Origin of the sequence: Brucella daejeonensis (genome assembly GCF_014199265.1) — a bacterium.
Lineage (GTDB): Bacteria > Pseudomonadota > Alphaproteobacteria > Rhizobiales > Rhizobiaceae > Brucella > Brucella daejeonensis.
Window position 1 is genome coordinate 57,672 of the sequence record NZ_JACIJG010000012.1, and the last position, 56,366, is coordinate 114,037.

Consider the following 56,366-nt stretch of genomic DNA (forward strand, 5'->3'; position numbering starts at 1 on the left):
CCAGAACATCTGGGCGCGGGTGGTGAGAGAAAAGCCAAGCCCCGGAATGACCGGGCTTGACTGGAACCAGCCGCCGGATGGCGTGGCCGAAACCATGTTGCCCCAGCGGTCAACGGCACTGACCTGCACCGTATCGCCGCGCTGCGCGCCTTCCGGCGTCAGCGTCGGTTCGCCCTGCCTGTCATTCGGCAGTTTCGGCTCGCGTGCCACCGTCGGTTCGCCACCGCCAAGACCCGGCTGCGGGATCGTGCCAACCGCACGCAACGGCGGCAGATTGGGATTGCGCCCTTCCGGCGAACCGGGACGCACCTCCATCGAGGCCGTGCCGCCGATCAGGGCGCGTCGCGTGTCGGCATAACCCGGCGAAAGCAGCGCCTTGAGCGGCACGTCGGAACTGTCGCCATACCAGGAATCGCGGTCGGCCATGGCAAGCTTGGCGGTCTCGATGACCAGATGTACGAAATCGGCGCTCATCGGGTCGAGATCGGCAATGTCGGTGCGCTCAAGGATCTGCAACATCTGCAAAAGCACCGGCCCTTGCGACCATGCCCCGCATTTGAACACTTCGTGATTGCCGTAAGTGACGGAAACCGGTGCTTCTATCAGTGGCTTGTAATCCGCCATGTCCTGCGCGGTGATCAGGCCCCGGTGGTGACGGCCGGAGACATCCCAGACATCTTCGGTCGCGCAATACTCCTCTATGCGCTCGGCTACCGGGCCGCGATACCAGAAATCAAGTGCGGCATCGATGCGCGCCTCACGGTTCTTGCCGGATTTGGCGTGATCGAGAATCTGCTGGTAAAGGGCCGCGATCTGCGGATTGCGGAACAGCTTTCCCGCCTCCGGCGTCACACCGCCCGGCAGGTAAAGCTCCGCCGAACTGTGCCAATGGGTGGTGAAAAGCGCACGCATCGCCTCGATGGTATTGGCGATGCGGGGCACCAGCGGATGACCGTTCTTCGCGTAATAGATCGCAGGCGCAAGCACATCTTCCAGCTCGGCGGTGCCGTAATCGCGCAGCAGCGTCAGCCATGCGCCGAAAGCACCGGGGATGCAGGCGGCAAGAAGCCCTGTTCCCGGAATAATGTCGAGGCCCTGATCCTTGAAATATTGCACCGTCGCCTTTGCCGGGGAAGGCCCCTGACCGGAGATCACCACCGGCTTGTCGGCGCCCGCCGGCGTGACGATGATCGGCACTTCACCGCCCGGACCGTTCAGATGCGGCTCCACGATTTGCAGGGTGAAACCTGTCGCCACCGCCGCATCGAAAGCGGTATGGCCCTTTTCAAGAATGGACATGCCGACGGCGGATGCCAGCCAATGCGTGGAAGAGACGGCACCAAAGGTGCCCCTGAGTTCCGGACGCGTCGTAAAGGTCATTTCAAGTCTCGCTCCCTATCGTCGGCTGCGGCCCCTGCCGCAATTCGATGCATGTCGACAATTTAAACAAATTGCGATTGTATTGTATACATCATTGGGCGCTAAATCGGCGCGTAACGCCGGTTTAGCGCGATACTTGTACACATATTGTATATTTGTTTCGCGTTTGGCAAGGGAATTGAGTAAATTGTGCACTCTTGCATATTCAAAAAAAGCGAGGCAGGAGAGCAGGGGAGGATAAAGGACCTGAACATGCTGGATGCAGATCACATAAAAAGAAGTCGCGGCGATCTTATTGCCGAGCAACTCGAGGAGGCCGTGATCAATGGCGAGATTCCGGCAGGGTCACGGCTCGACGAAACATCGATAGCCGCGCAGTTCGGTGTCTCGCGAACGCCGGTGCGCGAAGCGTTGCATATTTTATGCGGACGCGGCTTTGCCGAGCGCGAGCCGTATAAGGGGGTCATCGTCACGCAGATTTCGGCGCAGCGCATCGATGAAATGTTCGAGGCCATGGCCGAACTTGAGGCGACCTGCGGTCGCCTTGCATCGCACCGCATGACCATGAGCGAGCGTGCCGAACTGGAAAACATGCATCACGAGATGAACGGTTTTGCAGATCAGGGCGATCATGCCGCCTATAATGAACACAATACGCGCTTTCACAGCCTCATTTTCCAGGGGTGCCATAATAGCGATCTGATCGCCGCCGCGCAGACGTTGCGGCTGAAACTCGCTCCGTTTCGGAAATACCAGCTCAAGGATACGGGACGCCTCAAACGCTCCTGTAGCGAGCATCAGCAGATCGTCGATGCCATCCTCGATCAGGACCCCAAGGCGACGGAGACTGCATTGCGCAGGCATCTTCTTTCTGCGGCGCAGGAGGTGTTGATGAGGCGTCAGCGGGAGGAGGAAGAATCCGCCAAACCAGCTTTTATAACGGAGAAATAATTCGCGATGTCCACGCATGATGACCTGAAGGCGATCCGCACTGTCATCTCGGATATGGAAGCAGCCTGGAATTTTGGGGATTTCCACGGCTATATGGCGGGCTTCGCCAATCCCGATGTCGTGTTCGTCTCGCGCGGTCGCATCCAGAAGGACTGGCAGGCGACGCTCGATCATTATATCGCCGACTATGGCGGCGCGCCCGGCTCGCAGGGGCATCTTGCCTTCTCGATCATCAGCATCGAAATGCTGGCGCCCGACGCCGCCCAGTTGATCAGCCATTACAAGCTCATCCGTCCGGCTGGCGACCAGACGGGCGTCAATACCCGCCTGATGCGCAAGCGCGACGGCAAATGGGTCATCGCGCTCAATCACGTTTCCCAGATCGAACGGTAATTCTGCTTTATCAAGCCGATTGGGATGCGGTTTCGCTCGCCGATTGCGGCTTCAGCCGACGCGCATAGCGCTGGGCGATCCACGCACAGGCCATCAACTGAATCTGGTGAAACAGCATCAGGGGCAGCACAATCGCGCCAATGGAGGCAGACTGACCGGCGAAAATGGCGTTGGCCATCGGCACGCCGCTGGCCAGCGATTTCTTCGAGCCGGAGAAGGTGATCGTGATTTCGTCTTCCTTCGAGAAGCCCAGCGCCCGGCTGCCGAACATGGTGATGCAGAGCACGACGGCCAGCAGGAGCATGTCGATGATGATGACGGCGGCAATATCCATGAGCGAAAATGTATGCCACAGGCCTTCCACCACCGCTTCCGAAAAAGCGAGATAGACAACCATCAGGATCGAGCCTCGATCGACGGGCGAGAGCAGCGACTTATGCGAGCGAACCCAGTTGCCGATCCACGGCTGGAGCACCTGCCCGACGATGAAGGGCAGGAGAAGCTGCACGAGAATGCTTTGCAGCACACTCCAGGAAAAGCCGCCGCCGCTGCCGGAGGCTGAAAACAGAAGGCCCGCGAGGAGCGGTGTCAGGAACATGCCCAGAATATTGGAGCCGGAAGCCGCGCAGATTGCGGCTGGAACATTGCCGCCAGCCATCGAGGTAAAGGCGATGGACGACTGGATAGTCGAGGGCAGAACGCAAAGGAAGAGGATGCCGGTATAGAGTGACGGTGCAAGGATGCTCTCGGGGATGAAGCCGATTGCAAGGCCGAGCAGCGGGAACAGCGCGAAGGTCGTCAATAGGATGACCAGATGCAGACGCCAGTGCAGAATGCCCGCGATCACCACGTCTCGCGACAGGCGCGCGCCATGCAGGAAAAACAGAAGGCAGATCGCGATACTGGTGGCAACGCCGAACCATTCCGCCGCCTGTCCATAGATCGGCAGGATGGAGGCAAGAACGACGGTAAGTACAAGAAGGATCGTAAAGCGATCCGGCATAAAGCGGCTCATGAACAGAATTCCTCATTGAAGCGATTCCCATTTCGACGGGAATGCGCTGTCATCTTCCTGTTTCCGTTATCGTTAAGTAGAATACAAGAACTAACAGTTATCACGAAAGAAGATAGCCATGCTGAGCCTCACCCAGTTGAACAGTTTTGTCATGCTGCACCAGACCGGCAGTTTCACTGAAACGGCCGCCCGACTCGGCATCGGTCAATCCACGGTGACACAGCATATCCAGCGGTTGGAAAAATCGCTCGGGCGCCAGCTTGTCGCGCGCGACACGCATCAGGTGCGACTGACTGCGGAAGGCGAAGCACTGCTCGGTTATGCGCGCGGAATGCTCGATCTCAACGGCAAGGTTTCTTCGCTGTTCGGGCTGAACAGGTTGCGCGGACGTATCCGGCTTGGCGTTTCCGAAGACGTGGTCGCCAACCGCCTGACTTCCATTCTGGAAGATTTCATCCGGCTTTATCCACTTGTCGATCTGGAACTGACGGTCGCGCTCTCGGCGGTGCTTTACCAGATGCAGGATGCAGGCGATCTCGATCTGGTGCTGGCCAAGCGATATGTTGGCGAGACCCATGGGCAGTTGCTTTATCGGGAACCGCTGGTCTGGCTGGCGCGCGATCCCGACCATGTGTTGCGGCGCGGCGATGCCCTGCCGCTGATCGCATTTCCACCGCCATCGATCACGCGTCGCGTGGCGCAGGAGGCGCTCGAGCGGGAAAAGGTGGCGTGGCGCATCGTCTGCACATGCCGCAGTCTCAGCGGCCTGACGGCTGCGGCGCGGGCGGGCATGGGCGTGCTTGTGCAGCCGCGCAGCATGGCCCCTTCGGGTCTCAAGGAAATTCCTGCCGGGCGGTTGCCCGCGCTTGAAGATGCCGAATTCGTGCTGGTTTCACGGCGCGGCGCGGACACAGCCCTGATGGAGGCGCTTTCAAACCTGATCGCCACGAAGATGTTTCACAAATAACCCTTGGCGAAATTCTTCCAGACTGCGTTTCGCTCTTCCGTTCTCATCGAAATTCTCATCGGCAAGCCACGCTTCCAGCGCCGCCCTGGCCTGCGGCCATTCGGTATCGAGCATCGAGAAAATCAACGTGTCCCGGTTGTGGCCCTTTACAAGCATATGCTGCCTCAGCCGCCCTTCCGGCTGGAATCCCAGACGCAGCGCGGCATGTTCCGATTTTGCATTGCGGCTGTCGCACCGCCATTCGCACCGGCGGAGCTTCAACACTTCGAACACATGACGCAGCAGCAGAAAAAGCGCTTCCGTTCCGCCGCGCGTTCGTTGCAAGGCTGGCAGAAAAAGAACGTATCCTATTTCGATGGAGCGGTGCCCGGCGCTGAATTTCATCAAGGCCATCTGTCCCAGCACCGTCGAAGACGCCCGGTCGGTGATGACATAACCGACAAACGAACCGGAAGTGCTGAGATGCGCGAGATGCTCCGTATGGGCTTGCACGTCGGGAAACGGTCCGTCGCGCAGATAACGCCACAACTCCTCGCTTTCCGGGCCATGCGACCCGGCGTGAAGTGATGCGCCGTGAGAAGCCGGGTCGAGAGAGGTCAACTCGACCCACCGTCCGACAAGGCGCTGTCTGGACATATCTGTCATATCATTGCCCGAATGAGAAATGAGGGAATTGGTCCCGGTTACAGGCCTGACCCTAAAACCTGTCCCGAAGAATGTGAATTGTTTTCAGAGCATAAAGCGGGGGCGTCGCCGCCTCCCGCCTGAAATATGCAATATCTTGCCGAACGATCAGCCGCCAGCGCAAATACGCTGGCGCGCTTCAACATATTCGCGTTCCAGCCGGTCTATCAGTTGTCCGGCAGGCGCTACTTCATGGATTGCGCCGATGCCCTGACCGCAGCCCCAGATGTCCTTCCAGGCCTTGGCGCCTTCCTGCTGGGCCTTGTCGAAATCCATCTTGGAAGGGTCGGCTTCGGGCAGATTGTCGGGATCGAGGCCCGACTTTTCGATGGAGGGTTTCAGGTAATTGCCTGCAATGCCCGTGAAATAGTTGGAATAGACGATATCGGAGGAATTCGAATCGACGATCATCTGCTTGTAGGCGTCGGCTGCGCGGGCTTCCGTCGTGGCGATGAAGGGCGAGCCGATATAGGCAAGGTCGGCGCCCATGGCCTGCGCCGCAAGGATCGAGCCGCCATTTGCAATGGCGCCCGAAAGGAGCAGGGGGCCGTCGAACCAGGAGCGTATTTCCTGAACGAGCGCGAAGGGCGACAATGCGCCGGCATGACCGCCAGCACCGGCGGCAACCGCAATAAGCCCGTCCGCGCCCTTGCGGATTGCCGAATTGGCGTGGCGATTGTTGATGACGTCGTGAAGGACGATGCCGCCATAGGAATGGATCGCGGCGTTCACTTCCGGCACGGCGCCGAGCGAGGAAATGACGATCGGCACCTTGTATTTCACGCAGAGGCCGAGATCGTGTTCGAGCCGCCTGTTGGAGCGATGGACGATCTGGTTGACGGCAAAGGGCGCTGACGGGCGGTCAGGATTGGCCTTGTCATAGGCCGCGAGACCTTCCGTGATTTCCGCCAGCCATTCATCGAACTGCGCTTCAGGGCGGGCATTGAGTGCGGGAAAGGAGCCGACGACGCCTGCCTTGCATTGCGCCATCACCAGAGCCGGATGCGAAATGATGAACAGTGGAGCGCCAACCACCGGGATGCGCAATCTGTTTTTCAGAATATCCGGCAAGGCCATCTTCAATCGTCCTCCTTGATTGACGTTTCCGTAAACGTAATATTTCTAGCATTTCTTTGCGCAAGGGCAATATCAAAAGCGCGCGAGCGGGGGAGTATACCGCCCCGGCAGCGAAAAGCCGTTCCGGCGCAGGAGGTTCCGGCGGATATTTCGAAGAGAATCGGACACCTGCCGGGAGGGCCGAAGCGCATCCTGCAAAGGTCGTTTCGGAGCTGTAAAGACGTACAGGTCGGGGAAAAAGGACTACCCAAAGTTAATAATTGGTGTTTCTCATACCCTTATCGGGTAGCCAAAGCGGGTGATGAACAGGTAAATGCCTTGATTCAGACGTTAATTTCGCTGAGGCTCATTTAATGTCGGGATGGATAAGCGGTTTCGCTTTTCACAAATGACATGGAAGCGGGAAACGCGAACAAGGGAAGACCTGGCCTTTGGAAAGTATCGAACGCGCCATAAGAAACGCATTTACCAAGGCGGATGCGCATAATCCGGCAACGCGTCAGCGAATCTATGAATCCGCCTGGGGCGCGCATGAACGCGCGCTGGCGACGAATACCGCACTGAGCGATGCGCAGAAGGAACAGCGCCGCCAGAAGCTGAAGGCCGCCATTTCCGGCATCGAACAGGAATTCAGGGTTGGCGGCAGCACGACGGATCGGCGCGAACCCTCGCTCGACACGCCGCTCCATAATGACCCGATCCTTGGCGGCACGGCTGCGGAAGCGGCGCCGGCGCTGGACACCGGCGATATTCGCGGAACATCGCGGCAGAAGAAGCGGAGCGCGGCGGAACTCGGCTATGAGGGCGGCGTTTCGCGTAAGGACCGCAAGAAAAAGAAGCGTCACTCGCCTTTCTACAGCTACGGCATTCCGGCCCTTGTTCTGGTGGTGGCCGGTTTCATCGGCTATTCGCTCTATAACAGTTTCATCGATATGGGCCGGGGGCCATCGGGCAATCCGCTGCGCAACGACGGAAGCCTGGCGCCCCTGAAGGAAGGCGAGGAAGCGGGTGGACTCAAATGGATCACCGTCTTCCAGCCGTCCGAAGCAACGCGCCTGTCGGTACAGGGACGCGCGACGGCTGAAATCAGACAGGAAGGCACGCGCAGCTTTGCCCGCATACAGTCTTCCGGCGCGACCGATACGGTTACTTTCGATGTCGGTGAAGGCATCTTGAACCAGCTCGAAGGAAAGAAGGCGACATTCGACATCGTGGCGCGGGCCGATGGCGGCAAGATGACCCAGATGTCCGTCAATTGCGATTTCGGCGGTATGGGCGATTGTGGACGCCGTCGCTACGATGTGCGCGATTCCGTGAGCGATTTTCTTTTCGAGATGGATAATCCGGCAGGAAAGAAGGCAGGCCGTGCGGGCACGATCACGGTCAATTCCGATCTGGCCGGAACCGGCAAGCCGGTCAATATCTACGAAATCCGCGTCTCGACGGTGGCTGAATAATCAGTCCAGCAGTTTTTCGAGCGTTTCGAGCCGGTCCGCTTCGCGGGGCGGCTTGTCCCAGCGCAGCCGCGAAAGGCGCGGAAAGCGCATCGCGACACCGGACTTGTGCCGCGTGGAACGGTTGAGACCTTCGAAGGCCACTTCCACCACCAGCCCGTGATCAGCTTCGGCCCGGACGGACCGAACCGGGCCGAACCGCTCGATTGTGTTCTCGCGGACGAACCTGTCCAGAAGCTTCAGTTCCTCATCCGTAAAACCGAAATAGGCCTTGCCGACGGGGACCAGAACAGGCGCGTCCTCCGGTCCCGTCCAGACGGCGAAAGTGAAGTCGGAATAATAGCCGGATCGCTTGCCGTGGCCGCGCTGGGCATAGACCACCACGGCATCGACGGTGAACGGATCGCGTTTCCATTTGAACCACGGTCCCTTCGGGCGTCCCGGAACATAGGTGCTGTCATGGCGTTTCAGCATGACGCCTTCGATGACCGGGTGGGGCGGATCGCTGCGCAGGCGGGCAAGTTCCACGAAATCGTTGAAGGGCAGCAGGGGCGAAAGGTCGAAGCGGCGTGGATCGAGCTTCGTTATGAAAGCTTCCAGACGACCGCGCCGCTCCGAAAAGGGCAGGGCGCGCAGATCGTGCCCGGTCTGCCGGTTTCCTTCGTGCAGGAGATCGTAGGCGCGCACGAAGGCCGGATAATCCCGTAACTGTTTCGCGCTGACCGTCTTGCGGTTCAGCCTTTGCTGGAGATCGGAAAAACTTGCGGTGTCGAGGCCGGTCTCGCCGTGACCGCCGACCAGAAGTTCTCCATCGATGGCCCCCTCGAAATCCATCGCCTCGATAATATCTGGAAAAGCGCCGGAAATATCGTCGCCGGTGCGTGAATAAAGCCGTCTGACACCGTCTTCCGAAACGGCCTGCACTCGAATGCCGTCCCACTTCCATTCCGCGCTGAAGGCCGAAGGGGCAAGGGTGGGGATTTCCGCCTCATCGAGCGCGGTTGCCAGCATGACAGGGCGAAAGGGCGCCGCCGCGGTCGCGGCGGGCTTTTCGCTACGGCCTTCCAGCCAGGCGAAAAGCGCCTCATAGGGCGGGGCCTGGCCATGCCAGAGTTCTTCGATCTCCACCACATCCACCGTGCCGAAATCGGCCAGCGCCTGCTTGACAAGCCGCGCCGAGACACCGACGCGCAGACCACCCGTCACAAGCTTCAAAAGTGCGTGGCGTTCCGAAATGCCGAGCAGGTCGAGCCATCCGGCAACGAGCATCGGGCCTTCACGGCGGGAAGCGTTCAGCAGTTCGTGCACGACCGCGCCTAGCGGCAGATTGGCGCCCGGCGCGGCTTCGCTCGGGCCGGGCCAGATAAGGGATATCGTTTCCGCGAGATCGCCCACGTAATCGTACGAATAGGCGAACAATACCGGATCGCTACGCTCGGCGATCAATGTGCGGAGCATTACGGGCTTCACGCTTTGCAGTTCCAGATCGCGCGTGATCGCGGCCAGCGCCAGACCGCGGTCCGGGTCGGGCGTCGTGCGAAAATAATCGACCAGCAGGCGCAGCTTGCCGTTGCGCTGTGGCGTCAGGACCAGGCGGTCGAGAAGTTCGGCAAAGGCGCGCATCAGTCGGTCTCGTCTTCATAACCGATGAGATTGAGAGGGCGGGCCGAAAGGCCCCGCAGTTCGCACCAGCGTATCAGCGCCTCTTCCCGCCCATGCGTGACCCAGACCTCAGCCGGGGCGATTTCAGTGATGGTTGCGGTCAGTTCGTCCCAGTCGCAATGATCGGAGATGATGAGCGGAAGTTCCACGCCCTGCTGTCTGGCGCGCTGGCGGATGCGCATCCAGCCGGAAGCGAAGGCGGACACGGGATCGGGGAAACGCCGCGCCGAGCGGTCGGAAAAGGCCGATGGCGGACCGACGACGATCTTGCCGGCGAAATCGACCTCACCCGCGTCGCACTCCGGCGCGGCGGGTTCCAGCCTGCCGAGATCGATCCCTTGCGCCTGATAATAGTCGCAGATCTTTTCCAGCGTGCCGTGAATATAGATCGGTTCCGCATAGCCCGCATCGCGTATCAGCCTGATGACGCGCTGCGCCTTGCCGAGCGAATAGGCTCCCACCATATACGTGCGTTCGGGAAAGAGCCGGACCGATTTCAGGAGCGTTGCGATCTCATGCGATGCGTCGGGATGGCGGAACACCGGCAGCGCGAAAGTCGCCTCGGTGATGAAGACGTCGCAGGCGACGGGCTCGAAAGGCGCGCAGGTCGGATCGGCGGCGCGCTTGTAGTCGCCGGACGCGACGATACGCGTGCCGTCCATTTCCACCGCGATCTGGGCTGAACCCAGCACATGGCCCGCACCGTGAAAACTGACGCGGACACCGTTGATCGTGAGGCTCTCCTGAAGCCGTATCGGCTGCGTGGTTCCGGCAAAACCGTCGCCGTAGCGCAGCGCCATGATGCCCAGTGTCTCCGGTGTCGCCAGCACATGGGCATGGCCCGCGCGCGCGTGGTCGGAATGGCCGTGGGTGATGAGCGCGCGCTCCACCGGGCGCACCGGGTCGATATAGAAATCGCCGGGCGGGCAATAAAGACCTTTGGGAGAAGAGCAGAGCAACTGGTTGAAACGCATGGGCTGGAAGATAGGTCGCCTGCTTCGCGAGGAAAAGGGAGGGGGACCTTTCCTGCTGACAAAATGAGAACAAAAGTGAACAAACATCTTGGCGGCCCGCCCCGCTACGACTAGATTGGCGGCGTGACACTGACCCAGAAGCCCGCCGCCATATCTGCCGCCTTTCCTCTCCCGGACCGTTTCGTCAAATGGTTTTCCGCGAAGGGATGGTCGCCGCGCGCCCATCAGCTTGAGTTGCTTTCGCGGGCGGAAGGGGCGCAATCCACGCTTCTGATCGCCCCGACTGGCGCGGGGAAGACCCTGGCCGGTTTCCTGCCGGCGCTGGTCGATCTGGAGCGGCGAGAGCGCCAGAAGCCCGGCCTTAAACCCGATATGGCGCGGCGCGGCGTTCATACTCTTTACATTTCACCCCTGAAGGCGCTTGCCGTCGATATTCACCGCAATCTCACCGTGCCGGTGGAGGAAATGGGTCTCGATATTTCGATCGAGACGCGGACAGGCGACACACCCGCCCACAAGCGCCAGCGCCAGAAGCTCAGCCCTCCCGATATTCTGCTGACGACGCCCGAACAGCTTGCGCTCCTGATCGCATCCAAGGGTGCGGAGCAGTTCTTCAGGGGATTGCGCTACGTGGTACTGGACGAATTGCACTCGCTGGTCATTTCCAAGCGCGGGCATTTGCTGGCGCTGGGGCTGGCGCGGCTGCGCCGCCTGCAACCGCAATTGCAGACGATCGGCCTTTCCGCCACCGTTGCGGAGCCGGACGAACTGCGCCGCTGGCTGGTGGAGCAGGACGGCACGGAGCCGAAGGCGGGACTCGTCACTGTGGACGGTGGCGCAAAGCCGGAAATCACCATTCTCGATTCCGAGGAGCGTGTGCCATGGGCGGGCCACTCCTCACGCTATGCCGTTCCCGATATCTACGAGGCAATCCGCCAGCACCGCACGACGCTTCTGTTCGTCAATACGCGCAGTCAGGCGGAGATGCTGTTTCAGGGTCTCTGGCGCGTCAACGAGGACACGCTGCCCATCGCCCTGCACCACGGTTCGCTCGATGCGGGCCAGCGCCGCAAGGTCGAGCAGGCCATGGCCGCCAATACGTTGCGGGCGGTGGTCGCCACCTCGACGCTCGATCTGGGGATCGACTGGGGCGATGTCGATCTGGTCATCCATGTCGGCGCGCCGAAGGGCGCAAGCCGTCTGGCGCAGCGCATCGGTCGCGCCAATCACCGCATGGACGAACCGAGCCGTGCGATCCTCGTGCCCGCCAACCGTTTTGAGGTGATGGAGTGCCGCGCGGCACTCGACGCCAATTATCTCGGCGCGCAGGATACGCCGCCCCTGATAGACGGTGCGCTGGATGTGCTGGCGCAGCATGTGCTGGGCATGGCCTGCGCCGAACCTTTCAATGCCGATCAACTCTTCCGGGAAGTGCGGAGCGCGGCGCCTTATTCGAGGCTCCCGCGAGAGAGTTTCGACCGGATTCTCGATTTTGTGGCGACAGGCGGCTATGCTCTCAAGACCTATGAGCGGTTTGCCAAAATCCGCAAGACCGTCGATGGCACGTGGCGGGTATCCAATCCGCGTATCGCGCAGCAATATCGTCTGAATATCGGCACGATTGTCGAAGCGCCGGAGCTGAATGTGCGGCTCACCCGCGGCGGCAAGGGGGGAAATGCGAGGGGCGGACGCGTGCTTGGCCGCATCGAGGAATATTTCCTTGAAACCCTGACGCCGGGCGACACGTTCCTGTTCGCGGGCAAGGTGCTGCGTTTCGAGGGGATTCGCGAGAACGAATGCATTGCCTCCAATGCCGCCGGGCAGGATGCGAAAATTCCCGTCTATGCGGGCGGCAAGTTTCCGCTTTCAACCTATCTCGCCTCGCAGGTGCGCGCCATGCTGGCTGACCGTACACGCTGGCAGTTCCTGCCCCGGCAGGTGCGCGAGTGGCTCGAGGTGCAGCAATGGAAATCGGTGCTGCCCGGTACGGACGAACTTCTGATCGAGACCTTTCCGCGCGGCAACCGCTATTACATGGTCGCCTATCCCTTCGAGGGCAGGCTGGCGCACCAGACGCTCGGCATGTTGCTGACCCGGCGCCTGGAGCGCATGGGCGCGCATCCGCTGGGCTTTGTCGCCACCGATTACTCGCTGGGGCTGTGGGGGCTTAACGACATGGCTTCCATGATCCGTACGGGCAGGCTCGACCTGTCGCGCCTGTTCGACGAGGATATGCTGGGCGACGATCTGGAAGCCTGGCTGGATGAGAGCTATCTTCTCAAACGCACCTTCCGCAATTGCGCGGTTATTTCCGGCCTCATCGAGCGCCGCCATCCGGGGCAGGAGAAGACGGGGCGGCAGGTCACGGTTTCGACGGACCTCATCTATGACGTGCTGCGCGGACACGAGCCGGATCATATCCTGTTGCAGGCGACGCGCGCCGATGCCGCGACCGGGCTTCTGGACATCAAGCGCCTCGGCGACATGCTGGCGCGGGTGAAAGGCCATATCCTGCACAAGCCGCTCGACCGGATTTCGCCGCTGGCGCTGCCGGTGATGCTTGAAATCGGGCGCGAACGCGTGGCGGGCGAGGGCGACGAGATGCTGCTTGAAGAGGCGGCGGACGACCTGATCAGGGAAGCAATGCAATGAGGGCTGCGGTATGGGGAAACGGAGAGGCGTATAGTCTGGCACATGCGCAGGTGCGCGGGGTTGCCGCCATATGCGATCCGTCCGGCGCACTGTTCCTGCCCGATCTTCACATGCTGGTCGTCTCCGACCTGCATCTGGAAAAAGGCTCGTCCTTTGCCCGGCGCGGCCAACTCATCCCGCCTTACGATACGGGCGCGACGCTCGATATGCTCGCGGCAGCGATCGCGCGTTATCAACCGCGCACGATTATCAGCCTCGGCGACAGTTTTCACGACGCCAGGGCCAGCGAACGCCTGCCGTCGCTCTATGCCATCCGGCTGAAATCGCTGATGGAACATCGCGACTGGTTCTGGATCACCGGCAATCACGATCCCGAACGTCCGGTCGATCTGCCCGGCGATTGCGTGGAGGAACTGGCGGTCGGGCCGCTCACTTTCCGGCATGAACCGTCGCGCAAGGCGGGGCAGGGCGAGATTGCCGGTCATCTGCATCCGGCAGCGCGCATCGTCAGGCGCGGACGCTCGGTGCGCCGCCCCTGTTTCGTCAGCGACGGCGAAAGGCTCATCATGCCCGCCTTCGGCGCCTATACCGGCGCGCTCAACATTCTGGACCGTGCGTTCCGGGGCCTGTTCGTGGATGAAACGCTGCGCGCCTACCTGCTCGGGCAGGGCAAGGTCTATCCGATAGCGCGCGGCGCGCTTTATGGAGGCTAGAGCGGTTCCTGTTTTGACTGAAACGTTGGAACCGCTCCAACTATTTGTTTTTACGCATTATCCTACGCAAAACCGCTTCGCACTTTTGCTGGAAATGCTCTAGTGGATTGAATTTGATGTTTGAATCCCGACTGAATGGGATGCTGTTTCAAACGTCAAATTCGAAAAATCCGCTAGTCCTTACGGAATAGTATCCGTCCGAACCAGCCGGTGAACACGGCGAGAAAGACCGCGAAAAGGCCGTAGAGAAAACTGTTCTGGTGGGCGGCGTCATAGACGCTCTGTTCCAGACCGGCCTTGACGATTTCAAGGCCGGCATTGGCTTCCCGCAGGAAAACGCCGTTGCGGAACAGAAGCGCGCGGGCCCTGTGGCGGCCCACCGGCACATTGGCGGGCAGGCTCAGCGTGGCGCGAAACAGGGTGCGCGAGATGAATTCCACCCCGCCGATGCGCTGGCTATAGAGCCCCTGCCGGATTTTTATCTCGCGCAGTTCATTGCCGAATGTCGCAATATTGCCGGACAGGCTGCCGGGGTATTCGGGCGCGAGGTAGAAATTTCGCACGCCGACCGAAAGCTGGCGATAAATCTGCTCGTCGGCAATATCCTGAAGGTTGCGGGTGGATGCGAGCGAATAGGAGAGCGGAACGCCCATGAAGGTTTCCGAATCCGCATTGATCCAGACACCGAGATAGCGGTCCTTCTTGCGCACGACGAGATCGCGCGACGGCCCCTGCAGCACGACGATGATGTCGTAGCGTCCCTGCCGCTGGATCGCCGGGTCGGCATTGTCGAGCGCGCCGAATATGGTGAGGTCGGTGCCGCCGAAATTCGACGTGATCGCCACGGTTTCGGTCGAAAGTCCGATTTCGATGGTTTCGTCGGACGGATTTTGCAGTTGCGGAATGGTGTTGCCGTTGCTGTCGGTATCGACTTGCGCCAGCGCGCTTCCTGCCATGAGGCAGAGCAGAAATGCGGAGAAGAACATCAGGCCGCGCATGTCACATATCCGCAATCGAGATCGAAAACAGATTGTCGGGCCGCACAAACAGGCCGAAGGCGAGACGCAGGCCCACCGCAAGCACCATCAGCGCAAGCAGAAGGCGCAACTGTTCGCCGCGCAGCTTCTGCCCGGCCCGCGCGCCATATTGCGCGCCGATCACACCGCCGACCATCAGCAGGAAGGCAAGCACGATGTCGATGGACTGGTTGGTCGTCGCCTGCATGACGGTGGTGAAGGCGGTCACGAATGTGATCTGGAACAGCGATGTGCCCACGACGACATTCGTCGGCACATGCAGGAGATAGATGAGTGCAGGCACCATGATGAACCCGCCGCCGACACCCATGATCGACGACAGAAGGCCGATGAAGAAACCGATGCCCAGAACCGGAATGATGCTGACATAGATGGTGGAAGCGCGAAAGCGCATCTTGAAGGGCAGGCGGTGTATCCATGTATGCTGGCCCGATCGGCGTACGGCGCCGCCCTGTCCCTTCTTCGCGCGGCGTAGCGCGCGCAGGCTTTCCACCAGCATCAGCCCGCCGATGGTGCCGAGAAAGAAGACATAGAGGATCGAGACGATCAGATCGAGCTGGCCGAGGTCGCGCAGCCATGAGAAAACGAAAATACCGAGCAGCGACCCGACCAGGCCGCCAGCGACCAGAAAGAGGCCGAGCTTGATATCGAGCGTTCGCCGCTTGAAATGCGCAAGCGCACCCGAAACCGATGAAGCGATGACCTGATTTGCCCCGGTGGCCACGGCAATCGCAGGCGGGATGTTATAAAATATCAGGAGCGGTGTGATGAGAAATCCGCCGCCGACGCCGAACAGGCCCGACAGAAAGCCCACGGCGGCACCCATGCCGAGCAGAACCAGCATGTTGACCGATAATTCCGCAATGGGAAGGTAAATACCCAATTCCGAACCCGGCTTTCACGGACGCATGACACACAGCTACTTGCGGCCGCGTTTCTCCGCAAGTTGTTGCAACTTACTAAAGCATTTCCGACGAAAATATGAAACGGTCGGCGTTCGGAAATGCATGAAAACAAGCAGTTAGAGGCTATGTCACCAATTTTGCAGAAACCGGGCCGCCCACCTTTATGTCTTGCTCCGTCATGGAAGCGAAGTCAAACGCGGAATGGCGATAAACTTGACTTTGGGAACTATATTTGAGGAAAAAATCGAGGTGTTGTTTATGAACAACATCTGCGTGTCCGTCAGACGCTTCCGGGAGCAGATACCTGCACTATTCCGCCATATTCTGGCGATTGCTGATGACGATATTGACATCTTCTTTCGGCGTGATGACGGAATAGCCCGCGGAAGGATAGAACTGTGCGCGGATAGAAATATTGTCGGACATCTTATTGTCGGTCAACATGCCGTTCTTGATGACGTAAAGATAGGGATTGGTCAGGTTGACGCCGAAATTCCCGGAAAACCGGCTGCTGGATTTGAAGCCGAAGCAGTTCATGCTTTCGGTGTAATAGGTACCGTTCAGCACGTTCCATTCCTCGGTCGGCCCGGATCGTGTCAGACAGGTCTTCTTGCCGTCGGGCGTGGTGAAATTGGCGTTGAACGACACGGCCAGGAAGATGTTTTTCAGTTCGGCGCTGCCGGACAGTATCTTGAAGATGGATTTGTAGGGGTGAATATCTTCGGCAGGTATAAGCTGGTTATCGCCCGAAGAAATCTCGAAATCTATCGCATCCCCCTGAAAGCTTTTTACGTCTTTGTCGAGCGCGAGAGGGATCTTCGCGATTACGCCGTTTTCCATATCGTTGTTTACATGCAGGAGCATTGTATATTCCCTCGCTGTTGCAACTTAAATAATAAGGCTCAACGAGTCGTTTCAACCTGTTACTTGATTCAGGCCCCTGACCGGAAAAACAAAGGGGCGGCAATCGCCGCCCCCCGTGAAACATGATAATGCTCCAGCCGTCTATTTGTTCTTTTCCAGCAGAAGCTGGACCAGTTTCTGGTCTACGTCGCCGGTCGGCTGCTGGCCGTTGGCCTTCTGGAATGCGGCGATTGCAGTGCGTGTCTTGCCGCCCATAAGACCATCTGCGGAGCCGACATCGTAGCCGTTCTTCTGGAGAATGAGCTGGATATTGCGAACGGCCTTCTTCATGTCCACCGAGCCTGTCGGCATCGGCTTGTCTTCGGTCCACGCATCCGGCACGTCAATCGAGTTGACGGCCTGGTCGAGCGGTTTGGCCTTCCATAGGGTCACCATGTCCCTGGCCCGGGCAAGCTGTTCGGGTTTCAGTGCCTTGGCGATCTCGTCGCGTTTGTCGGCGGCATCCTTGTCGCCCGCATTGGCGGCGAGCGCGAACCATTTGTAGCTTTCCTCCAGATTGACCGGCATACCAAGGCCCTTGGCGGCGAGGATGCCCAGATTGAACTGGCTGTCCTTCACGCCGAGTTCGGCGGCATCGGTGAACCAGCGCACGGCCGAAGCATTGTCTGGCGCGCCATTGGCGCCCGTCGCGAAAAGAACGGCGAGATTGTGCATGGCGCTTGCATTGCCCTGCTGGGCGGAAAGCTGATACCAGGTCTTGGCCTTGTCGAGATCGCGGGCCATGCCGAGGCCCTTCTCGTTGAAATTGCCGAGACGATACTGCGCCGGTGCGAAGCCCTGATCGGCCGCGATCCGGTACCAGTCGGCAGCCTTGGCAAATTCGGCGGCGACGCCGCGGCCTTCCGTGTAACGGTTGCCGATTTCGAAAAGCGCACGGGCATCGCCCTTGGCGGCAGCTTCACGCAGCGCGGCAGGCCCGGCTTCTTCCGGTATGGTCGGAATGGCAGGCTGTGCGGCAGTTTCCGCGCCTGCATTCGTTTCAGGCGCAGGCTCCTGCGGTTCCGCCTTTGCCGGAATCCCGGCCGTCGTCAGCGGTTCTGCTTCCGGTTCCGCCGGAGAAGGGGCTGGGGTTGCGGGTTCCTGCGGAGCGGGCGTGGTGGTCGAGGCGATTTTGGCGGCGATATCGTCGATCGGTGCGGCAGGGGCTTCCACAACCGGCGTCTCGCTTTTCTCGGGAACGGCATCGATTACGCTCCCGGTCTGTTCGTCGCGGTCGAGAAATGCGGAACCGATCTGAAGGCCCGCCATGGCGATCATCACCGCGCCGATGGCCATGAGGATCGGCTTGCGCTGGCGCTTGATGATCGCGCTGAAAGAGGATTTCTTTCGATCGGTTTGAGCCGTCGCGCCTTTCTGGAGCTGTTCGGATTCGGTGGCTGCAAGCTGTGCCGCGCGACGCGCGGCGGTGATGAAATCCACCTTGCCTGCTGCCGCAAGGGCGGCTTCGGCGGTATTTTCGCGATGGCGGCGCTCTTCGCGCACGCGCTTCATGATGGAATTGAGGTCCGGCATGTCCTCGCCCTGCGGGCGAGGGACCGGATTCCTTTCCAGTTCCGGTTCCCTTCGGGTGATCGGTTCGATGGCGAGGTCGCCTTCGAGGGCCAGCGCGTCGGACGGCGCATCCGTGCCGTTGGCTGCAAGCCTTTGCCCGTTTTCGTCCTCCAGCTTGTCGGCACGGCGTCCACGGATTGTCTTGGCAAAGCTGCGGAATGGAGACGGCCTGCCTGTCTCGCCTGCCCCTGCATCGGCGCGGGCGGCTTCACTTTGAACTGTCGCGAAAGCCGCTTCGGCTGCGGCGGCTGCTGGTGAGCGCGGGGTCAGGGGCCGTGGCGAGACGGTATCGGGGTTGGCGAACGGTCGCGACTTGCCGGCGGCGTTCGGGGCGTCCATGGCGTCCGGGGCCTTCGGCCTGCCCGCTACGTCCTGTTCGATCCGCGCCAGACGGTCGACGATCTTCGTAAGTGTGTCGTGAACGGTCTCGAATGTCTTGCCATTGCGTTCCTCGGAACTGCGAGCCAGCGCTTCAAGCGATTTCATGTCTTCGGCAAGCTGGCGGGCGATCACGCTGTCGCCGTGCGAACCATGCTGGAGAACATGGGCGACGGCGCTTTCGGCGGCTTCACGTGCTGCGTCCAGCACCGTTTCCCGGTTGGAGGCGATGGAGCGCTCGATGGAATCGAGGCGTGGCTTCAGTTCGGCGAGTTCGGCGGCAGGCTGGGCCAGATGACGGGCGATATTGGCGATCTGGTCTTCGAGGCTGCGGATGGCCTTGCTGTCGATGCTCGGGCCGTCCTGTATAGGGGCCTGAAGAAAGCCCAGCGATATCTGCTGCGAAAGGTCGTCGAGACGACCTTCCAGCGAATGGATCGTGCCACTATCGACGTGACGGGCGGCATAATGCGCATCGAGGCGTTCGGCCAATTCGGCGAAGCGACGGTCGATCGTGTCGAGAACCAAGGGATGGGGTTCCTGTGTGCGGCGTTCGGCGGCTTCCAGCTTTTCGCCGATGGCTTCCAGCCGCTCTTCCATGGCGCGATAGTCGGACTGGCTCAGGTTTTCGAGCACCTTGCCGACCTGTCTTGCCAGCAGATTGACCTGCTGGGCGAGCTGGTCGACGACCCCGCTCGGCAGGGCGGAACCGCTTGCAAGTTCATCAATGCGCGAAGAAAGTTCGCCGAGCTTGCGATAGAGGGCATCGGAACTGCGCTGCATGACCGTGGTGGAGACCTGCTCTACCAGTTCCTCGATACGGCTTTCGAAGCCCTCGCCCTGGATGTGATGCTGGCGCGGCTGTTCCTGACTGTCGCGCATACGGCGCAGGTTCTCCGCGATTTCAGCCAGATTGGTGACCATCTCGTCGGATGGACGGGCGGATGCGCGAACGGGTTCCTGTTCGGGCCTCAGAATATCGCGCATATCCGGTGCATCGTCCTGTTCCAGATCCATCAGGCGCTTTTCGAGACTTGCCAACGTCCGGTTCAGTTCTTCCATGGCGGATGAGGGCGCGCGCCGCTCACGGCGGGCGTTCAATCCGTCGATGATGGACCGTGAACCTGAGGCCAGATCTGGATTTGCCATGAGAAATTCACTTTTTCCAATGATAGAGATCGCCGGGAGCAAATTTCGCCAGGGCAATAGGCAACAATTTGCTCTGCTTACATTTGTACGGACGTGGTAAACAAGTCGTTAATCTGCGCGTTGGGATTGTGTTATAGCGGATCGGGGAGGAGACCTGCGAAGGAGTGAAGACAGGGGCAGAAAGTGCATCTGTCGGATATGAAAGACGACAATCCATAACGATGGATGTCAATCGAGGCCGCACATTGACGGGGATATCGGTGCGAGCGGTCATCAATTGTGGTTCACCGCGCAAATTGCGCGATGAGCGGGCGTTTCCGGGGGCGGAAACTGGATAGAGCATGATTAAACAAAAAAACGTCCCAGCGGCTGCGATGGATATGGTCGTCGTGGATTTACTGGCAGGCAGGGGAAGCCACGGGGGAAGAAACAGGCAATCGGGACAATTATACAGGATTGGCGATCTGGCCGAGGAGTTCGACCTGACGTTGCGGACCCTGCGTTTTTATGAAGACAAGGGGCTGCTCAGTCCGCGCCGCGCGGGCGTGACCCGGCTTTATGATCAAAATGACCATGCGCGGCTGCGCCTGATCGTGTTCGGGCGGCGTATCGGCTTCACGCTCCGGGAAGTCGGGCAACTGATCGGCGTCTGGGAGGACGGCGCTGCCGATACCGCGCAGGCTGACGCCTTGCGCGATCGTTTCAGGGAAAAGCTGGTCGATCTCGAAAAGAAGAAGGACGCCATCGACCGGTCGGTGGAAGAGCTTCGGACCATTCTGGCGCGCATGGAAATGAAGCCCGTCTGATTTCAGGCTCATGATAAAAATCGGCCAGCGTCGCGGCTGCCGGCAACGAATCCGCAGGGGAGAATGTTTCAGCCTGTCGCATGAAGTGTGCTCCGTGGACGGAACCAGGCGGCATCGGAACGGTTAGTCCAGCCATTGCAACCGAACGCGTTGCCGGTCCCCGTTTTCGGGGCTGAACGCGAAAGCGAGGCTGGAAATGAAAAAAGCTCTTGTTCTGACCGCAGCGGTGTTCTTCGCCGGTTCCGGTATTGCCTTGGCGCAGGACCGGGCGATTATCGAAGTGCCTCAGGCGGCGCGCGACTATGTTATCGCTAACCCTTCCGATCCCGTGGTGATCGAAGGCGAAATCAGCGACGGTTATGTCATTCCCGATGTCGTTGCCATTCACCCGATCCCCGATAATCCGGATTTCGGCTATATCTACGTCGATGGCGAACCGGTGATCGTTTCGATGCGAAACCGTGAGGTCGTCTATTATGTCGACGAGCCCAATGCCGGCCCACCCGTGCCGGACGAAGTGGTGACCTATATCGAAGCGAACCCGGTCGATCCGGTCGTGATCGATGGCCCTCTCGCGGAAGGCATGGTGATTCCTGAAGACGTGCCGCTGGTCGTCGTTCCTGATCAGCCGACCTATTCCTATGTCTATGTGGAAGATCGTCCGGCGCTGATCGAGACCGGAACCCGCCGTGTGGTGTGGCTCAAATAGGCGAAACGAGGTGAATCGAAGAAAGGCGGCAGAAATGCCGCCTTTCCTTTGTCTCATCCTGTCGATATCGGACGATCATCGAGTGTAACCCATTGAATATGAGTCGTAAAAACGCGGGTCCGCCCGCGTTGTCGAGACATTTTTCCACCCCGCACGAACTTGTGTAATTTTTGACGTTTACGGAAACGTCAAATTGCGTTAGCTTCTGCTCGAAATCGGCTGGTCGGGCATGGAATCCGTGAAGCGACCGGTCGAAAAGCGGCAAAAAGGGCTGTTTTTCGCAGAAAAGCGTCCCCTTTTGTTGCAACATGCGCACTGTCACAAGATTTCGCTATAATGTGGCGTGCAGGCATGAAAACGCGGTCGGGAGCATGTTCCGCACATCGCGGAACGGCTCAGGTGGTGAATTGGAGGATTTCGATGCCGAGCTATCGCGCGCCAGTTGAAGATACGAATTTCGTTCTCAACGACGTTCTGAATTATCAGCGTTACAATAATCTGCCGGGCTTTGCCGATGCGTCGCCCGATGTCGTCGAGGCGATCCTGTCGGAAGGCGCGAAGCTCGCCGAAGGCACGCTGTTTCCGGTCAACCAGACGGCGGATCGCGAGGGCTGCAAGCGTGCGTCCGACGGCTCGGTGACAACGCCAAAGGGTTTCAGGCAAGCCTTTGATCTCTATCGCGAGGGCGGCTGGCTCGGTCTCGCCGTGCCGGAGCAATATGGCGGACAGGGGCTTCCCTATCTGCTCCATACCGCTGTCGGCGAATATATGTCTTCGGCCAATATGGCGCTCACCATGTATCCGGGCCTGACGCAGGGCGCGATTGCCGCAATCCTGACGCACGGCACAGACGAGCAGAAAGACACCTATCTGCCGAAGATGGTGGAAGGCACCTGGACAGGCACGATGAACCTGACCGAACCGCATTGCGGCACGGATCTGGGGCTTCTGCGGACCAGCGCGACGCCGCAGGCAGATGGTTCCTACAAGATTTCCGGCCAGAAGATTTTCATTTCCGCCGGTGAACATGACATGGCGGAAAACATCATTCATCTGGTGCTGGCCCGTATCGACGGCGCACCGGAAGGGGTGAAGGGCATTTCGCTGTTCATCGTGCCGAAATTCATTCTTGATGAAAGCGGCAATCCGGGTGAGCGCAATGGCGTCTCCTGCGGTTCCATCGAGGAAAAGATGGGCATCCACGGCAATGCCACCTGCGTCATGAATTATGACGATGCGACCGGCTATCTGATCGGCGAGGCGCATAAGGGCCTGCGCGCCATGTTCACCATGATGAACGAGGCGCGTCTCGGTGTGGCGCTTCAGGGCCTTTCCATCGCCGAGACCGCTTATCAGAACGCTGCGATCTATGCGCGCGAGCGCATTCAGGGCCGCGCGCTTACCGGTGCCAAGGAACCGGAAAAGAAGGCCGATCCGATCATTGTGCACCCGGATATCCGTCGTAATCTGATGAATATCCGCGCTTTCAACGAGGCGGGCCGTGCGCTCATCCTCTGGACGGCGCTCAACTCCGACATCGCGCATCGCTCCGATGATGAAGCAACACGTCAGGCCGCCGACGATCTGATCGGGCTTCTGACGCCGGTGCTGAAAGGCGTTTTGACCGACAAGGGCTTTGAGCACGCCGTCATGGCGCAGCAGGTCTTTGGCGGTCACGGTTATATCGAAGAACACGGCATGAGCCAGTATGTGCGCGATGCGCGCATCGCCATGATCTATGAGGGCGCGAACGGCATTCAGGCGCTCGATCTGGTCGGTCGCAAGCTGGCGCTGAACGGCGGGCGAGCGGTGACCGCCTTTTTCAAGGAAGTTGGCGAATTCTGCGAAGCCAATCGCGAGAACGAAAAGCTCTCCTTCTTCACCAAATATCTGAAGAAAGGCCTCAATGACCTTCAGGCCGCCACCATGTGGCTGATGCAGAACGCGATGGCCAAGCCCGATAATGCCGGTGCAGCCTCCAACGACTATATGCATCTTTTCGGTCTGGTGGCTTTGGGTTTCATGTGGGCGCGCATGGCCAAGGTCGCGGAAGAAAAGCTGACTGCTGGCGAGGGCAACAAGGAATTCCTCGAAGCAAAGCTCGTCACCGCGCGCTATTATTTCGAACGGATCATGCCGGAAAGCGCCGCGCATCTCGCCCGCATCCAGTCGGGCGCGGATTCGATGATGGCGCTTAACGCGGACGCGTTCTGATATTCGGTTTGATGGGAAGGATAAAAAATGGCTGAGGCTTATATTTACGATCACGTCCGTACGCCGCGCGGCCGTGGCAAGAAGGACGGTTCCTTGCACGAAGTGCCTGCCGTCCGTCTGGGCGCAAAGGTTCTGGAGGCGCTTCGCGACCGCAACGGCATCGATACCGGAAAGGTCGATGACATTATCTTCGGCTGCGTCGATCCGGTCGGCGAGGCAGGCGCGGTCATTCCGCGCTCGGCGGCTTTCGAAGCCGGTTACGACTTCAAGGCGCCCGGTATTCAGATTTCGCGCTTCTGCGCGTCTGCTCTCGATGCGGTCAATCTGGCAGCCGCCAAGGTTGCCTTCGGCGCCGACGACATGGTGATCGCAGGCGGCGTTGAAAGCATGTCGCGCGTTGGCATGGGCATGTCGGGCGGTGCGTGGTACATGGACCCGTCGGTCGGTTTTCCGGGCTGGTTCATGCCGCAGGGCGTTTCCGCCGATCTGATCGCCACGAAATACGGTTTCAGCCGCGACGACGTGGACGCCTATGCCGTCGAAAGCCAGAAGCGTGCTGCAAAGTCGTGGGAAAAGGGCTATTTCAAGAATTCGGTCATCCCGATCAAGGATCAGAATGGTCTCACCATCCTCAATCATGACGAGCATATGCGCCCATCGACCGACATGCAGGCGCTGGGCCAGCTCAATCCGTCTTTCGTGATGCCGGGCGAAATGGGCGGCTTCAATGCCGTCGGCATTCAGGCCCACCCGGAAATCGAGACCGTCAACCACGTCCACCATGCGGGTAATTCGTCGGGCATCGTCGATGGCGCGGCAGGCGTTCTGATCGGCTCGAAAAAGGCGGGCAAGGCGTTCGACATGAAGCCGCGCGCGCGCATCCGTGCCTTCGCCAATATCGGCTCGGAACCGGCGCTGATGCTGACCGGCCCGGTCGATGTGACGGAAAAGCTTTTGAAACAGGCCAAGATGAAGATTTCGGACATCGACCTGTTCGAGCTGAATGAAGCCTTTGCCGCCGTGGTTCTGCGCTACTGCCAGGCCTTCGACATCTCGCGAGACAGGATCAACGTCAATGGCGGGGCAATTGCCATGGGGCACCCGCTCGGCGCGACCGGCGCGATGATCCTCGGCACGGTGCTGGATGAACTGGAACGCCGCGATCTCAATGTCGCGCTGGTGACTTTGTGCATCGGCGCCGGCATGGGCACGGCAACCGTCATCGAGCGCGTTTAGAGCGTTTTGATCTGATAAATCAGATCACGCTCTAATTTTTTAGCTTAGCGCGCATCTTATCCGAAAACCGCTTTGCACTTTTCGGGATGCGCTTTGCGGAGGTTCAGACAATGGCTTATGTAAATTTCAAAGTTGAAACCGATACTGATGGCATCACTCTCGTAACCTGGGACATGCCGGAAAAGTCGATGAACGTCTTCACCGTCGAGGTGATGCAGGAACTGAACGCCATCATCGATGCGACGAGTGCCGACGACAAGGTCAAGGGTGTTGTTATAACATCCGGCAAGGATAGCTTCTCCGGCGGTGCCGACCTGACCATGCTGGAAGGCATGTTCAAGGCGTTCCAGAAACAAAAGGCAAAGGACAGCCAAGGCGCGGTCCAGACTCTGTTCGATAATGTCGGCAAGATGAGTGGCCTGTTCCGCAAGCTTGAAACATGCGGCAAGCCATGGGTTTCGGCCATCAATGGCACCTGCATGGGCGGCGCGTTCGAAATGTCGCTCGCCTGCCATGCGCGTGTGGTGTCGGACGCTTCGGGCGTGAAAATGGCGCTGCCGGAAGTAAAAGTCGGCCTGTTTCCCGGCGCTGGCGGCACGCAACGCGTTCCGCGCCTTGCCAACCAGCAGGACGCGCTCCAGATGATGACGACCGGCTCCAGCCTGACGGCACAGCGCGCCAAGGCAATGGGTCTTGTTACCGAAGTCGCTCCGGCCAAGAAACTCGTGGAAACGGCAAAGAAGCTCATCAAGGGCGGTCTGAAGCCAGTGCAGCCATGGGACGAAAAGGGCTTCAAACTGCCGGGTGGCGCGATTTATTCGGCTGCCGGCGCCAATCTCTGGCCCGCCGCGACCGCCATTCTGCGCCGCGAAACTTCCGGCAATTATCCCGCAGCACTCGCCATCCTGAAATCGGTCTATGAGGGCCTTCTGGTGCCGTTCGATACTGGCTTGAAGATCGAGCAGCGCTATTTCACCGAAATCCTCCAGACGACAGAGGCGGGCATGATGATCCGCTCGCTCTTCGTGTCCTTGCAGGAATTGAACAAGGGCGCGCGCCGCCCGGCGGACGAAAAGCCGACCAGGCTCAAGAAGATCGGTGTCATCGGCGCGGGCTTCATGGGCGCGGGCATCGCCTATGTGACGGCGAAGGCAGGCATTCCGGTCGTCCTGATCGACCGCGATCAAGAAGCCGCCGACAAGGGCAAGGCGCACACCGCCGATCTCGTCACCAGGGAAATCCAGAAGGGCCGCGCCACCGAGGCCGACAAGGAAAAGCTCCTGTCGCTCATCACCGCGACGCCGGATTATGCACAGCTTGAAGGTGCCGATCTGGTGATCGAAGCCGTGTTCGAGGACCGCGAAGTCAAGCGGGTTGCGACCGAGAAGGCCGAGGAAGTGCTGAAATCTTCCGCGATCTTCGCCTCCAATACCTCGACCCTGCCGATCACCGGCCTTGCCAAAGTGTCAAAGCGTCCGAAGAATTTCATCGGCATCCACTTCTTCTCGCCTGTCGACAAGATGATGCTGGTGGAAGTGATCCTCGGCAAGAAGACCTCGGACAAGGCGCTGGCCGTCGCGCTCGATTATGTTCGCGCGATCAAGAAGACGCCGATCGTCGTCAACGACACGCGCGGTTTCTACGTCAATCGCTGCGTGCTGCGCTATATGTCGGAAGCCTATAACATGCTCGTCGAGGGCGTTCCGGCTGCCATGATCGAAAATGCCGCCCGCATGGCCGGTATGCCGGTCGGTCCGCTCGCGCTCAACGACGAAACGGCCATCGACCTGTCGCAGAAGATCCTCAAGGCAATGCTTGCCGATCTTGGGCCGAAAGCCGTCGATCCGCGTCATGTGGAACTGGTGGACCGTCTGGTCAACGAGTTCGACCGCAAGGGCCGCAAGAATGGCAAGGGCTTCTACGATTATCCGGCAAAGCCTGCCAAGAAGCATCTGTGGCCGGGTCTGAAGGACCTCTATCCGCAGCAGGACCCGGACAAGGTCGATGTGGCGGAACTGAAGGAGCGCTTCCTCGTCACCATGGCTCTGGAAGCCGCCCGCGTGATGGAGGAAGGTATTGTCACCGATCCGCGTGAAGCCGATGTCGGCTCCATCCTCGCCTTCGGTTTTGCGCCTTATACGGGTGGCACGCTTTCCTATGTCGACGGCATGGGAGCGAAGAAATTCGTCAAGCTCGCCAAGGATTTGCAGAAGAAATACGGAAGCCAGTTCAAGGCGCCGAAACTTCTTCTCGATATGGCCGAAAATGGCGAAACCTTCTATCAGCGCTTCAACCCCTATAAGGCCGAAGCGAAGAAGGCAGCCTGATTTCAGCCTTCGATAATGGCGACGCGCGGCATTCCATGCCGCGCGTTTTGTTTCGGGATAAGAAAATTTTCCCTGTAATATGGCACATCTTGCGCAAAATGGGGTTTTCCGCTAGATTTGGCACCATATAGGACGGGTTGTTAGGTTTAAAATCCTCTTGCGTGGGTCATACAATGTTTTCTCATGAGAGCGTCTGGGCGGCTATCGATGCCCTGGCTGAACGCCATTCCCTGAGTGCATCCGGGCTTGCGCGCCGCGCGGGCCTCGATCCCACGACGTTCAACAAATCCAAACGCTATGCCGCCGATGGCCGCGCGCGCTGGCCCTCGACGGAATCGCTCGCCAAGGTGATGGAAGCCACCGGCGCGACTTTCGATGAGTTTACACGCCTCATCACCGGCGGGGATAACGCGGCGCGTCCTCTGGGCGAATATACGCAGGACCCGCATCCGATCCCGCTGCTCGGCATGGCGGAGGCCGGCGCTGGCGGCTATTTCGACGATGCCGGTTTTCCGGCGGGGCAGGGCTGGGACATCGTCGAATTTCCCGCCCGCACGGGAGAGGGTGTCTATGCGCTTGAGGTTTCCGGCGACTCGATGTTGCCCCTTTACCGCGATGGCGATACGCTGATCGTCGCGCCCAATGCGGCGGTCCGCCGTGGCGACCGCGTGGTGGTGCGAACCCGAGACGGAGAAGTGATGGCCAAGATCCTGCATCGCCAGACGCCGCGAACCATTGAGCTTCATTCGCTCAATCAGGAACACCCGAACCGTATATTCGAATCCAGCGATGTCGAATGGATCGCCCGGATTCTGTGGGCGAGCCAGTAAATGGCGCATATGCGGGACAGGAGCCATGCGCGGGCCGTTTTCGGCGGTCTGGCATGTGTGACGGGCGCGGTTTTGCTCGCGGCCTTCATCGCCCCCTTTCATGGCGCGCTGGATCGTCCGGTCGTCGTCATCGATTCCGGGCAGGCGGGCGGCAAGCAGGCCTCCGGCGGTGGAAACGGCATCGTCGTCGAACAGTTCGATTATGACGAGCCGGGGACACCGTCCGAAACAGGCAATGCGCCGCAGCAGGGCCATGCCGCCCCAGCCGAAGGACAGCCCCCGGCGTGGAAGGAAGACGGCAAGGTCAACGATCAGGTGAACGATGGCGGGCTGGAGCGCGAAGCGCCGCGTCCGCCGCTGAGCGATCTCGGCCTTGCCTCGACCCCCAAGCCGCCCGAACCACCGGCGCCTGCCGCCGCGGTCGATGAAGGCGAGCCGATGCAGCTTTTGCAGCGTCCGGTCGCCGTCGCCGCCGGACGGCTGGAAAGTCAGGGCCGCATCATCGAGTTGCAGGGGATAGAGGTCGTTCCCGTCGAGCAGACATGCCGGACGGCATCCGGCGAAAACTGGCCATGCGGTATGCAGGCGCGCACTGCCTTCCGGCAATGGCTGCGCTCACGCGCGATCATGTGCCGCCTGCCGCAGAACGACAGCGGCGGTGCGGTCGCGACCGAATGCACACTCGGCAATGAGGATGCGGCTGAATGGCTTGCCGCGAACGGCTGGGCCAGGGCTGCTGCTGGCGGCAAATATGAGGAAGCCGGGCGCAAGGCGGAAGAAACGCGACGCGGTATCTTCGGCGACAAGCCCGACACCACGCTGCCCGGACCTCCGCCGGACACGCAATCCCTGTCGCCGCTTGCGCCGGAGCTGGAACCGCAACCTTCCGCGCCGCCATCGCCACCCGCGGAGCCGCAGGGCGATTTTCCGCCAGCGCCTCCCTTGCAATGAAAAGCCCCACGTTTGCGGGGCTTTCCAACTTCAGTCGGTGATCAGGCCAGTTCGCCGGCCAGCGCCTTTTTGATCAGGGCGCGGGTTTCGTCGATGCCGTAAAGCGCAACGAAGGAGCCGAAGCGCGGTCCGCGTTCCTGACCGATCAGCACTTCATAGAGCATCTGGAAGAAGGAAACCGACACGCCGGGTCCGCCTTCCGGGCTTTTCTTGTTGTGATCCTGATAGCGCTCGATTGCGCGGGCAACGTCCAGAATGGCGTTCTGGATGTGGCTGCCGTCGGTGCCCTCGGGCAGCGTTGCCAGCTTGGCGTCGAGCGCTTCGAGCGCCGCGCGCTCGACATCGTCGGGGGCGCGGAACTTCTTGGTCGGCTTGACGAAATCGTTGAAGTAACGGATCGCATAGCCGACGAGCGCGTCCAGCTCCGGGTTGTTTTCAGGCGTGACGCCCGGCACATGGCGCGAGATGAAGCCCCAGAGAACACCCGGATTTTCGGCGTTCGAGGCACTGACCAGATTGAGCATCAGAGCGAAGGTGACCGGCAGATCGACCTTTGGCGGGTTGCCGTAATGGATGTGCCAGACCGGATTGTTCAGTCGATCCTTCCACTCCTGGCGTTCATAAGCGGAAAGATAGGTGAAATATTCGTCCACCGCCTTCGGGATTACGTCGAAATAAAGCTTCTTCGCGGTCTTCGGCTTCTGGAAATTGTAAAGCGCAAGGCTTTCCGTCGGGGCATAGGCCAGCCATTCATCGATGGCAATGCCGTTGCCTTTCGACTTGGAAATCTTCTGGCCGATCTGGTCGAGGAACAGTTCATAGACGAAATGTTCCGGCGCGCGACCGCCGAGGATTTCGCAGATGCGGTCATAGATGCCGGCATTGGTCTGGTGATCCTTGCCGAACATTTCGAAATCGACGCCAAGCGCTGCCCAGCGCATACCGAAATCGGGCTTCCACTGAAGCTTCACCTTGCCGCCGGTGACCGACAGGGTGGTTTCCACGCCGTCTTCGTCATCGAAGGTGATCGTGCCTGCCTTGGCATCGACCTTCTTCATCGGCACGTAGAGCACGCGGCCCGACTTCGGCGAGATCGGCAGGAAGGGACTGTAGGTCGCCTGACGCTCCTCGCCAAGCGTCGGCAGCATCACCTTCATGATGTCGTCATAGCGTTCGACGGCCCTCAGTAGCACGGCGTCGAACTTGCCGGACTTGTAATATTCGGTCGCGCTCGCAAATTCGTAGTCGAAGCCGAACGTGTCGAGGAAGCGGCACAGCATGGCGTTGTTGTGGTCGGCAAAGCTCTTGTAATCGCCGCCGAACGGGTTCGGCACCGAGGAAAGTGGCATTTGCAGGAAGGGTTCGAGCGCTGCCTTGTCCGGCACATTGTCCGGGATCTTGCGCATGCCGTCGAGATCGTCGGAAAAGCAGATCAGGCGCGTCTTGACCTTGTCGCCGGTCAGGATGCGGAAGGCATGGCGCACCATGGAGGTGCGCGCCACTTCGCCGAACGTGCCGATATGCGGCAGGCCCGACGGGCCATATCCGGTCTCGAAGATCACCGTGTCCGGCAGGCCGGTCTTCTCATAGCGCTTGAGGATTTTTTTCGCTTCTTCAAAGGGCCATGCTTTCGCCACCGCAGCCGCCTCGGTCAGTTCCGGGGTCAGCGTGATTTCGGGAAGGCGGTGCGAAGTCATGATTTTTTCCTGATATCCTGTGAAGGGCTTTATTCTCTGAAAACGCCGCGCGGAAGCGCGCTTCTGCTCTATGGCGCGGCAACCCCGTGCCGTCAACGGTCAGCGCCGAATTTCCTTGCGTAACTGAGTGAGGCTTCCTAATTTTCCGCCAATTCCAATGGAAAAGATGATTCCGATCATGTTGTACAGGAGTAGCCCGATGAAAAAGATCACACCGCAGGATGCGCTTGTCTACATCATGATCACCACGTCGGCGGCAGACACGACCATGACCGACGCGGAACTGTCGTCCATCGGAAATGTCGTTTCGCGCCTGCCGGTCTTTCAGGGTTTCGACAAGGAGCGCCTGCCCAAGCTCGCCAGCGATTGCTACGCGCTGCTGGCCGATGAGGACGGTCTGGAAAAGATCCTCGACATTGCCCACGATTCACTGCCAGAGCGGCTCTACGATACGGCCTATGCGCTGGCTGTAGAGGTGGCCGCAGCCGATCTGCATGTCGAGCAGGAAGAGCTTGAATTTCTCCAGATGCTGCGCGACCGCTGGACGCTGGACGAACTGACCGTGGCGGCAATCGAGCGCAGCGCCCGTGTGCGTTTCCGCAAGCTCGATCCCGCGGTTTAAGAGCGCGTCCCGAAAAGTGGGAACCGGTTTTCGGATAAGACGCGCGCCAAATATCAAAGCGCGTCCCGAAAAGTGGGAACCGGTTTTCGGATAAGACGCGCGCCAAATATCAAAGCGCGTCCCGAAAAGTGGGAACCGGTTTTCGGAATAAGACGCGCGCCGAATATCAGAATGCGTCCCGAAAAGTATGAAACGCGCTTCAGATAGTCTGGCAGGCACAAAAAAACGGGCGGTCATCCGCCCGTTTTCGTTTTGAAACAGGATCAGGGCGCGACCGGGAGCAGTTGCGCCTTGCGCTTTTCCCATGCAGCCCGCATCAGGCGGGCCGCTTCTGCGAAAGTAGGGTTTTCCTTCCACTGTCCCTGATAGGTCAGAGCGCATGGAACAATGTCTTTCAATGCTTCGAGCGTGTGGCGCGGCACCATGTCGGTGCAGTTCCACAGACGGCGGAAGACCACGCTGATACGAGTGGCCTTGCCGTTGATCCGCACGACCGGCTCAGCCGTTTCCGGGCTCCAGCCTTCATAAGCATCGACCGCATCCTGAAATGCGTGATGGAGATAGATCGGTGCATGACCGTCGTGAAGCGGGGGCAGCAAACTGGACATTTCTGTCTCCTCTCTTCTGTCTGGATTCAGCTATCGGGGCATTTGCGATCGAAATGACGAACAGGATTCACAAATGCATTTGAAAAAGAGCAGGGGGGATTTTTGCTCTTCTGAAGCTGGAGCAGTTCCGTTCAAATGGAGCCGCTCTATCTATTTGTTTTTACACATTTCCGGGGTAAGCCGGTTTTTACTTTTACTGGAAATGTTCCAGACGTGCCGCGTTGAAACAGAGATTTACAAAATATGGCAGCACATAATTAACCATGATCTACGAAGGAGGGGCTGTTTGGCAAGGGGTTATTTTTCCAAAATGTGTTTTTCTCGAAAAAAACAATTCAAATCGTTGTCTCGAATTACTTCGATAATAAGCTGGCGAACGATTGAGCTGTTGTTTTGACTTTATGGCCAACCGCGTAAAAAGAGAGGGATTTTCGATATTTATTGTCCGGGTGACAGGTTTGATCCTGTCATTTGCGCGGGGCGGGTATAGAAGTCATCGAACAGCAACGTGATCACGGGGAAGGGATATGGCTCGACTGGTTCTTTCGCGCAGGTTTTTTCTGGCGGGGACTGCCTCGCTGGCTGCCTTTGCTGTCTGGCCGCAGCGTTCGGAAGCGGCTGACGAGGCGCGAAAGGGCGGACGGCTGGTCGTGGCGGCGGATTCGGAACCGCGCAATCTCAATCCGGCTATCGTCGCATCGAACGGCGTATTCTTCGTGGCAAGCAAGGTGATCGAGCCGCTGGCCGAGGCGTCCTTCGAGGGCGAGAACGGTCTTGTTCCCCGCCTCGCCACGGGGTGGGAAGGCTCCGGCGATGGGCTGACGGCGACGTTCCGTCTGCGCGAGGGTGTCAAATGGCACGACGGAACGCCGTTCACTTCCGCCGATGTAGCCTTTTCGGCCATGGAAGTCTGGAAGCCGCTGCAAAACCTTGGCCGGGTCGTGTTCAAGGCGCTGGAAAAGGTCGAAACACCGGACGAGCATACGGCAATCTTCCATTTTTCCGCGTCGACGCCGTTCCAGCTCATCCGCAATGCCTTGCCCGCGCTGACGGCGGTGTTGCCGAAACATATATTTGCCGGGACGGATATCATGGCCAATCCGGCCAATGAAAAGCTCGTCGGCACCGGCCCGTTCAAATATGCCGGGCACAAGACGGGCGAATATTATCGCCTTGAGAAAAATACCGATTACTGGGGCGAAGGTGAGCCTTATCTCGACGAGATCGTCTATCGCGTCCTGCCGGATCGCGCTGCGGCGGCGGGAGCGCTGGAAGCCGAGGAAATCGATCTTGCAGCTTTTTCCGCCGTGCCGCTTGCCGATCTCGACCGTGTTTCGAAAGTGCCGGGGCTTGAGGTCATTTCCAAAGGATATGAGGCGCTGACCTATCAGCTTGTGGTGGAGATCAACCATCGCCGCAAGGAACTGGCCGACCTGAAGGTCCGGCAGGCAATCGCCCACGCCATCGATCGCGATTTCGTGGTGAAGACGATTTTCCTCGGTTATGCAAAGACTTCGACCGGCCCGGTGCCGCGCTATGACAGTCAGTTCCATAGCGGCGATGTGCCCCTCTATCCGTTCGATGTGGCAAAAGCCAATGCGCTTCTGGACGAGGCGGGCTATGAGCGCGGCAAGGATGGAACGCGCTTTGCGCTCAGGCTTCTGCCCGCGCCCTATTTCAACGAAACGAAACAGTTTGGCGACTATCTGCGGCAGGCGCTCGCCGCCATCGGGATCGATGCGCGCATCGTCAACAACGATTCCGCCGCGCACCAGAAGGCGGTCTATACGGACCATGATTTCGATCTGGCAATCGCGCCGACCGTCTATCGCGGCGATCCGGCCATTTCGACGACAATCCTTGTCGAAAGCGGTATTCCGGCAGGCGTGCCATTCTCCAATCAGGGCGGCTATGCCAATGCCGAACTGGATGCGTTGATCGCCAGGGCGGCAAGTACCATCGACGAGAAGCAGCGGACCGCGCTCTATCACGAATTCCAGCGGATGGTGGAGGCGGATCTGCCGCTGATCAATGTTGCGGAATGGGGATTTATCACGGTCGCCAGCACGCGCGTGAAGAATGTCTCGAACAATCCGCGCTGGGCGGTTTCCAATTGGGCGGATACGTGGCTGGAATAGTGACTAACTCACTTGAATAATTGTATTCTTATGTCGTGTCACAGATTCTCATTCTTTTCCGAAAGCGTTTGATCGGCAGCATCGCGGTGCTGCTGATCGTCGTTGTCGGATGTTTCTTCATGCTGGAAAGCGCGCCGGGCGACGCGGTCGATGCCTATGCCGTCACCTTTGGCGGCGATGCGGGGCAGATTGCCGAAATGCGTGCCCGCTGGGGGCTGGACCAGTCGGTCTGGCACAGGCTTGGCGCCTATATGGCCGCGCTGGCGCAGGGCAATCTCGGCTGGTCCGTCAGCTTCAACCGTCCCATACTGGGTGTTATAACGGAACGCCTGCCCAACACGCTGCTGCTGATGGGGGTGGCGACGGCGCTTTCCTTTGCGGCAGGCTCGCTGCTCGGTATCGTTGCGAGCGCAAGGCCCGGCAGTTTTCGCGACCGTTTTCTTTCCGTCACGTCGCTTGTCCTCTACGCCATTCCCGGTTTCTGGCTGGCGCTGGTGCTGGTCATCCTGTTTTCGATCAAACTGCGCTTTCTCCCTTCGAGCGGGATCGAAACCATTGCCTCGGGCAAGCAGGGGCTGGCGCGGGCGGGCGATATTGCGCGGCACCTGATCCTGCCCGTCGTGTCGCTGGCGGTGATCTATCTGGCGCTTTACCTGCGGGTGATGCGCGCCGCCATGGCCGATATATGGCGCATGGATTTCGTGCGCGCCCTACAGGCGCGGGGCATTGCGCGTCGGCGCATCGTCCTGCGTCATGTGGCGCGCAACGCATTCCTGCCGCTTGTGACCGTGCTGGGCCTGCAGGCGGCTTCCATGCTGGGCGGCAGCGTGGTGATCGAAAGCGTCTTCGCCGTGCCGGGCCTCGGGCGACTGGCGCAGGAGGCCGTGGCAAGTCGCGACACGCCGCTTCTGCTCGGCGTCATCATTGCAAGTGCGGTGATGGTGATCGCGGTCAATTTCCTGATCGATCTCGTCTATCTCTGGCTCGACCCGCGTATTGCGACCGGGGGCAGGACATGAACGGACTGAAACGTTATTTCAGAACAGGCGAAGCCGTAGCAGGCACGGCCCTTTTGGCGGTTCTGGTTCTGGCCGCGCTTTTCGCACCGCTTTTCTTTCCCGGCGACCCTTTGAGCATCGTCTCGGCGCCGTTGCTGAAGCCCTTTGAAAATACGGATTTTATCTTCGGTACTGACAGGCTCGGACGTGATGTTCTGGCGGGGCTCTTTCATGGTGCGCGCACCTCGCTTGCGGTGGGTCTGGCGGCGGCTTTCGCCTCGATTGTGCTTGGCAGCATCGTCGGTACGCTGGCCGGTTTTGCGGGCGGGCTCGTTGATGAAGTTCTGATGCGCATCACCGAAGCCTTCCAGACCGTTCCGGGTTTCCTGCTGGCGCTGGCGCTGGTCAGCATTGCCGGGCCGTCGCTGCCGGTTCTGGTCGCGGCGATTGCATTTTCAAGCTGGACGCAGGCGGCGCGGCTTGCCCGGGGGCAGGTGCTTTCCATCCGCGAAAGCGATTATGTGGCCTCGGCCCGCGTCATCGGAATGCATCCGATGGAAATCGCCTTCCGCCAGATCCTGCCCAATGCCCTGCCGCCGGTGCTGGCGCTGGCGCCGGTCATCGTCGCTTCCGCGATCCTGATCGAAGCGGCGCTGTCGTTCCTCGGCCTCGGCGATCCCAACCGGGTGACATGGGGCGGCATGATCGCCGAAGGGCGCGCGGTGCTGCGCTCCGCGCCCTGGCTCTCGGTCCTGCCGGGCCTGACGCTGGCGCTCGCCGTGGTCGGTGTCTATCTGACGGGCGAGGGGCTGACCAATGCCATGTCCCGGCGCGAGGTGCGGTCATGAGCAATCTTGCCCGCCTTGAAAAACTCTCCGTGAACTATGGCGGCGCGCCGGCGCTGCAAAATATCGATCTGGACATTGCTGCGGGCGAGACCCTTGCCGTGATTGGCGAAAGCGGTTCGGGCAAAAGCACGCTGGCGCTGGCTCTCGCCTCGCTTCTGCCTACCAATGCGAGGGTTTCAGGCGCTATTCACTGGCCGCAGGGTGTGCCGAAGCCGGGCCGCGATATCGGTTTCGTGTTTCAGGACCCGGCGTCGAGTTTCGATCCGCTGATGACGGTCGGCGATCAGTTGGCCGAAACGATCCGCGCCCACGGGAATTATGACAGGCCGCGCGCGAAGGCCAGGGCGCTCGTCCTTCTGGAGCGTGTGCACATACCGGACCCGGCAACGGGCTTTCACCGCTATCCGCACCAGTTTTCCGGCGGGCAGAAGCAGCGTATCGCCATTGCGCTGGCAATCGCCGCCGGTCCGCGCCTGCTGATCGCCGACGAGCCGACGAGTGCACTCGATACCATCGTGCAGAAGGAGATCGTGGCGCTCCTGCAACGGCTGGTGCGTGAGGATGGCATGACGCTCATCTTCATCACCCACGACATCGCGCTGGCATCCGGCCTCGCCGACCGCATCGCGGTGTTCCGGCACGGCGCGCTTCTGGAAACCGATCAGGCCCGCGCCATCCTTTCTGCCCCTCGAACGGACTACACGAAAGCGCTGATCGCCGCCGTGCCGGTGCTGGAGGCGTCCCATGGCTGAACCGCTTTTGCAGGCGCAGGACCTTGTGGTCCGTTATGGCCGCAACCCGGCGCTGGAAGGTGTCAGCCTCGCCATCCAGCGCGGCGAGACGCTGGCATTGGTCGGGCCTTCGGGCAGCGGCAAGTCCACGCTGGCCCGCGCGCTCCTGCGGCTTCATCCGCTGGAAAGCGGCACAATCCGCTTCGACGGAGGTGACTGGCTGGCGCTTTCCGGCCGCGCGCTGCGCAAGCGCCGGGCGCACATGCAGATGGTGTTTCAGGACCCGCTTTCCGCCTTCAACCCGCGGGCAAACCTGCGCGATCTCCTGCACGAACCGCTGCGCATTCACAGGATAAGGCGCGACATAAGCGAACTTCTGCAAAAGGTCGGGCTCGATCCGGCCTTGGCAGAACGCGGCGTTCACGAGATTTCCGGCGGGCAGCGCCAGCGCGTGGCGATTGCCCGCGCGCTTGCGACGTCGCCGTCGCTCGTCGTGCTGGACGAGGCCGTTTCGGCGCTCGATGTCACCGTGCGCCGCGCAATTCTCGATCTTTTGCGGGATATACAGAAAGCTGAAAACACGGCCTATCTTTTCATCACGCACGACCTTGCCGTGGCGGCGCAGATGGCCGACCGTATCGCGGTAATGGAGCGCGGGCGGATTGTCGAATGCCGCCCGGCGCGGGAATTGATCGCGGCACCGCAAGCGCCGATCAGCAAGGCGCTGATCAAGGCCGTGCCGAGATTGAAAGCCTAAAGCGTGTTGCGTTCAATCTTATTCAGGCAACACGCTTTAAGCTTTTGTTTTTACGCATGTCTTTATCCCGAAACCGGTTCCCTTTCGGGAGACATGCTTTAAGCGTTGCCAAGCTCTACTGAACGCTTGTGCGCGGCTGCAACGGCTTCGGCCAGCAGCTTCTTGAGGCGGTCGCCGCCCATAAGCACTTCAAGCGCTGCCGCCGTCGTGCCGTTCGGGCTTGTCACCTGTTCGCGCAGCTTGGACGGGCTGTCGGTGCTGGCATCGGCAAGCGCGCCCGCGCCCATCACCGTCTGCATGGCCAGAAGCGCTGCGGTCTCGCGCGGCAGGCCAGCGCTTTCGCCCGCATCGGTCAGGGCTTCGATGAAATGGAAAACATAGGCGGGGCCGGACCCGGAAACGGCGGTCACGACATCCATCAGCGCCTCGTCGTTGACGCTGGCAACCTTGCCGGAGGTTTCCAGAAGCCGGGCGATGAAGGCCTCATCCTCGTCGGTGACATTGGCATTCCTGTATGTGACCAGCATACCCTTGCCGATCGCGGCCGGTGTATTCGGCATACAGCGCAGCACGGCGGCATCTTCACCAAGCAGGTTTTCGAAAAGGGCGACCCGGATGCCGGCGGCAACGCTGACGAAAGTGGCGGCGGGCACGAAGCGCTTGTAGGCCGGCAGGGCCTTCGACATGACCTGCGGCTTGACGGCGACCAGAACCATGCGTGGTTTCAGATCGGCAGGCAGGGCTTCCGCATCGGCATGGACGTGCGCGCCGACGCCTGCCGCCCGTTCGCGAAGCGTGTCGGCGGGTTCAACGACGTGAACGTCTTCGGCCTTGAGGATGCCGCTGTCGAGCCAGCCCTTGAGCATTGCAAAGCCCATATTGCCGCAACCGACCAGAATTACCGTGTCATGCATATTGATTGTTCCGCCTTTGGATTTCGTTGGGATCGGGTCCGTGGTGGTATAGACCTGCCTCGCCGCCCTCTGCAAGCTTAACCAAAAACCGATAGGTTCGGATCGTCGAATTTTGGGAGCAAGTCATTGATCGCTCAAATGATATCGACCAATATAGGTCGAATTTGAGTGAAGCTTCGGAGGGGAAGAATGGATCCGGCTTTGACAACGGGCGTGCCGCCTGCCGAAGCTTTCGGCCATGTCCGCATCATTATCGGCATGATCCTCGGCCTTTGCATTTCCCGGCTTCTGACGGGGCTTGCGCGCTTCATCCAGCATCCGGGCAAGCAGAAGATCTATCCCGTCCATCTGGCGTGGGTGGGTTTCGTCCTGCTTTCGGTCATTCATTTCTGGTGGTTCGAATTCGGCCTGCGGACCATCCCGCAATGGACATTCGAAAAATATCTGTTCGTGATCTTTTATGCCGGGCTCTATTTCCTGCTTTCCACGCTGCTCTTTCCCGACAGCATGGAAGAATATACCGGCTATCGCGATTATTTCATTTCGCGGCGCAGGTGGTTTTTCGGCATTCTGGCGCTGGTCCATGTGGTGGATGTCGTCGATACGCTGCTGAAAGGAGCCGATCACTATCGGTTCTACGGCATTGAATATCCGGTCCAGATTGTCGGCTTCGTCCTGTTCAGCCTCGTCGCGGCTTTCTGGGACAACCGGCGCTACCATGCGGTTTTTGCCACGCTGGCCCTCTTCTACGAGATCACCTTTACCTTGCGGCACTTCGCGACGCTGGGCTGAGCCTATCTTTCCTCCGTCCTGCGACGCGTTTCCGCGTCCACCAGATCGCGGAACTGCCGCAGCAGCGGATGGCGCGCGGTCTGTTTCACGCCATAACCCAGATTGAAGGCATAATCGAAGTCGGGCGGATTGCTTCCGATATTGTGCTGCATCATCGTTTCGAGCTTGTCGAACCCCTTGGCGAAGATCGCTTCGGTCGAAGCGCCCTCGTTATAATCGGTCCAGAGGTCCATGATCTCGGCGCGCAGATCGTCCGGCAGCGGCTCGCACAGTTTCAGGAGGTCGGCTTTTTCGCGCATGGCGCGGCCGTCGCCAGCCGTCTGGTGGATGGCCGGAACATCGCCCGAAATCGCCTCGCCGAGATCGTGGACGATGCACATCTTGATCAGCCGCAGCCGGTCGCAATCGCCAAGTTCGCGGTCGAAAAGTGTGACTAGAAGACAGAGTCGCCAACTATGTTCCGCTGTGCTTTCCGGCCTGCCCTGCGACGTGTAGCCGGAGCGAAGCGTGCTTTTCAGCCGTTCCGCATTCTGGATGAAGCGGACAATGGCGCTGAGCCTGTCCGGATCGATCGACTGTTCCGTTTCGGTGCTCACAGGCGGCCTCCTGAATATCTCCCATTGATTTATCTCCATGAATCATCATGGGGAATTGCAATTTTAACGATTTATCTGCCATGATAAATCCAGATCAGTGACCAAGGGCGAAAAGCGGGACGGAGCAATGGTTGAACGGGACGGAGAGGGCAGACATGCGAATGCGCGCCCGCTTCTGGCCTATGCGCCGGAATTTCTCGAGCCTGCCCGTTTCCCTTCGCCTGCCGAAGATGACGAGGAACGCGAGCATCACAAACGCCGCGCTGAACTGCTGCGACGCAAGCAGGAATTGCTCGAGGCGGAGACAAGCGGCGCGACCGATCCGAAAGCCGACATGCAAAACCGGATGGATGCCGTCCGGGACGCCCTGCAAGACAATCTCCGCATTCTGCCGGAAGAGGCGGAACCCGCAAAGACTGAGCCTTCCCCGCCTTCACCATCGCCGTCACCGCCGCAACAAACACGCCGCAGGCGGCGCTGGGGGCTTCTCGTCGGTTTCACGCTGCTTGGCGGCATTTTCGGCGTCACTTACGCTTTTCTGGCCCCGCCTCAATATAGCGCCACGGCTTCCATGCAGGTCTTCCCGCCTGAAAGGCGCAGCGAGGTCGCTTCCGATGCCGTGCTCACGCGCGCCGCGCGCATGGCGCGGGTTCAAACCGTGGCCGATCTTGGCGCTCCGCCCCTGTTGGAAGAGTTGCGCGTTCGACTGATCTGGATGCTGCCGGAAAGCTTGAGGACGCGCTTCGGTCTTGCGCGGCCGGATATGTCGCCTGCGCAATTGCTGCGCCAGCGTCTCGATTTCAGTCAGGCGCTCGACAGTGGAACGGTGAATGTCGAGGCGACGGCGGACAGGCCCGCAACGGCGGCCTTGCTGGCCACCGCTGTTGCGCAGTCCTTCCGCGCCCATCTGCATGGCGCCGCTTCGGATGCCGCGCAGGGCGATCTTCCGTCTCGCTTGCAGGCGCTTGAAGCAGATGCGCAAGCTGCCCGGCAGGCCGCGACGGCCTTTCGCGCCAGCCGCGATTTCGGCGATGATGAAGACAGGGCCGCGCTCGAACGGGAGTTCGCCTATGCGAAGGCCGAAACCGGGCGCATCGCTGCGGAGGCCAATGCCCTGAACGGGGCGACCGCCGACAGTCTTGTACGCGATGGCGTGCCGGAAAACATGCGGTCGGGACCGCTTGGCGCGCTGGTGGAACGTTATGGCGCTGCGGGGCAGGGTGCTGAGGCAAAGAAGATCGCTGCGGAGATCGACGCCGAAATCTCCGGCCAGCGCAGCGCCTTGCAGGCCGACCTCAAAAATGCGGTCGAGCGCGAGCAGAAGGCCGCTGCCGCCATGGCCGGATCCGGCACGGCGCCCGCCACGGGGGACGACAGAAACCGCCTCCTGACGCTGGAACGCGACGCGGCGGCGAAGCAGGCGCTGCTGGAAGATTTGCAGATGCGCGCGGCGCGCGGCGAAACTGGCTCGTCCGGCGCATCCGGCTCCGGTGCAACGGTGCGGATCGTGACGCCAGCGGTCGCGGAGCCGAACCCGAGCGGGCTTCCCGCGCCCGCAACGATAAGCCTCTCCCTGCTGGCCGGTTTTCTGCTCGGCCTTCTGTCCATGGCGCTGGCCGGCAGGAGCAGGGACGCGTTCGACAGGACCGAGATGGAGCCGGAAGAGGTTCTTGAACCCTATGGCGAAACGCGGCTTGCCACGGTTATTCGCGAGGCCAATGCCCGCTGGGAAGCGGAACATGGCCGCATGAATCCGGTGGCGGAAAACGAGGCGCTCGGGCGCGCGCTTGAGGATGCGCGTTCGCATCGTGCCCGAGTTTGAGCTTGGGCTTGAGGCGGATGGGCGGCCTTTCAGTTCTGGAATTTCATAAAATCCTGCATTGTCGCGCATTCGCCAATTGTCATCGGACTTCATGACGCTTATGGGCATGTGTATGGAAAGGATGTCGTGTATCTCCCAGACACGCAATTCCAGACACGCAATTCCTGACACTCAGGCCCGATATCGCGAAAGAACGGAGCGCTCGCTATGGCTCAATTGATTGATGGCAAGAAGCTCGCCGAGGATGTGGTTTCCACGGTGAAGACCGAAACCGAAAAGCTGGTGGCCGCGACCGGCGTGGTTCCGGGCATTGCCGTGGTGATCGTCGGCGAAGATCCGGCGAGCCAGGTTTACGTGGCTTCCAAAAGCCGCAAGGCCAAGGAATGCGGCTTCCATTCCGTGCAGCACGATCTGCCGGAAACCGCATCGGAGCAGGAACTTCTCGACCTCATCGAGAGCCTCAACAGCGATCCCGCCATCCACGGCATCCTGGTGCAGTTGCCGCTGCCCGGACATATCGATTCAGGCCGCGTGATCCAGACCATTTCGCCGGACAAGGACGTGGACGGTTTTCATTTCATCAATGTCGGAAAGCTCGGCACCGGCGAGATCGAAACGGCCTTCGTTCCCTGCACGCCAGCCGGTGCGATGATCATGATCGACCGCGTGCACGGACGCGATCTGTCGGGTCTCAACGCAGTGGTGATCGGGCGTTCCAACATCGTCGGCAAGCCGATGTTCAACCTTCTGCTCGCCGCCAACGCGACTGTGACGGTGGCGCATAGCCGCACGAAGGACCTGCCCGCGATTGCCCGCACGGCGGATATTCTGGTGGCGGCTGTCGGACGTCCGCAGATGGTCAAGGGCGACTGGGTCAAGCCCGGCGCGACCGTGATCGATGTCGGCATCAACCGTATTCCGGCCCCCGAAAAGGGCGAGGGCAAGACCAGACTGGTCGGCGATGTCGATTTTACGGAAGCCGAAAAGGTTGCGGGAGCGATCACGCCGGTTCCCGGCGGCGTCGGTCCGATGACCATTGCCATGCTGATGGCCAACACGCTTACCGCGGCTTGCCGCAGTGTTGGCGCAAAAAAGCCCGTTTTTTGACACAATTGAACAGCGCTTTTTGCGCTGTTTCGTGTCGATTGGCATGATTTGAGAGGCAAAACAGCGCAAATCGCTGTTTTGCCTTAATTCATTTCGGGTCGTTTCAGAACACCGAAGCGCCCTCGTCGGCCCGTCCGGCGATCTGGCGGAAGGCGCGGAACAATTCGCGTCCGACACCGTGCTCGTTGCCGGAAAGGTCGGGACGGTCTTCCAGCCGGGCGTCGAGCGCCGCCTGGCTGACCAAAATTTCCAGCGTACCATTGACGGCGTCGAGGCGGATAACATCGCCGTTGCGGATTTTTCCGATGACGCCGCCGTCGAGCGCTTCCGGCGTGACGTGAATGGCGGAGGGCACCTTGCCCGATGCCCCCGACAGACGCCCGTCGGTGACGAGCGCGACACGCTGGCCGCGATCCTGCAATATGCCGAGAACGGTCATCAGCTTGTGCAGTTCCGGCATCCCGTTGGCTTTCGGACCCTGATAGCGCACCACGGCGACGAAATCGCCGGAAAGGTCGCCCGCCTTGAACGCGGCCTGCATTTCCGCCTGATCGTTGAAGACCTTCGCAGGCGCTTCGATGACATGGCGCTCCGGCTTCACGGCGGAAACCTTGATGATGGCATTGCCGATATTGCCGGTCAGGACCTTGAGGCCGCCGGTTGGCTGGAACGGTGAATGAATCTTGGCGAGAACCTTCTCGTCGCCGCTCTTTTCCGGCACCGGTTCGCGCACGACCGTGCCGTCGGGACCGAGCTTCGGCTCGATGGCGTAAGGCCGCAGACCTTCGCCCCAGACGGTACGGACATCTTCATGCAGGATGCCGCCGTCAAGCAGTTCGCGGATCAGAAAGCCCATGCCGCCCGCAGCGTGGAAATGGTTCACATCGGCCAGACCGTTCGGATAGACGCGGGCCAGAAGCGGCACCACATCCGAAATTTCCGAAATATCGTGCCATGTCAGCTTGATACCGGCGCTGGCTGCCATGGCGATCAGGTGAATGGTGTGATTGGTCGAGCCGCCGGTGGCGTTGAGCCCCACGACGCCGTTGACGAAGGACCGCTCGTCCAGCATCTCGCCGACCGGCGTATATTCGTTGCCGAGTGCGGTGATGGCCAGCGCGCGCCTGGCGGCTTCGCGGGTCAGGGCGTCGCGCAGCGGCGTGCCCGGATTGATGAAGGATGCGCCCGGCAGATGCAGGCCCATGATTTCCATCAGCATCTGGTTGGAATTGGCCGTGCCGTAGAAGGTGCAGGTGCCGGGGCCGTGATAGGATTTCGACTCCGATTCCAGCAATTCGGCGCGGCCGACCTTGCCTTCGGCATAAAGCTGGCGCGTTTTGGCCTTTTCGTCATTGGGAAGACCGCTGGTCATCGGACCGGCGGGCACGAAGACTGCGGGCAGATGGCCGAAGGTCAGCGCGCCGGTGATGAGGCCGGGCACGATCTTGTCGCAGACGCCGAGATAGAGGGCGGCATCGAACATATCGTGCGACAGGCCGACAGCGGTCGCCATGGCGATCACTTCGCGCGAGAACAGCGAAAGCTCCATGCCGGCAAAGCCTTGTGTGACGCCGTCGCACATGGCGGGCACGCCGCCTGCCACCTGCGCCACGCCGCCCGCCTCGCGCGCGGCCTGCCTGATGAGCGCCGGGAAGGTTTCGAAGGGCTGGTGGGCCGACAGCATGTCGTTATAGGCGGTGATGATGCCGAGGTTCGGCACTTCGTCGCCCGTCAGCGCCGCCTTGTCGTGCGGACCGCAGGCGGCAAAGCCATGGGCGAGATTGGCGCAGCCCAGAACGGCGCGTTTCGGCTTCTTTGAAGCGGCCTCGCGAACCCGCCCGAGATAGGCCTCGCGGGTCGGTTTGGAGCGTTCGCGGATGCGCTCGGTGATTTCCTGTATGCGTTTATGAGCGGACTGCATGGGCATGGGTATCACCTGTGTCGGCCAATCCGGCCTGAATGGGTTTTAACTCGTCCAGTAGAGCTGGATAGGGGCGCGGGCATGGTGGAACACGGCGCGCACGGGCATTTCATTTTCGTCGTCGCCGGAAAGTGCCTTTTCGAGCGTTGCCTGCTTGGCCGCGCCCTCGATATGCAGCACCACCATTTCCGCCCCGGCGATGAGCGGCAGGGTCAGCGTCAGGCGCTTTTCACCGGCGCCTTCGGCATGGATCGGCAGGACGAGCGCGCGTGTTGCCGGGTCGATCGCCTGATCGAGCCGGTCGGCATCGGGGAAGAAGGAGGCGGTATGACCGTCATTGCCCATGCCAAGCACCACCACGTCAAAAGGACGGCGTAACGCATCGATGCGGCTGGCGGCGGCAAGCGCCGCCGTTTCGACCGTCGCCGCCGGATTGTAAAGGCCGACGAACCTGGCCACGCCCGCATGATCGCGCAAAAGATGCTCGCGCACCAGCTTTTCGTTGGAGCGCTCGTTCTCGACGGGCACGAAACGCTCGTCCACCAGCGTGATCGTCACGGCATTCCAGTCGATCATCTTGCGCGACAGCACCTCGAACAGCCTGAGCGGCGTGGTGCCACCGGAGACGGCGAGCGTCGCCTGTCCCCGCTCGGCAATGGCGGCATTGAGCTTGTTCGCAATGGATTCGGAAAGCGCCTGCGCCAGTTCCGATCCGCTGGTGAAATCATGCCGTTCGATGCTCATGCCATTCCTTTCCAACGACATGCTTCAAATATTCGTTTTCAAGCATGTCTTTATCCCAAAACCGGTTTCCACTTTCGGGAGACATGCTCATAGCGTTTCGTGCCAGGTGCGGCCGTCGCGTTCGATGAGCGCGATGGACGATGATGGTCCCCAGGTTCCGGCGGTGTAGCCCTGCACGGGCTGGCCGTTCTCGTCCCATCCCTGCAGGATCGGATCGACCCATTGCCATGCGGCTTCCACTTCGTCGCGGCGCATGAACAGCGTCTGGTTGCCGCGAACGACATCCATGATGAGGCGTTCATAAGCGTCCGGGTTCCGCTCGTCGAAGGATTCGGCAAAGCTCATGTCCAGCGGAACGTGGCGCAGGCGCATACCGCCCGGACCCGGGTCCTTGATCATCAGCCACTGCTTGACGCCTTCGTCGGGCTGGAGGCGGATGACGAGCTGATTGGCATGGACCTTGCCCGCTCCTTCTCCGAAAATCGAATGCGGGATCGGTTTGAAGGTGACGACGATTTCCGAAACGCGGGTGGCGAGGCGCTTGCCGGTGCGCAGATAGAAAGGCACGCCCGCCCAGCGCCAGTTGGCGATCTCCGCCTTCAGCGCCACGAAGGTTTCGGTATTGCTGGTATCGCTTTCGAGATCTTCCAGATAGCCCTTGACCGGACCGCCTGCCGAAGCGCCCGCGCGATACTGGCCGCGCACGGTCAGTTCCTCCACATTGGCTGCGGTAATGGGGTTCAGCGAGCGCAGCACCTTGACCTTTTCATCGTGCACCGCATCGGCGTCCAGCGAGGAAGGCGGCTCCATGGCGACGAGGCAGAGAAGCTGGAGAATGTGGTTCTGCACCATGTCGCGCAATGCGCCCGCCGTGTTGTAGTAACCGGCGCGCCCTTCAAGGCCGACGGATTCGGCAACCGTGATCTGCACATGGTCGATATGGGCGGAATTCCACAACGGCTCATAGAGCGCATTGGCAAAGCGCAGCGCCATCAGGTTCTGCACCGTTTCCTTGCCGAGATAGTGGTCGATGCGGAAAATCTGGTCTTCGCGGAACACGCTGCCCAGCGTGTCGTTCAGCACCATGGCCGATTCCAGATCGCGGCCGATGGGCTTTTCCACGATGATGCGCGTGTCGCGCGTGATGAGGCCGTGCGCCTTCAGGCGCGTGGCGATATCGCCGAAAAGCGATGGGCTGACAGCGAGATAAAAGGCGCGGATCTTTTCCGGCTTCTTGCCGATCAGCGTCTTGAGCGCATCCCAGCCTTCCTCGGATTTGGCATCGACGGCGATGTAGCGCAGGCGGGCGAGAAACTTCTCCACTTCCGCTTCGTCCACTTCCGTGGACTTGACGTGCTCATGGATGGCGGCGCGCGCAAACTGGCGGTATTCATCATCGGTCATCTGGCTGCGCGAAGCGCCGATGATGCGCGTGGGGTCGGTGAGCTGGCCCGCACGCTGACGCTGATACAGTGCCGGAATGAGCTTGCGTTCCGCAAGGTCGCCCGAGCCGCCGAACACGATGCAGTCGAAAGGCTCTACCGGAATTGTCTGGCTGGTCATCTATCGCTCTCTTCTCTTCTTGCGCAAATCAGGGCGTCTTGGGGCAGGATGCGATTTTAGCGCAGGTCCTGTCTATTATCTAATCGATTTAAATTCAACCGTCGCAATGCCGCATTCGCGTTAATTTGAAGGTTGCCTGCCATAATTGACGGATTAATCGCTTGCGCATACATGACATGTTCATCTTAGGGCCATATTGGAACAAACAATTTGGATTCAAGTGATTTGGCCAAGTTGGAGGGTATCCCGGTTCTGCCAAAGGAGAATGACATGAAAAGGCTGCAGGACAAGGTCGCAATCATCACCGGCGCCGGTTCGGGGTTCGGTTCAGGCATGGCGCGCCTTTTTGCGGCCGAGGGCGCCAGGGTCGTTCTCGCCGATGTGAATGTGAAATATGTCGAGGACGAACTGGCCGAAATGGGCGCGAACGGTCTTGCCGTGCAGGCCGACGTTTCGCGGAAGGACGATATGGAGCGCGTGGCGCGCGCCGCCTTCGAGCAGTTCGGGCGCATCGACATCATGGTCAACAATGCGGGCTTCACGCATCGCAACATGCCGCTGACCGAGGTGGACGAGCACAATTTCGATCTGATCGCGGCCGTGAACATGAAGGCGCTTTATTATTCGACGCAGATCGTCGTGCCGATCATGGAGCATCAGGGCGGCGGCGTCATCATCAACACCGCATCGGCAACCGCGCTGCGTCCGCGCAAGGGACTCGTCTGGTACAGCGCATCGAAGGGCTGGATCGTCAGCGCCACCAGGGCGATGGCGCTGGAACTGGCAGAAAAGAACATCCGCGTGAACTGCATCTGCCCGGCGGAAAGCGGCGGCGAGGGGCTGGCGCTGTTCCTGCCCGAAGATACGCCCGAAGCGCGCGAGGGCCTGAAGGCGACCATTCCGCTCGACCGTTTCTCCACCCCGGAAGACGTGGCCGAGGCGGCACTCTGGCTCGCTTCCGATGCGGCCTCGATGGTCACGGGCACCGCGCTCAGCATCGATGGCGGCTATTCGATCTAGCCGCGGATGTTGCGGGTAATGGCCCAGTTATAAACCGCGCCCACGGCCATGATCAGGCATGTGCCGAGGAAGACGGCGCGCATTCCGAAATGTCCGCCGACGAAGCCGCCCGCGACCGGTCCGGCGACCTGTCCGACATATTGCGCCGAGACGGAAAGCCCGAGCACACCGCCCGCCACACGGTCGGGCACATTGTGCCGGATGACGCTCGTGATGCAGGGCAGCAGCCCGCCGAGCGCCAGCCCCATCAGGAAGCGCAGGCCGATCAACTGCCAGGCCTCGGTTACGAAGGCCTGCGGGATCAGAAGGGCGCTGGAAGCCGCCAGCGCCACGATGACGACACGGGTGTGGCCGATGCGGTCGGCAAGCCGGCCGAGCCGGGACGACGACAGGATGCTGCCGAGCGCCGCAGCCGCCATCACCACGCCGGAAATCAGCGTCACCCTGCTCTGGTCGTCCATCAACTGCATGACATAGACGGTGAGGATCGGTTCGATGGACATATTGGCGAAGAGCAGCAACATGCCCGTTACCAGCATGGCGATTACCGGCTTCCTGTCGGGGATGGCAGCCCAGATGGATTCCGCCTTCTGCTCCCTGGTTGGCTTCGGCGGCTTGCGCTCCTCGCGGATCAGGAAGGTCGTGGCCAGAAAGGTGAGGAAGATCACGCCGCCCGCAAGCCAGAAAGTGGCGCGGATGCCGATCAGCGGCGGCAGCGCGCCGCCCAGAAGCGGGCCGGCCAGATTGCCCGCCATGATGCCTGCCGAAAGCGCGCCCAGCGCCCAGCCGGTCTTGTCCTTCGGTGTCTGCGTGGCGACGAGGATCATCGAGCCGGACGAATAGCCGCCCGCGATGCCGACGAAAAGCCGCAGCGCCACCAATTGCCAGACACTCGTCACCATGCCGATCAGCGACATGGCGACGGCCATGCCGAAGCTTGCGCGGATCAGCATGAGCTTGCGCCCGTAGCGGTCGCCGAGCCTGCCCCAGAGCGGCGCGACGAAGGCGGCGGCAAGAAAGGTCGCGCCATAGGCGATGCCGGACCATTGCACGATGGCCGCGTGATCGGTGACGCCGAGCTGTTCCACATAAAGCGGCAGGAAAGGCAGCAGCAGCGACATGGCGATGAGCGTGGTGAAAGAGCCGATAAGGCAGATGGCGAGGTTCTGCTTCCAGTAGCGTTCGTGGCTTTCTGCATCGCTCATGCCGGCGGTTTCATCCCCGGCGGCGGATTGGGTGGCGCTCATGTCGTTCCCTGCGGATTGTATTGTATTCCATTTTGGGATACCAAATTGGAATACATCCATGCGCCTGTTGGGTTGGCTTGTCAATCGGCGTGCGCGCAAAGGGAGAACAGGTTTCAATGTCCCAGATGCAGGAAATCGAAACGCAGCTTCGCGACAGGATTCTCGGGCTTGACCTTGGACCGGGCGAACGGCTGACCGAGCGCTGGATCGAGGCGCAGTTTTCCGCCTCGCGTACGCCGATCCGCGCGGCGCTTCTGCGGCTGGAGGCGGAGGGGCTGGTCTGCCGGGAGGGGCGAGGATGGACGGTATCGCCGATCAATCTCGGTGAAATCGCCCAGATCGGCGTCTATCGCGAGGCGCTGGAAATTGCCGCCTTGAAACTCACCTGCACGCTCGAAGATCGCGGCGGCGTGGAGCCGATTGCGGCCATGCTGGATAGCTGCGACGCGGCAACCTCACGCGAGGAATGGCATCGTGTGGGCATGGATTTTCACATCGAGCTGGCGCGGCTTTCCGGCAATGAATTTCTGGGCCGTGGCGTGCGTGATGCGATGCAGCGGCTTTCCCGCGCACGCTGGCTGGAAGTGCGCGACGCGGCGGCGCTTGCCCGCGCCTGGGACGAGCATCGCGCCATTCTGGATGCGGTGCGCGAGGGCGATGCGGACAAGGCGACGGGGTTGATGAGCGCGCATCTGGGGCGCAGTCGCGCCCGTCTGGTCGCGAGCCTGCACGAAGACCGTCGCGGGCTGAAGGCGCGGGGTTTCGCGGTGATCGGCACCTGACCCGTTACCGCCATTCGGGCAGCTTGTGTCCCTCGCGCGAATAATGCGGGCGGCGTCCTTCGCGCAGGCCGATGTCGCGCAGCAGATATTCCGGCGAATATTCCGTTATGACGATACGGGCCTTTCTGCGGGCGAAAAGGCGGCGGAAGAAAGCGCTTGGTCCTGGCCGGGCTGCCGGTACAGAGGGGGCGGCGATGCAGGCGGAATCGGTGTTTCTCATGATCTCACCCATGAATTTCCAGGCGACGGTGGGAGGCGGTCGCGGTTAAACTGTACCTATCCATATGCTCGCGAAATGCGTTGTTTTCCAATTGAATGTCGAGTAGCCTGCATAAGGAGACCTTATGCATTATGACATCACCGCTTCCGCCGCTTTCGGCCATACGCGTCTTTGAATCGGCTGCCCGCCACGCAAGTTTCACACGCGCGGCGGAAGAGCTTGGCATGACGCAGGCGGCGGTCAGCTACCAGATCAGGATATTGGAGGAGCGTGTCGGCGCGCCGCTTTTCCTGCGCCGCCCCCGGCAGGTGGAACTGACCGAAATCGGCCAGCGTCTCGCGCCGGCGCTGACCGAAGCCTTCGAAACCATGCGCAACGCCTTTGCGAGCCTGCGCGAGGATATGGAAGGCGTGCTGACGATCAGCGTTCTGGCGACCTTCGCCGCCAACTGGCTGGTGCATCGGCTGGGCTCGTTCCAGATGCGCTATCCTTCGCTCGCCGTGCGACTGGAAACCTCCGATCAGGTGATCGACTTCGCGACGACGAATGTGGACGTGGCGATCCGCAGCGGCAAGGGACAGTGGCCGGGCCTTGAGACGCATGAACTGATAAAGGCCGAGTTTACGCCGATGCTGAACCCGGCGCTGGCCGAAAGCGTCGGCGGCATCCATGAGCCTGCCGATCTTCTGAAGTTGAAGGCCATCGATGCGAGCGATCCGTGGTGGAAAATCTGGTACGCGGCAGCGGGTATCGATCATCCGCAAATTCAGGGTAACACGCAGAACCGCTTCGGCGCGCAGCATCTGGAGGGGCGCGCCGCCGCATCCGGGCAGGGCGTGGGCATCCTGACGCCTGCCTTCCATATGCTCGAAGTCGCTTCCGGCCAGCTCATTCAGCCTTTCGACCTTGTCTGCGACGATGGCCTTGCCTATTGGCTGGTCTATCCGAAAAATCGCCGCAACGTGCCGAAAATCCGCGCCTTTCGCCAATGGATACTGGACGAATTGCACGGTCGAGGCTGAGCGTGAATGGCCAAAGCCAAAAAAAATCGGGCCCGCATGTCACATTCGGCGATGCTGGTTCGTCATGGTTGTCGGTAACTCTGGAAAATAGAAGGAACGACAATGACTGCTCACTTGAATCCCTTTACCGCCGCGCCTGCCCAGATGAAGGCCTGGAACAATGCTTCGTTTCTGATCGCGGCCAGCCTCGAACATACGCTGATCGAACTGGTGAAAATCCGCGCCTCGCAAATCAATGCCTGCGCAAACTGCATCAATATGCATGCTTACGAGGCGCGCTCGCAGGGTGAGACGGAACAGCGTATCTATCTGCTGTCAGCCTGGCGCGAAGCGCCGTGCTATTCCGGGCGCGAACGCGCGGCGCTGGGCTGGACCGAAGCCCTGACCCGCCTGTCGCAAGGGCATGATCTGGAAGAAGCGCGTAGCCAGTTGCAGGCGCATTTCACGGAGGAGGAACAGGTGAAACTGACGCTGATGATCAATGTCATCAATGGTTGGAACCGGCTCGCGGTCGGCTTCGGCATGTGGATCGACGCGGAGGCCGCACAGAAACAGGTGAAGGCGATGGCCAGGGAACTGGCGGAGGCGTCCGCCTGATGGCGACATCCAAACTGCATGGCGGCGCAGCGGAGATTTTCGATCCGCTGCGCCCCAGGCTGATCCGTGTGGCCTATCGTATGCTCGGCTCGGTCGCCGATGCGGAGGACATGGTGCAGGAAGCGTTCATCCGCTGGATGAACGCCGATCGCAGCGATGTGCGCGAGCCGGAAGCCTTTCTGCGGCGCACTGTTACGCGGCTGTGCCTCGACAGGCTGAAATCCGGTCAGAAGCAGCGCGAAACCTATTTCGGCCCATGGATTCCCGACCCGGTGGTCGAGGAGGAGGCGGAGGAAGATGTCACCCTGCCGCTGATGCTGGCGCTGGAGCGCCTTTCACCGCTGGAACGCGCCCCCTTCCTATTGCACGACGTGTTCGGGCTCGATTTCGAGGAAATCGCTCAGACCATCCAGCGCGATGCCGCTGCCTGCCGCCAGCTTGCCGCCCGCGCCCGCAGGCATGTGCGCGAGGAACGCCCCCGCTTTCAGGTCGACAGGCAGCGCGGGCTGGAACTGGCGGAAGCATTCTTCACCGCCTCGCGCAGTGGCGACATGAAGGCGCTCGGCTCCATGCTGGCGGCGGATGTGCATATGCAGGCCGATGGCGGCGGCAAACGTCCGGCATTCGCGCAGCCGGTGCGGGGTTTCGCCGATGTGATGTCGATGCACGAAAGGCTGGCCGGTTATTTCGCCGTCCAAAGCTCTGAACTTGTCCGCGCGGTCTATATCAACGGCCTGCCGGGTATCATCACGCGGGAAGCCGACGGGGAAATCCAGACGACCGCGCTCGATATCGAAGACGGCAGGATCGTCGGCATTTATGTGGTGCGCAACCCGGACAAGCTGAAGCACTTGCACTAGTGTGGTGGATTTGAAGTTCCTATCATTTGCCTGGCATCTACGTTTAGGAACTTCAAATCCGTAAACCACACTAGATTCAATATCTTGCTAGTGTGGCTTTGAATCTGAAATTCGTTCGCAACACTGCTCCAAAGTGATATGAATTTCAGATTCACCACACTAGGGTCTAAACCCAATCAGGATTTGGAGCGTGGTATGGTCGAAAATGGCACAGTTTCAGGAGCGGAACCGAAGGTGGAGTGTTCCTCCATCGAGGTTTCGCGACGCCAAAATGGGTTATTTTCGTCATATCCCTTCGGGACGTGGCGGATTTTGCCCCCGAATGCGTCGAAAAACCCTCGTGGTGGGGGACACCACGTCGGCCTTTCCTCCTGTTCAGGAACAAAATCCGGCTCACGCCACGCCCGAAACCTGATTGAGTTTAGACCCTAAAGCGAAGTGCCGCTACCCGATCAGGTAGCGGCAAAGACCTGCCGCGCCGATGCCGATCAGCACTGTCGGCAGCATGGAAAAGCGCGTTGCGGCGAAGATCGTGATCGCAAGCGCGACGAGGTCCGCCGGCTTGTCGGAGACGAAATCGGGGGCGATGACCGAAATCAGGACACAGCCGGGAGCGGCTTCCATCACTGCCGTCGCGCGCTTGCTGAGCGTGCGGTTGCGCAGCAGCACATAGCCGCCGATGCGGGTCAGATAGGTGACGCTTGCCATCAGGACGATGGTGAGAACGGCTAAGGGATCGATCATTCTTCACCTGCCAGCAGATAGGCAGCGACCAGGCCGGAAAGGGCGCCGGCGGCGACATACCACGCGCCGGGAACGGCGAGATAGGTCAGCGCGGCGACCACGAGGCTGACCAGCCACGGGCGCGCCGCCGCAAAGCCTTTCCACATGCCCGCGAGCAGCACCAGAAACACCGCCGGAAACGCCATGTCGAAACCATAGGGGCGCAGGTCTCCCATCATCGGGCCGAAGGCCGCGCCAAGCGTGGTGAAAACCACCCATGCCAGATAGAAGGGGATGGCCACACCGGCGTAAAAGGTCAGGCTCAGCGCCGGGTTGACGCCCTTCGACTGACGGCGCTTCGCATCGGCAAGGCCGAGCGCCCAGCTTTCATCGCACATGAGGAAAAGGCTTGCGAAAGCCTTGCGCCTGGGCAGATGGCGGATGAACGGAGCCAGTGCGGCGCCCATCAGGAGATGGCGGCTGTTGACCAGAAGGGTGATCGCCGCGATCAGCAGCACGTGCGGCGGCGAGGTCCAGAGCTGGATGGCCGCGAATTCGGAACCGCCAGCAAAGTTCAGCCCGGTCATCAAGGGCACTTCGACGACACTGAGGCCCTTCTGCGCCGCCTGCGCGCCCAGAACGAGCGCGTAGGGAATGATGCCAAGCAGAACCGGCAGGCCGGCTGCGGCCCCACGACGAAATTCCGAGCCGCGCCCGGACCTGCTTTTCTGTGGCACATAGGCCTGTGAAATATCCATGAAATTCCCGTTGGCTGGCCAGCGAGTGGCCGCCCCCTAATCCGTGCCTTACGTATATGCTTGAGTGTCTGCTGGCAAAAGTCGCCGTGCCGGTCCTCGAAAATTACCATTTTCGCCGCGGCCTGCCGCTTTTTGCTTCAGACACTGAGAAGTTTCGCAATTATAACCAATCCCGTGAGCAATTTGGTTGCGAATTGCTCGCTATTGCCTCAAGATTTGGCAGGTAATGCCAATAGCGTCATGAAAAATGGAATCGTGAACCAATGAAGCTGGATGAGACCGACAAGCGGATTCTGCGCGTGCTGCAACGTGACGGACGGATCGCCAATAACGATCTGGCGCGTGAGGTCGGGCTGTCGCCGTCGCCCTGCCTGCGGCGGGTGAGGCTTCTGGAAGAAGCGGGCGTGATCGACCGCTATGTGGCCGTGCTGAACCCGGCCAAGATCGGCAAGGGGCTGACCTTCTTTACCCGCATCCGGCTGGACCAGCAGGATGAGGAGACGCTGCAAACCTTCGCCAGGGAAATCCTCAAGCTGCCGCAGGTGCTGGAGTGTTATTTCATGCTGGGCGATTACGATGCGATGATCCGCGTCGTGGCGGCGGATATCGAGGAATATCGCCGTTTCCAGTCGGAATATCTGAGCCGGATCAAGGGCGTGCAGAACCTCAAGACCGACGTGCCGAGCCAGACGGTGAAGCAGACATCGGCAATGCCGCTTTGATACCGCCCGGCTGAAACCGGGCCTGCCGTCAGGGATGGGGCAGGGGAAAGCCGTGCCGCTCGGAAAGAGCGGCGAGAATGGCATCCTTGTCGCTGATGAAGGCCCGTCCGCGATATTCGCCCGTCTGATGCACGGAGCGCTCGCCCTCCCGCAGGATCAGAAGGGGCAGCGACTGGTTTTCCTCGCCCACGAGTGCGACGATCTCCGGCCGGGGCCTCGGCCAGGCGATGCGTTCGACATCGAGGCGGCTCGCCTGGTCTGGAAATGACGCCAGCATGCCTTCCATGAGAACGCAGTGCCAGCAATAGAAACGTTGGCCGGGAAAAGCCGGATCTTCGAAACCCGGTCGCAGCAGAAAGAGCTTGTCGCGCTTCATTGAAGGGCCTTTCCGTGGGATAGCCATGAGAACCTGATCATAAATCACCATTTTCGCGCGCATGTCGCTTTTTGATTCAGGCTTCAAGCGGCAACGTATGATCGCTATGGCACGGTCGATCCGTCGATGAAAGGCATCGACCGTTCAATTCTTCATTGATGCGGGCCGCAACCTCGAAGAAGCGTTCGCGCATTTCCGGCGCAAAAGGGTTGGCGTGCTCGATGGCGTGAAACACTTCCGGCGCATCGTGGCGCACCATGTCGACCGCCTGCATCAGCAGGTCGAAGCTTCTGGTCGTCATGCGGGCGGGCAGCGGCTCCATCTGAACCAGAACCCTGGCGATCAGATGGGTCAGCCCCTGCACCATGGCCGCTTCGCGGTCATGATCTTCCGGCGTCGTCACGATGACGTCGAGGGCGAGGCGCGTTTTCAGGAATGCCGCGACGCTTCGCGTCCGGTTGCCGCGCACGGGGCAAAGGGCGATTTTCAGACCGGCAACGCCGTCGCGCGCGCTTTGCGGGCCGAAAAGCGGGTGGGTGGCGACGATATCGACATGCGCGGGCAGGCGCCGCCGCATGATGTCGGCGGGCGCGACCTTGACCGAACCCACGTCGAGAACAAGCGCGCCGGGGCGCAGATGCGGCGCGATTGCTTCCACCACGCCGCCGAGGCTCGCGACTGGCGTGGCGAGGATGACCATATCGCAGCCTGCGGCCTCTTTTTGGCCGACGCGTTCGACGCCAAGCATCTGTGTCGTGTGTTCAAGGCTCGCTTCAAGGCCCGCGGCGGGATCGTGGGCATAGAGCCGGAAATACGGGTTCAGGTAGCGGGCGACAAGCTGCCCGAACGCACCGAAGCCGATGATCCCGATTGTCATTTGCTGATTTTTGTCGCGAGACATGAACTGACCTCTATGGGGCCGCATGGCCAGAGGTGCTGTCATTGAAACGAAACCGCTGGCAATGCAGCGGTTGAAGATTATGACAAAGCAAACCCGCCGCTATATGAGCGGGGCGTAATAAGACCGGGTGCTGACAGGTGCCTTGTTCATGCGGCTTAGCTATTCCCGCTTCGGACAGATGTCAACACACCGTCTATTTCAGATAGGCGCGGACCACGTCGACCAGTTCGCCAGCGCCTTCGTCTCGTTCGTTCTGCGGCAGGTCGCCGTCCGCGACATGCATCAGGATATGATCCTCGATCACTTCCGCCATCAGCCCGTTGACCGCGCCGCGAACCCCG

Annotated in this window: 52 protein-coding genes (2 of these 52 cut by a window edge); 28 read left to right on the plus strand and 24 right to left on the minus strand. The window is 60.4% G+C overall.

From position 1 onward, the window contains the following. On the minus strand, window positions 1-1,380 hold the 5' portion of the coding sequence (locus FHS76_RS15500) for a gamma-glutamyltransferase family protein (RefSeq protein ID WP_183654578.1). 453 nt of this gene lie to the left of the window's left edge; 1,380 of the gene's 1,833 nt are visible here — the first part of the coding sequence; its start codon is at window positions 1,378-1,380; its stop codon lies beyond the left edge, outside the window. A gap of 252 nt (window positions 1,381-1,632) precedes the next feature. Between FHS76_RS15500 and FHS76_RS15505 the strand changes: the two genes are divergently transcribed. Both FHS76_RS15505 and FHS76_RS15510 read left to right on the plus strand, forming a co-directional pair. Next, window positions 1,633-2,331 (plus strand): GntR family transcriptional regulator, encoded by a 699-nt coding sequence (locus tag FHS76_RS15505; RefSeq protein ID WP_183654581.1) that lies wholly within the window; start codon window positions 1,633-1,635, stop codon window positions 2,329-2,331. Window positions 2,332-2,337: 6 nt separating this feature from the next. Then, window positions 2,338-2,724: an SgcJ/EcaC family oxidoreductase gene (locus FHS76_RS15510; RefSeq protein ID WP_183654596.1), complete on the plus strand. Its 387-nt coding sequence runs from the start codon at window positions 2,338-2,340 to the stop codon at window positions 2,722-2,724. 10 nt (window positions 2,725-2,734) lie between these two features. Here FHS76_RS15510 and FHS76_RS15515 read toward each other — a convergent pair whose 3' ends face one another. After that, the gene (locus FHS76_RS15515) at window positions 2,735-3,739 is read right to left on the minus strand and encodes a bile acid:sodium symporter family protein (RefSeq protein WP_183654599.1); all 1,005 of its coding nucleotides are present in this window, start codon (window positions 3,737-3,739) and stop codon (window positions 2,735-2,737) included. Between the two features lie 118 nt (window positions 3,740-3,857). On the opposite strand from FHS76_RS15515, the gene FHS76_RS15520 reads away from it, so the two are divergent. Then, window positions 3,858-4,706: a LysR family transcriptional regulator gene (locus FHS76_RS15520; RefSeq protein ID WP_183654602.1), complete on the plus strand. Its 849-nt coding sequence runs from the start codon at window positions 3,858-3,860 to the stop codon at window positions 4,704-4,706. Here the strand turns inward: FHS76_RS15520 and FHS76_RS15525 are convergent. Both FHS76_RS15525 and FHS76_RS15530 read right to left on the minus strand, forming a co-directional pair. Further along, complete coding sequence (locus FHS76_RS15525; protein ID WP_183654605.1) at window positions 4,671-5,342, minus strand: GNAT family N-acetyltransferase; 672 nt, start codon at window positions 5,340-5,342, stop codon at window positions 4,671-4,673. The two genes, FHS76_RS15520 and FHS76_RS15525, sit on opposite strands and share 36 nt — an antisense overlap. A 156-nt stretch (window positions 5,343-5,498) precedes the next feature. After that, window positions 5,499-6,467: an NAD(P)H-dependent flavin oxidoreductase gene (locus FHS76_RS15530; protein ID WP_183654768.1), complete on the minus strand. Its 969-nt coding sequence runs from the start codon at window positions 6,465-6,467 to the stop codon at window positions 5,499-5,501. A gap of 431 nt (window positions 6,468-6,898) precedes the next feature. Here FHS76_RS15530 and FHS76_RS15535 point away from each other — a divergent pair, with 431 nt between their 5' ends. Further along, complete coding sequence (locus tag FHS76_RS15535) at window positions 6,899-7,924, plus strand: hypothetical protein (protein ID WP_183654607.1); 1,026 nt, start codon at window positions 6,899-6,901, stop codon at window positions 7,922-7,924. Here the strand turns inward: FHS76_RS15535 and FHS76_RS15540 are convergent, their stop codons facing one another. Beyond that, on the minus strand, window positions 7,925-9,544 hold the full coding sequence (locus tag FHS76_RS15540) for a cisplatin damage response ATP-dependent DNA ligase (RefSeq protein ID WP_183654611.1): 1,620 nt from the start codon (window positions 9,542-9,544) through the stop codon (window positions 7,925-7,927). Then, window positions 9,544-10,557, minus strand: coding sequence for a ligase-associated DNA damage response exonuclease (locus FHS76_RS15545; protein ID WP_183654614.1), 1,014 nt, complete (start codon window positions 10,555-10,557; stop codon window positions 9,544-9,546). Before FHS76_RS15545 ends, FHS76_RS15540 begins: the two co-directional genes overlap by 1 nt. A gap of 123 nt (window positions 10,558-10,680) precedes the next feature. On the opposite strand from FHS76_RS15545, the gene FHS76_RS15550 reads away from it, so the two are divergent. Together FHS76_RS15550 and pdeM are read left to right on the plus strand one after the other, a co-directional pair. Beyond that, window positions 10,681-13,209 (plus strand): ligase-associated DNA damage response DEXH box helicase, encoded by a 2,529-nt coding sequence (locus FHS76_RS15550; RefSeq protein WP_183654617.1) that lies wholly within the window; start codon window positions 10,681-10,683, stop codon window positions 13,207-13,209. Next, window positions 13,206-13,922 carry a ligase-associated DNA damage response endonuclease PdeM gene (gene pdeM, locus FHS76_RS15555; protein ID WP_183654620.1) on the plus strand — a complete coding sequence of 239 codons (717 nt, stop codon included), beginning with the start codon at window positions 13,206-13,208 and terminating at the stop codon, window positions 13,920-13,922. The genes FHS76_RS15550 and pdeM overlap by 4 nt, the downstream gene beginning before the upstream one ends. Window positions 13,923-14,095: 173 nt before the next feature. On the opposite strand, the gene FHS76_RS15560 is transcribed toward pdeM, so the two are convergent. From FHS76_RS15560 to FHS76_RS15575, 4 genes are all read right to left on the minus strand, one after another. Further along, a complete protein-coding gene (locus tag FHS76_RS15560) occupies window positions 14,096-14,920 on the minus strand; it encodes a TIGR02186 family protein (protein WP_183654623.1) in 825 nt (274 codons plus the stop codon). Window position 14,921: 1 nt separating this feature from the next. Beyond that, window positions 14,922-15,803 (minus strand): sulfite exporter TauE/SafE family protein, encoded by an 882-nt coding sequence (locus FHS76_RS15565; RefSeq protein ID WP_235992707.1) that lies wholly within the window; start codon window positions 15,801-15,803, stop codon window positions 14,922-14,924. Between the two features lie 370 nt (window positions 15,804-16,173). After that, window positions 16,174-16,728, minus strand: a complete 555-nt coding sequence (locus FHS76_RS15570) for a hypothetical protein (protein WP_183654629.1) — start codon at window positions 16,726-16,728, stop codon at window positions 16,174-16,176. Between the two features lie 141 nt (window positions 16,729-16,869). Further along, on the minus strand, window positions 16,870-19,866 hold the full coding sequence (locus FHS76_RS15575) for a peptidoglycan-binding protein (protein WP_374828602.1): 2,997 nt from the start codon (window positions 19,864-19,866) through the stop codon (window positions 16,870-16,872). A 341-nt stretch (window positions 19,867-20,207) separates the two neighbouring features. On the opposite strand from FHS76_RS15575, the gene FHS76_RS15580 reads away from it, so the two are divergent. From FHS76_RS15580 to FHS76_RS15610, 7 genes are all read left to right on the plus strand, one after another. Continuing rightward, on the plus strand, window positions 20,208-20,672 hold the full coding sequence (locus FHS76_RS15580; RefSeq protein ID WP_183654632.1) for a MerR family transcriptional regulator: 465 nt from the start codon (window positions 20,208-20,210) through the stop codon (window positions 20,670-20,672). Between the two features lie 196 nt (window positions 20,673-20,868). Further along, window positions 20,869-21,381 (plus strand): DUF1236 domain-containing protein, encoded by a 513-nt coding sequence (locus FHS76_RS15585; RefSeq protein ID WP_183654635.1) that lies wholly within the window; start codon window positions 20,869-20,871, stop codon window positions 21,379-21,381. Between the two features lie 420 nt (window positions 21,382-21,801). After that, the gene (locus FHS76_RS15590; protein ID WP_183654638.1) at window positions 21,802-23,595 is read left to right on the plus strand and encodes an acyl-CoA dehydrogenase C-terminal domain-containing protein; all 1,794 of its coding nucleotides are present in this window, start codon (window positions 21,802-21,804) and stop codon (window positions 23,593-23,595) included. 27 nt (window positions 23,596-23,622) lie between these two features. Further along, window positions 23,623-24,831 (plus strand): acetyl-CoA C-acetyltransferase, encoded by a 1,209-nt coding sequence (locus tag FHS76_RS15595; protein ID WP_183654641.1) that lies wholly within the window; start codon window positions 23,623-23,625, stop codon window positions 24,829-24,831. A gap of 110 nt (window positions 24,832-24,941) precedes the next feature. Next, window positions 24,942-27,158, plus strand: coding sequence for an FAD-dependent oxidoreductase (locus FHS76_RS15600; RefSeq protein ID WP_183654644.1), 2,217 nt, complete (start codon window positions 24,942-24,944; stop codon window positions 27,156-27,158). 173 nt (window positions 27,159-27,331) lie between these two features. After that, the gene (locus tag FHS76_RS15605; protein ID WP_183654646.1) at window positions 27,332-27,988 is read left to right on the plus strand and encodes a S24 family peptidase; all 657 of its coding nucleotides are present in this window, start codon (window positions 27,332-27,334) and stop codon (window positions 27,986-27,988) included. Continuing rightward, window positions 27,989-28,939, plus strand: a complete 951-nt coding sequence (locus tag FHS76_RS15610; protein WP_183654648.1) for a thermonuclease family protein — start codon at window positions 27,989-27,991, stop codon at window positions 28,937-28,939. A 41-nt stretch (window positions 28,940-28,980) separates the two neighbouring features. On the opposite strand, the gene FHS76_RS15615 is transcribed toward FHS76_RS15610, so the two are convergent. Continuing rightward, entirely contained in the window at window positions 28,981-30,636 is a 1,656-nt protein-coding gene (locus tag FHS76_RS15615) for a lysine--tRNA ligase (RefSeq protein WP_183654650.1), read from the minus strand. Window positions 30,637-30,835: 199 nt separating this feature from the next. Between FHS76_RS15615 and FHS76_RS15620 the strand changes: the two genes are divergently transcribed. Beyond that, on the plus strand, window positions 30,836-31,258 hold the full coding sequence (locus tag FHS76_RS15620; protein ID WP_183654652.1) for a tellurite resistance TerB family protein: 423 nt from the start codon (window positions 30,836-30,838) through the stop codon (window positions 31,256-31,258). Between the two features lie 263 nt (window positions 31,259-31,521). Here the strand turns inward: FHS76_RS15620 and FHS76_RS15625 are convergent, their stop codons facing one another. After that, window positions 31,522-31,866, minus strand: a complete 345-nt coding sequence (locus FHS76_RS15625; RefSeq protein ID WP_183654654.1) for a BRA0787 family protein — start codon at window positions 31,864-31,866, stop codon at window positions 31,522-31,524. A gap of 527 nt (window positions 31,867-32,393) precedes the next feature. On the opposite strand from FHS76_RS15625, the gene FHS76_RS15630 reads away from it, so the two are divergent. Genes FHS76_RS15630 through FHS76_RS15650 form a run of 5 tightly spaced genes read left to right on the plus strand, consistent with a single transcriptional unit; the run spans window position 32,394 to window position 37,338 of the window. After that, the gene (locus tag FHS76_RS15630) at window positions 32,394-34,004 is read left to right on the plus strand and encodes an ABC transporter substrate-binding protein (RefSeq protein ID WP_183654656.1); all 1,611 of its coding nucleotides are present in this window, start codon (window positions 32,394-32,396) and stop codon (window positions 34,002-34,004) included. Between the two features lie 35 nt (window positions 34,005-34,039). Continuing rightward, window positions 34,040-35,023 (plus strand): ABC transporter permease, encoded by a 984-nt coding sequence (locus tag FHS76_RS15635; protein ID WP_183654659.1) that lies wholly within the window; start codon window positions 34,040-34,042, stop codon window positions 35,021-35,023. After that, a complete protein-coding gene (locus FHS76_RS15640; RefSeq protein WP_183654662.1) occupies window positions 35,020-35,850 on the plus strand; it encodes an ABC transporter permease in 831 nt (276 codons plus the stop codon). The genes FHS76_RS15635 and FHS76_RS15640 overlap by 4 nt, the downstream gene beginning before the upstream one ends. After that, window positions 35,847-36,602, plus strand: a complete 756-nt coding sequence (locus FHS76_RS15645; protein WP_183654664.1) for an ATP-binding cassette domain-containing protein — start codon at window positions 35,847-35,849, stop codon at window positions 36,600-36,602. Before FHS76_RS15640 ends, FHS76_RS15645 begins: the two co-directional genes overlap by 4 nt. Then, window positions 36,595-37,338: an ABC transporter ATP-binding protein gene (locus tag FHS76_RS15650; RefSeq protein WP_183654666.1), complete on the plus strand. Its 744-nt coding sequence runs from the start codon at window positions 36,595-36,597 to the stop codon at window positions 37,336-37,338. The genes FHS76_RS15645 and FHS76_RS15650 overlap by 8 nt, the downstream gene beginning before the upstream one ends. A 98-nt stretch (window positions 37,339-37,436) precedes the next feature. Here the strand turns inward: FHS76_RS15650 and proC are convergent, their stop codons facing one another. Further along, window positions 37,437-38,252, minus strand: a complete 816-nt coding sequence (gene proC / locus FHS76_RS15655; protein WP_183654668.1) for a pyrroline-5-carboxylate reductase — start codon at window positions 38,250-38,252, stop codon at window positions 37,437-37,439. A gap of 189 nt (window positions 38,253-38,441) precedes the next feature. On the opposite strand from proC, the gene FHS76_RS15660 reads away from it, so the two are divergent. Continuing rightward, window positions 38,442-39,044: a hypothetical protein gene (locus FHS76_RS15660; protein WP_183654670.1), complete on the plus strand. Its 603-nt coding sequence runs from the start codon at window positions 38,442-38,444 to the stop codon at window positions 39,042-39,044. A gap of 2 nt (window positions 39,045-39,046) precedes the next feature. Here the strand turns inward: FHS76_RS15660 and FHS76_RS15665 are convergent, their stop codons facing one another. Further along, window positions 39,047-39,640 carry an HD domain-containing protein gene (locus FHS76_RS15665; RefSeq protein WP_183654671.1) on the minus strand — a complete coding sequence of 198 codons (594 nt, stop codon included), beginning with the start codon at window positions 39,638-39,640 and terminating at the stop codon, window positions 39,047-39,049. Window positions 39,641-39,767: 127 nt separating this feature from the next. Between FHS76_RS15665 and FHS76_RS15670 the strand changes: the two genes are divergently transcribed. Together FHS76_RS15670 and folD are read left to right on the plus strand one after the other, a co-directional pair. Continuing rightward, window positions 39,768-41,462: a Wzz/FepE/Etk N-terminal domain-containing protein gene (locus tag FHS76_RS15670; RefSeq protein ID WP_183654673.1), complete on the plus strand. Its 1,695-nt coding sequence runs from the start codon at window positions 39,768-39,770 to the stop codon at window positions 41,460-41,462. Between the two features lie 207 nt (window positions 41,463-41,669). Continuing rightward, window positions 41,670-42,569, plus strand: coding sequence for a bifunctional methylenetetrahydrofolate dehydrogenase/methenyltetrahydrofolate cyclohydrolase FolD (gene folD, locus FHS76_RS15675; RefSeq protein ID WP_183654675.1), 900 nt, complete (start codon window positions 41,670-41,672; stop codon window positions 42,567-42,569). A gap of 103 nt (window positions 42,570-42,672) precedes the next feature. Here folD and edd read toward each other — a convergent pair whose 3' ends face one another. From edd to zwf, 3 genes are all read right to left on the minus strand, one after another. Next, complete coding sequence (gene edd / locus FHS76_RS15680; protein ID WP_183654677.1) at window positions 42,673-44,496, minus strand: phosphogluconate dehydratase; 1,824 nt, start codon at window positions 44,494-44,496, stop codon at window positions 42,673-42,675. A gap of 39 nt (window positions 44,497-44,535) precedes the next feature. Continuing rightward, on the minus strand, window positions 44,536-45,234 hold the full coding sequence (gene pgl / locus FHS76_RS15685) for a 6-phosphogluconolactonase (RefSeq protein WP_183654680.1): 699 nt from the start codon (window positions 45,232-45,234) through the stop codon (window positions 44,536-44,538). A gap of 87 nt (window positions 45,235-45,321) precedes the next feature. After that, window positions 45,322-46,797, minus strand: coding sequence for a glucose-6-phosphate dehydrogenase (zwf, locus tag FHS76_RS15690; protein WP_183654683.1), 1,476 nt, complete (start codon window positions 46,795-46,797; stop codon window positions 45,322-45,324). A gap of 270 nt (window positions 46,798-47,067) precedes the next feature. On the opposite strand from zwf, the gene FHS76_RS15695 reads away from it, so the two are divergent. Continuing rightward, a complete protein-coding gene (locus FHS76_RS15695) occupies window positions 47,068-47,817 on the plus strand; it encodes an SDR family oxidoreductase (protein WP_183654686.1) in 750 nt (249 codons plus the stop codon). Here FHS76_RS15695 and FHS76_RS15700 read toward each other — a convergent pair. Continuing rightward, window positions 47,814-49,064, minus strand: a complete 1,251-nt coding sequence (locus FHS76_RS15700) for a multidrug efflux MFS transporter (protein ID WP_183654689.1) — start codon at window positions 49,062-49,064, stop codon at window positions 47,814-47,816. The two genes, FHS76_RS15695 and FHS76_RS15700, sit on opposite strands and share 4 nt — an antisense overlap. A 116-nt stretch (window positions 49,065-49,180) precedes the next feature. Between FHS76_RS15700 and FHS76_RS15705 the strand changes: the two genes are divergently transcribed. Further along, window positions 49,181-49,846 (plus strand): GntR family transcriptional regulator, encoded by a 666-nt coding sequence (locus tag FHS76_RS15705; RefSeq protein ID WP_183654691.1) that lies wholly within the window; start codon window positions 49,181-49,183, stop codon window positions 49,844-49,846. A 4-nt stretch (window positions 49,847-49,850) separates the two neighbouring features. On the opposite strand, the gene FHS76_RS15710 is transcribed toward FHS76_RS15705, so the two are convergent. After that, window positions 49,851-50,066 (minus strand): hypothetical protein, encoded by a 216-nt coding sequence (locus FHS76_RS15710; RefSeq protein ID WP_183654693.1) that lies wholly within the window; start codon window positions 50,064-50,066, stop codon window positions 49,851-49,853. Window positions 50,067-50,197: 131 nt separating this feature from the next. Here FHS76_RS15710 and gcvA point away from each other — a divergent pair, with 131 nt between their 5' ends. The 3 genes from gcvA (at window position 50,198) to FHS76_RS15725 (ending at window position 52,545) form a co-directional block, all read left to right on the plus strand. Next, a complete protein-coding gene (gcvA, locus tag FHS76_RS15715) occupies window positions 50,198-51,088 on the plus strand; it encodes a transcriptional regulator GcvA (RefSeq protein ID WP_183654695.1) in 891 nt (296 codons plus the stop codon). A gap of 102 nt (window positions 51,089-51,190) precedes the next feature. Then, window positions 51,191-51,685: a carboxymuconolactone decarboxylase family protein gene (locus FHS76_RS15720; protein WP_183654697.1), complete on the plus strand. Its 495-nt coding sequence runs from the start codon at window positions 51,191-51,193 to the stop codon at window positions 51,683-51,685. After that, a complete protein-coding gene (locus FHS76_RS15725; RefSeq protein WP_183654699.1) occupies window positions 51,685-52,545 on the plus strand; it encodes a sigma-70 family RNA polymerase sigma factor in 861 nt (286 codons plus the stop codon). Before FHS76_RS15720 ends, FHS76_RS15725 begins: the two co-directional genes overlap by 1 nt. 444 nt (window positions 52,546-52,989) lie before the next feature. Here FHS76_RS15725 and FHS76_RS15730 read toward each other — a convergent pair whose 3' ends face one another. Continuing rightward, entirely contained in the window at window positions 52,990-53,289 is a 300-nt protein-coding gene (locus tag FHS76_RS15730; RefSeq protein WP_183654701.1) for an AzlD family protein, read from the minus strand. Beyond that, the gene (locus tag FHS76_RS15735) at window positions 53,286-54,026 is read right to left on the minus strand and encodes an AzlC family ABC transporter permease (protein WP_183654703.1); all 741 of its coding nucleotides are present in this window, start codon (window positions 54,024-54,026) and stop codon (window positions 53,286-53,288) included. The genes FHS76_RS15730 and FHS76_RS15735 overlap by 4 nt, the downstream gene beginning before the upstream one ends. Window positions 54,027-54,289: 263 nt before the next feature. Here FHS76_RS15735 and FHS76_RS15740 point away from each other — a divergent pair, with 263 nt between their 5' ends. Continuing rightward, window positions 54,290-54,748 carry an Lrp/AsnC family transcriptional regulator gene (locus tag FHS76_RS15740; RefSeq protein ID WP_183654706.1) on the plus strand — a complete coding sequence of 153 codons (459 nt, stop codon included), beginning with the start codon at window positions 54,290-54,292 and terminating at the stop codon, window positions 54,746-54,748. A gap of 28 nt (window positions 54,749-54,776) precedes the next feature. Here the strand turns inward: FHS76_RS15740 and FHS76_RS15745 are convergent, their stop codons facing one another. From FHS76_RS15745 to FHS76_RS15755, 3 genes are all read right to left on the minus strand, one after another. Then, window positions 54,777-55,124, minus strand: a complete 348-nt coding sequence (locus FHS76_RS15745; protein ID WP_183654709.1) for a DUF3088 domain-containing protein — start codon at window positions 55,122-55,124, stop codon at window positions 54,777-54,779. Between the two features lie 76 nt (window positions 55,125-55,200). After that, the gene (locus FHS76_RS15750) at window positions 55,201-56,025 is read right to left on the minus strand and encodes a prephenate dehydrogenase (RefSeq protein ID WP_183654711.1); all 825 of its coding nucleotides are present in this window, start codon (window positions 56,023-56,025) and stop codon (window positions 55,201-55,203) included. 193 nt (window positions 56,026-56,218) lie between these two features. Further along, window positions 56,219-56,366: the 3' portion of a metal/formaldehyde-sensitive transcriptional repressor gene (locus FHS76_RS15755; RefSeq protein ID WP_183654714.1), read on the minus strand. The gene runs 128 nt beyond the window's last position; 148 of the gene's 276 nt are visible here — the last part of the coding sequence; the start codon falls outside the window, past its right edge; its stop codon occupies window positions 56,219-56,221.

Coding starts and splice junctions, on each gene's coding strand:
- FHS76_RS15580 (WP_183654632.1), top strand. CDS start 20,208: ATGATTAAACAAAAAAACGTCCCAGCGGCTGCGATGGATATGGTCGTC.
- FHS76_RS15530 (WP_183654768.1), bottom strand. CDS start 6,467: ATGGCCTTGCCGGATATTCTGAAAAACAGATTGCGCATCCCGGTGGTT.
- FHS76_RS15705 (WP_183654691.1), top strand. CDS start 49,181: ATGTCCCAGATGCAGGAAATCGAAACGCAGCTTCGCGACAGGATTCTC.
- FHS76_RS15605 (WP_183654646.1), top strand. CDS start 27,332: ATGTTTTCTCATGAGAGCGTCTGGGCGGCTATCGATGCCCTGGCTGAA.
- FHS76_RS15670 (WP_183654673.1), top strand. CDS start 39,768: ATGGTTGAACGGGACGGAGAGGGCAGACATGCGAATGCGCGCCCGCTT.
- FHS76_RS15740 (WP_183654706.1), top strand. CDS start 54,290: ATGAAGCTGGATGAGACCGACAAGCGGATTCTGCGCGTGCTGCAACGT.
- FHS76_RS15735 (WP_183654703.1), bottom strand. CDS start 54,026: ATGGATATTTCACAGGCCTATGTGCCACAGAAAAGCAGGTCCGGGCGC.
- FHS76_RS15565 (WP_235992707.1), bottom strand. CDS start 15,803: ATGCTGGTTCTGCTCGGCATGGGTGCCGCCGTGGGCTTTCTGTCGGGC.
- FHS76_RS15625 (WP_183654654.1), bottom strand. CDS start 31,866: ATGTCCAGTTTGCTGCCCCCGCTTCACGACGGTCATGCACCGATCTAT.
- FHS76_RS15645 (WP_183654664.1), top strand. CDS start 35,847: ATGAGCAATCTTGCCCGCCTTGAAAAACTCTCCGTGAACTATGGCGGC.
- FHS76_RS15640 (WP_183654662.1), top strand. CDS start 35,020: ATGAACGGACTGAAACGTTATTTCAGAACAGGCGAAGCCGTAGCAGGC.
- FHS76_RS15745 (WP_183654709.1), bottom strand. CDS start 55,124: ATGAAGCGCGACAAGCTCTTTCTGCTGCGACCGGGTTTCGAAGATCCG.
- FHS76_RS15545 (WP_183654614.1), bottom strand. CDS start 10,557: ATGCGTTTCAACCAGTTGCTCTGCTCTTCTCCCAAAGGTCTTTATTGC.
- FHS76_RS15585 (WP_183654635.1), top strand. CDS start 20,869: ATGAAAAAAGCTCTTGTTCTGACCGCAGCGGTGTTCTTCGCCGGTTCC.
- FHS76_RS15520 (WP_183654602.1), top strand. CDS start 3,858: ATGCTGAGCCTCACCCAGTTGAACAGTTTTGTCATGCTGCACCAGACC.
- FHS76_RS15650 (WP_183654666.1), top strand. CDS start 36,595: ATGGCTGAACCGCTTTTGCAGGCGCAGGACCTTGTGGTCCGTTATGGC.
- FHS76_RS15725 (WP_183654699.1), top strand. CDS start 51,685: ATGGCGACATCCAAACTGCATGGCGGCGCAGCGGAGATTTTCGATCCG.
- FHS76_RS15560 (WP_183654623.1), bottom strand. CDS start 14,920: ATGCGCGGCCTGATGTTCTTCTCCGCATTTCTGCTCTGCCTCATGGCA.
- FHS76_RS15710 (WP_183654693.1), bottom strand. CDS start 50,066: ATGAGAAACACCGATTCCGCCTGCATCGCCGCCCCCTCTGTACCGGCA.
- FHS76_RS15750 (WP_183654711.1), bottom strand. CDS start 56,025: ATGTCTCGCGACAAAAATCAGCAAATGACAATCGGGATCATCGGCTTC.
- FHS76_RS15695 (WP_183654686.1), top strand. CDS start 47,068: ATGAAAAGGCTGCAGGACAAGGTCGCAATCATCACCGGCGCCGGTTCG.
- FHS76_RS15525 (WP_183654605.1), bottom strand. CDS start 5,342: ATGTCCAGACAGCGCCTTGTCGGACGGTGGGTCGAGTTGACCTCTCTC.
- FHS76_RS15595 (WP_183654641.1), top strand. CDS start 23,623: ATGGCTGAGGCTTATATTTACGATCACGTCCGTACGCCGCGCGGCCGT.
- FHS76_RS15615 (WP_183654650.1), bottom strand. CDS start 30,636: ATGACTTCGCACCGCCTTCCCGAAATCACGCTGACCCCGGAACTGACC.
- FHS76_RS15630 (WP_183654656.1), top strand. CDS start 32,394: ATGGCTCGACTGGTTCTTTCGCGCAGGTTTTTTCTGGCGGGGACTGCC.
- zwf (WP_183654683.1), bottom strand. CDS start 46,797: ATGACCAGCCAGACAATTCCGGTAGAGCCTTTCGACTGCATCGTGTTC.
- proC (WP_183654668.1), bottom strand. CDS start 38,252: ATGCATGACACGGTAATTCTGGTCGGTTGCGGCAATATGGGCTTTGCA.
- FHS76_RS15570 (WP_183654629.1), bottom strand. CDS start 16,728: ATGCTCCTGCATGTAAACAACGATATGGAAAACGGCGTAATCGCGAAG.
- FHS76_RS15600 (WP_183654644.1), top strand. CDS start 24,942: ATGGCTTATGTAAATTTCAAAGTTGAAACCGATACTGATGGCATCACT.
- FHS76_RS15620 (WP_183654652.1), top strand. CDS start 30,836: ATGAAAAAGATCACACCGCAGGATGCGCTTGTCTACATCATGATCACC.
- pdeM (WP_183654620.1), top strand. CDS start 13,206: ATGAGGGCTGCGGTATGGGGAAACGGAGAGGCGTATAGTCTGGCACAT.
- FHS76_RS15540 (WP_183654611.1), bottom strand. CDS start 9,544: ATGCGCGCCTTTGCCGAACTTCTCGACCGCCTGGTCCTGACGCCACAG.
- FHS76_RS15720 (WP_183654697.1), top strand. CDS start 51,191: ATGACTGCTCACTTGAATCCCTTTACCGCCGCGCCTGCCCAGATGAAG.
- FHS76_RS15660 (WP_183654670.1), top strand. CDS start 38,442: ATGGATCCGGCTTTGACAACGGGCGTGCCGCCTGCCGAAGCTTTCGGC.
- pgl (WP_183654680.1), bottom strand. CDS start 45,234: ATGAGCATCGAACGGCATGATTTCACCAGCGGATCGGAACTGGCGCAG.
- FHS76_RS15510 (WP_183654596.1), top strand. CDS start 2,338: ATGTCCACGCATGATGACCTGAAGGCGATCCGCACTGTCATCTCGGAT.
- FHS76_RS15610 (WP_183654648.1), top strand. CDS start 27,989: ATGGCGCATATGCGGGACAGGAGCCATGCGCGGGCCGTTTTCGGCGGT.
- gcvA (WP_183654695.1), top strand. CDS start 50,198: ATGACATCACCGCTTCCGCCGCTTTCGGCCATACGCGTCTTTGAATCG.
- folD (WP_183654675.1), top strand. CDS start 41,670: ATGGCTCAATTGATTGATGGCAAGAAGCTCGCCGAGGATGTGGTTTCC.
- FHS76_RS15505 (WP_183654581.1), top strand. CDS start 1,633: ATGCTGGATGCAGATCACATAAAAAGAAGTCGCGGCGATCTTATTGCC.
- FHS76_RS15575 (WP_374828602.1), bottom strand. CDS start 19,866: ATGGCAAATCCAGATCTGGCCTCAGGTTCACGGTCCATCATCGACGGA.
- FHS76_RS15590 (WP_183654638.1), top strand. CDS start 21,802: ATGCCGAGCTATCGCGCGCCAGTTGAAGATACGAATTTCGTTCTCAAC.
- edd (WP_183654677.1), bottom strand. CDS start 44,496: ATGCCCATGCAGTCCGCTCATAAACGCATACAGGAAATCACCGAGCGC.
- FHS76_RS15700 (WP_183654689.1), bottom strand. CDS start 49,064: ATGAGCGCCACCCAATCCGCCGCCGGGGATGAAACCGCCGGCATGAGC.
- FHS76_RS15515 (WP_183654599.1), bottom strand. CDS start 3,739: ATGAGCCGCTTTATGCCGGATCGCTTTACGATCCTTCTTGTACTTACC.
- FHS76_RS15730 (WP_183654701.1), bottom strand. CDS start 53,289: ATGATCGATCCCTTAGCCGTTCTCACCATCGTCCTGATGGCAAGCGTC.